The organism is Kribbella deserti, from assembly GCF_042434725.1.
In the GTDB taxonomy this organism is placed as follows: domain Bacteria; phylum Actinomycetota; class Actinomycetes; order Propionibacteriales; family Kribbellaceae; genus Kribbella; species Kribbella deserti.
This window is the reverse complement of record NZ_JBHLTC010000005.1, coordinates 57,672-115,342: the sequence shown is the minus strand read 5'-3', so window position 1 is coordinate 115,342 and position 57,671 is coordinate 57,672. Positions and strand designations below refer to the sequence as shown.

General features: G+C 67.4%; 43 protein-coding genes (2 of these 43 cut by a window edge). 24 read left to right on the top strand and 19 right to left on the bottom strand.

The window, feature by feature from the left end; genetic code table 11:
- From ACFFGN_RS04620 to ACFFGN_RS04600, 5 genes are all read left to right on the top strand, one after another.
- Positions 1-381 carry the 3' portion of an SMP-30/gluconolactonase/LRE family protein gene (locus ACFFGN_RS04620; RefSeq protein WP_380044034.1) on the top strand. 456 nt of this gene lie to the left of the window's left edge, so only the last 381 of its 837 coding nucleotides appear in the window; its start codon lies beyond the left edge, outside the window; its stop codon occupies positions 379-381.
- Between the two features lie 263 nt (positions 382-644).
- On the top strand, positions 645-1,163 hold the full coding sequence (locus ACFFGN_RS04615; RefSeq protein WP_380044033.1) for a SigE family RNA polymerase sigma factor: 519 nt from the start codon (positions 645-647) through the stop codon (positions 1,161-1,163).
- Positions 1,160-2,404 carry a hypothetical protein gene (locus ACFFGN_RS04610; RefSeq protein ID WP_380044032.1) on the top strand — a complete coding sequence of 415 codons (1,245 nt, stop codon included), beginning with the start codon at positions 1,160-1,162 and terminating at the stop codon, positions 2,402-2,404. The genes ACFFGN_RS04615 and ACFFGN_RS04610 overlap by 4 nt, the downstream gene beginning before the upstream one ends.
- A 237-nt stretch (positions 2,405-2,641) precedes the next feature.
- On the top strand, positions 2,642-3,895 hold the full coding sequence (locus ACFFGN_RS04605; protein ID WP_380044031.1) for an MFS transporter: 1,254 nt from the start codon (positions 2,642-2,644) through the stop codon (positions 3,893-3,895).
- On the top strand, positions 3,892-14,565 hold the full coding sequence (locus ACFFGN_RS04600; protein WP_380044030.1) for a non-ribosomal peptide synthetase: 10,674 nt from the start codon (positions 3,892-3,894) through the stop codon (positions 14,563-14,565). The genes ACFFGN_RS04605 and ACFFGN_RS04600 overlap by 4 nt, the downstream gene beginning before the upstream one ends.
- A gap of 99 nt (positions 14,566-14,664) precedes the next feature.
- Here the strand turns inward: ACFFGN_RS04600 and ACFFGN_RS04595 are convergent, their stop codons facing one another.
- Positions 14,665-15,960, bottom strand: coding sequence for a citrate/2-methylcitrate synthase (locus tag ACFFGN_RS04595; RefSeq protein WP_380044029.1), 1,296 nt, complete (start codon positions 15,958-15,960; stop codon positions 14,665-14,667).
- A gap of 74 nt (positions 15,961-16,034) precedes the next feature.
- On the opposite strand from ACFFGN_RS04595, the gene ACFFGN_RS04590 reads away from it, so the two are divergent.
- The gene (locus ACFFGN_RS04590; protein WP_380044028.1) at positions 16,035-17,192 is read left to right on the top strand and encodes a citrate/2-methylcitrate synthase; all 1,158 of its coding nucleotides are present in this window, start codon (positions 16,035-16,037) and stop codon (positions 17,190-17,192) included.
- Between the two features lie 132 nt (positions 17,193-17,324).
- Here the strand turns inward: ACFFGN_RS04590 and ACFFGN_RS04585 are convergent, their stop codons facing one another.
- From ACFFGN_RS04585 to ACFFGN_RS04560, 6 genes are all read right to left on the bottom strand, one after another.
- Positions 17,325-17,699, bottom strand: a complete 375-nt coding sequence (locus ACFFGN_RS04585) for a GntR family transcriptional regulator (RefSeq protein ID WP_380044027.1) — start codon at positions 17,697-17,699, stop codon at positions 17,325-17,327.
- On the bottom strand, positions 17,696-18,589 hold the full coding sequence (locus tag ACFFGN_RS04580; RefSeq protein WP_380044026.1) for a hypothetical protein: 894 nt from the start codon (positions 18,587-18,589) through the stop codon (positions 17,696-17,698). Before ACFFGN_RS04580 ends, ACFFGN_RS04585 begins: the two co-directional genes overlap by 4 nt.
- A gap of 127 nt (positions 18,590-18,716) precedes the next feature.
- Positions 18,717-19,268, bottom strand: a complete 552-nt coding sequence (locus tag ACFFGN_RS04575) for a hypothetical protein (RefSeq protein WP_380044025.1) — start codon at positions 19,266-19,268, stop codon at positions 18,717-18,719.
- Positions 19,269-19,496: 228 nt separating this feature from the next.
- A complete protein-coding gene (locus ACFFGN_RS04570) occupies positions 19,497-22,250 on the bottom strand; it encodes an AfsR/SARP family transcriptional regulator (protein ID WP_380044024.1) in 2,754 nt (917 codons plus the stop codon).
- Between the two features lie 136 nt (positions 22,251-22,386).
- Positions 22,387-22,956: a dihydrofolate reductase family protein gene (locus ACFFGN_RS04565; protein WP_380044023.1), complete on the bottom strand. Its 570-nt coding sequence runs from the start codon at positions 22,954-22,956 to the stop codon at positions 22,387-22,389.
- The gene (locus tag ACFFGN_RS04560) at positions 22,953-23,573 is read right to left on the bottom strand and encodes a dihydrofolate reductase family protein (RefSeq protein ID WP_380044022.1); all 621 of its coding nucleotides are present in this window, start codon (positions 23,571-23,573) and stop codon (positions 22,953-22,955) included. The genes ACFFGN_RS04565 and ACFFGN_RS04560 overlap by 4 nt, the downstream gene beginning before the upstream one ends.
- Here ACFFGN_RS04560 and ACFFGN_RS04555 point away from each other — a divergent pair.
- The 6 genes from ACFFGN_RS04555 (at position 23,551) to ACFFGN_RS04530 (ending at position 36,077) form a co-directional block, all read left to right on the top strand.
- Positions 23,551-24,552, top strand: coding sequence for a DUF6597 domain-containing transcriptional factor (locus ACFFGN_RS04555; RefSeq protein WP_380044021.1), 1,002 nt, complete (start codon positions 23,551-23,553; stop codon positions 24,550-24,552). The genes ACFFGN_RS04560 and ACFFGN_RS04555 overlap by 23 nt on opposite strands.
- A gap of 51 nt (positions 24,553-24,603) precedes the next feature.
- On the top strand, positions 24,604-25,926 hold the full coding sequence (locus tag ACFFGN_RS04550; protein ID WP_380044020.1) for an FAD-binding oxidoreductase: 1,323 nt from the start codon (positions 24,604-24,606) through the stop codon (positions 25,924-25,926).
- 32 nt (positions 25,927-25,958) lie between these two features.
- Positions 25,959-26,204, top strand: a complete 246-nt coding sequence (locus ACFFGN_RS04545) for a hypothetical protein (protein WP_380044019.1) — start codon at positions 25,959-25,961, stop codon at positions 26,202-26,204.
- A complete protein-coding gene (locus ACFFGN_RS04540; RefSeq protein ID WP_380044018.1) occupies positions 26,201-26,521 on the top strand; it encodes a nucleoside/nucleotide kinase family protein in 321 nt (106 codons plus the stop codon). Before ACFFGN_RS04545 ends, ACFFGN_RS04540 begins: the two co-directional genes overlap by 4 nt.
- 414 nt (positions 26,522-26,935) lie before the next feature.
- Entirely contained in the window at positions 26,936-35,707 is an 8,772-nt protein-coding gene (locus ACFFGN_RS04535; RefSeq protein WP_380044017.1) for a SpvB/TcaC N-terminal domain-containing protein, read from the top strand.
- Position 35,708: 1 nt separating this feature from the next.
- Complete coding sequence (locus ACFFGN_RS04530; RefSeq protein WP_380044016.1) at positions 35,709-36,077, top strand: hypothetical protein; 369 nt, start codon at positions 35,709-35,711, stop codon at positions 36,075-36,077.
- Positions 36,078-36,238: 161 nt separating this feature from the next.
- Here the strand turns inward: ACFFGN_RS04530 and ACFFGN_RS04525 are convergent, their stop codons facing one another.
- Positions 36,239-36,754 carry an RICIN domain-containing protein gene (locus ACFFGN_RS04525; RefSeq protein ID WP_380044015.1) on the bottom strand — a complete coding sequence of 172 codons (516 nt, stop codon included), beginning with the start codon at positions 36,752-36,754 and terminating at the stop codon, positions 36,239-36,241.
- Between the two features lie 430 nt (positions 36,755-37,184).
- Here ACFFGN_RS04525 and ACFFGN_RS04520 point away from each other — a divergent pair, with 430 nt between their 5' ends.
- The 5 genes from ACFFGN_RS04520 to ACFFGN_RS04500 all read left to right on the top strand — a co-directional run bounded on the left by ACFFGN_RS04520 (position 37,185) and on the right by ACFFGN_RS04500 (position 41,369).
- A complete protein-coding gene (locus ACFFGN_RS04520; protein ID WP_380044014.1) occupies positions 37,185-38,837 on the top strand; it encodes an amidohydrolase family protein in 1,653 nt (550 codons plus the stop codon).
- Positions 38,838-39,561: 724 nt separating this feature from the next.
- The gene (locus ACFFGN_RS04515; protein WP_380044013.1) at positions 39,562-40,032 is read left to right on the top strand and encodes a nitroreductase family deazaflavin-dependent oxidoreductase; all 471 of its coding nucleotides are present in this window, start codon (positions 39,562-39,564) and stop codon (positions 40,030-40,032) included.
- A 174-nt stretch (positions 40,033-40,206) separates the two neighbouring features.
- On the top strand, positions 40,207-40,521 hold the full coding sequence (locus ACFFGN_RS04510) for an STAS domain-containing protein (protein WP_380044012.1): 315 nt from the start codon (positions 40,207-40,209) through the stop codon (positions 40,519-40,521).
- 31 nt (positions 40,522-40,552) lie between these two features.
- The gene (locus tag ACFFGN_RS04505) at positions 40,553-40,990 is read left to right on the top strand and encodes a DUF4383 domain-containing protein (protein ID WP_380044011.1); all 438 of its coding nucleotides are present in this window, start codon (positions 40,553-40,555) and stop codon (positions 40,988-40,990) included.
- A 49-nt stretch (positions 40,991-41,039) separates the two neighbouring features.
- On the top strand, positions 41,040-41,369 hold the full coding sequence (locus ACFFGN_RS04500) for a hypothetical protein (RefSeq protein WP_380044010.1): 330 nt from the start codon (positions 41,040-41,042) through the stop codon (positions 41,367-41,369).
- Between the two features lie 2 nt (positions 41,370-41,371).
- Here the strand turns inward: ACFFGN_RS04500 and ACFFGN_RS04495 are convergent, their stop codons facing one another.
- From ACFFGN_RS04495 to ACFFGN_RS04475, 5 genes are all read right to left on the bottom strand, one after another.
- Positions 41,372-42,370 carry an ABC transporter ATP-binding protein gene (locus tag ACFFGN_RS04495; protein ID WP_380044009.1) on the bottom strand — a complete coding sequence of 333 codons (999 nt, stop codon included), beginning with the start codon at positions 42,368-42,370 and terminating at the stop codon, positions 41,372-41,374.
- The gene (locus ACFFGN_RS04490) at positions 42,363-43,421 is read right to left on the bottom strand and encodes an ABC transporter ATP-binding protein (protein ID WP_380044008.1); all 1,059 of its coding nucleotides are present in this window, start codon (positions 43,419-43,421) and stop codon (positions 42,363-42,365) included. The genes ACFFGN_RS04495 and ACFFGN_RS04490 overlap by 8 nt, the downstream gene beginning before the upstream one ends.
- A 10-nt stretch (positions 43,422-43,431) precedes the next feature.
- On the bottom strand, positions 43,432-44,325 hold the full coding sequence (locus ACFFGN_RS04485) for an ABC transporter permease (RefSeq protein ID WP_380044007.1): 894 nt from the start codon (positions 44,323-44,325) through the stop codon (positions 43,432-43,434).
- Complete coding sequence (locus ACFFGN_RS04480; protein WP_380044006.1) at positions 44,318-45,241, bottom strand: ABC transporter permease; 924 nt, start codon at positions 45,239-45,241, stop codon at positions 44,318-44,320. Before ACFFGN_RS04480 ends, ACFFGN_RS04485 begins: the two co-directional genes overlap by 8 nt.
- Positions 45,242-45,370: 129 nt before the next feature.
- Positions 45,371-47,002, bottom strand: a complete 1,632-nt coding sequence (locus tag ACFFGN_RS04475; protein ID WP_380044005.1) for a peptide ABC transporter substrate-binding protein — start codon at positions 47,000-47,002, stop codon at positions 45,371-45,373.
- Between the two features lie 369 nt (positions 47,003-47,371).
- Here ACFFGN_RS04475 and ACFFGN_RS04470 point away from each other — a divergent pair, with 369 nt between their 5' ends.
- Positions 47,372-48,541, top strand: coding sequence for a PRC-barrel domain-containing protein (locus tag ACFFGN_RS04470; protein WP_380044004.1), 1,170 nt, complete (start codon positions 47,372-47,374; stop codon positions 48,539-48,541).
- Positions 48,542-48,573: 32 nt separating this feature from the next.
- On the opposite strand, the gene ACFFGN_RS04465 is transcribed toward ACFFGN_RS04470, so the two are convergent.
- From ACFFGN_RS04465 to ACFFGN_RS04450, 4 genes are all read right to left on the bottom strand, one after another.
- Positions 48,574-49,146: a GerMN domain-containing protein gene (locus ACFFGN_RS04465; RefSeq protein WP_380044003.1), complete on the bottom strand. Its 573-nt coding sequence runs from the start codon at positions 49,144-49,146 to the stop codon at positions 48,574-48,576.
- A complete protein-coding gene (locus ACFFGN_RS04460; protein ID WP_380044001.1) occupies positions 49,143-50,516 on the bottom strand; it encodes a HAMP domain-containing sensor histidine kinase in 1,374 nt (457 codons plus the stop codon). The genes ACFFGN_RS04465 and ACFFGN_RS04460 overlap by 4 nt, the downstream gene beginning before the upstream one ends.
- A gap of 4 nt (positions 50,517-50,520) precedes the next feature.
- The gene (locus ACFFGN_RS04455; RefSeq protein WP_380044000.1) at positions 50,521-51,204 is read right to left on the bottom strand and encodes a response regulator; all 684 of its coding nucleotides are present in this window, start codon (positions 51,202-51,204) and stop codon (positions 50,521-50,523) included.
- Between the two features lie 206 nt (positions 51,205-51,410).
- Positions 51,411-51,830, bottom strand: coding sequence for a PRC-barrel domain-containing protein (locus ACFFGN_RS04450; protein WP_380043999.1), 420 nt, complete (start codon positions 51,828-51,830; stop codon positions 51,411-51,413).
- A 262-nt stretch (positions 51,831-52,092) separates the two neighbouring features.
- Between ACFFGN_RS04450 and ACFFGN_RS04445 the strand changes: the two genes are divergently transcribed.
- Entirely contained in the window at positions 52,093-52,497 is a 405-nt protein-coding gene (locus ACFFGN_RS04445; protein WP_380043997.1) for a four-helix bundle copper-binding protein, read from the top strand.
- Positions 52,498-52,511: 14 nt separating this feature from the next.
- Positions 52,512-53,420, top strand: coding sequence for a YetF domain-containing protein (locus tag ACFFGN_RS04440; protein WP_380043996.1), 909 nt, complete (start codon positions 52,512-52,514; stop codon positions 53,418-53,420).
- 59 nt (positions 53,421-53,479) lie between these two features.
- On the opposite strand, the gene ACFFGN_RS04435 is transcribed toward ACFFGN_RS04440, so the two are convergent.
- Both ACFFGN_RS04435 and ACFFGN_RS04430 read right to left on the bottom strand, forming a co-directional pair.
- Entirely contained in the window at positions 53,480-53,863 is a 384-nt protein-coding gene (locus ACFFGN_RS04435) for an SPW repeat domain-containing protein (protein ID WP_380043995.1), read from the bottom strand.
- 188 nt (positions 53,864-54,051) lie between these two features.
- The gene (locus ACFFGN_RS04430; RefSeq protein WP_380043994.1) at positions 54,052-55,107 is read right to left on the bottom strand and encodes a glucose 1-dehydrogenase; all 1,056 of its coding nucleotides are present in this window, start codon (positions 55,105-55,107) and stop codon (positions 54,052-54,054) included.
- A gap of 146 nt (positions 55,108-55,253) precedes the next feature.
- Between ACFFGN_RS04430 and ACFFGN_RS04425 the strand changes: the two genes are divergently transcribed.
- The 4 genes from ACFFGN_RS04425 to ACFFGN_RS04410 all read left to right on the top strand — a co-directional run.
- A complete protein-coding gene (locus ACFFGN_RS04425; RefSeq protein WP_380043993.1) occupies positions 55,254-55,697 on the top strand; it encodes a hypothetical protein in 444 nt (147 codons plus the stop codon).
- Positions 55,698-55,703: 6 nt separating this feature from the next.
- Complete coding sequence (locus ACFFGN_RS04420) at positions 55,704-56,366, top strand: hypothetical protein (RefSeq protein WP_380043992.1); 663 nt, start codon at positions 55,704-55,706, stop codon at positions 56,364-56,366.
- 69 nt (positions 56,367-56,435) lie between these two features.
- A complete protein-coding gene (locus ACFFGN_RS04415) occupies positions 56,436-57,452 on the top strand; it encodes a S1C family serine protease (protein ID WP_380043991.1) in 1,017 nt (338 codons plus the stop codon).
- A 37-nt stretch (positions 57,453-57,489) separates the two neighbouring features.
- Positions 57,490-57,671: the beginning of a GAF and ANTAR domain-containing protein gene (locus ACFFGN_RS04410; RefSeq protein ID WP_380043990.1), read on the top strand. Its footprint extends 478 nt past the window's final position; only the first 182 of its 660 coding nucleotides appear in the window; its start codon is at positions 57,490-57,492; the stop codon falls past the right edge of the window.

Here is a 57,671-nt window from a genome sequence, read left to right as displayed (position 1 = left end):
GCCGACGGCGATGCGCTGCTCGTTGCCGCGCAGGGCACCGAGGTCCTCTGGCGCGTGGAGTTGGCGGACGGATCGGTCAGCGCGATCGCCCGCGATTTCGCCGCGGATGGGCTGCTGTTGGTTGGCGAAACGTTGATCGGGGTATGCAATCGTGGGGAGACCGTCCAGACGGCGGAGTTCTTCCTCGCGGCGCTGGAGCTCACCGACAACGCGCGTGGTGCGATGCTGCTCGGCACGTTCGCCGATCCTCGCTTCGACACCCCGACCACGTTGGTTGCTAACGGCAACCGCCTGCTGGTCGTCAACGCCCAGTTCGCCAAGGGCCCGTCGGCCGCGCCACCTTTCGAGGTGCTCGTCGTACCCACTCCAGTTTTCCGCTGACCGGCACGTGGTGGTCGGGAGCCGCTGAGTCAGTGCTCTCGACGCCACCGCACCATTGCTCACCCGAACACTCTTTCCAGCCATCGACCCGACCTCCCGACCCTAGCCGCACGGGGGTCCGACCCCCGTCGTACCGGGCTGCGACCGCAGGTCGACCGACCTGGTGCCGAAAACCTGTTAAGTCGTGACAACCGATCTGCTGGCCGGCTCGCTCTCTAGAGTTGACCCGGCGAGTGCCGGGCTGGACGAGCGACGGGACATTCATGAGTGACGAGGCGGAATTCACCGGCTTCGTGCACGCCTATTCGGCCGCCCTCCTGCGGCTTGCCTTCTACCTGACGGCGGATCGCGGCCTGGCCGAGGACTTGTTGCAGGTCACCCTGACCAAGACATTTCTCGCCTGGCACCGGATCCACGACCGGGAGGCGGTGCACGCCTACGCCCGCCGGACCATGGTCCGGACGGCGACCGCGTGGTGGCGGCGGCGATCGTGGCACGGCGAGCAGGCGCATGACGTCGTACCGGACACCGCGACGACCGACCGATACGGCGAAATCGACGAGCGAGCGCGAGTACTGGCGGCGGTGCGCCGGTTGCCGGCACGGCAGCGAGCGGTGGTCGCCTTGCGCTTCCTGGAGGACTACTCCGAGGCGGAGACCGCGCGCCTGCTCGGTTGTTCGCCCGGCACGGTCAAGAGCCATAGCGCGCGAGCACTGAAACAACTGCGTCGAACGCTGGCCGACCCGGTCTCGATGCTCGAGCTGGTAGAGGAGGGGCGATGAACGCCTTGGACAATCGCGTCAAACAGGTCCTGACCACCGAGGCCGATCGACTCGCCCCGAACGACGACCTGGTCCGTACGGCGATCCGCCGGGCCAACCGTATTCGCCGCGGCCGTCGCGCTGCCGGGGCATCCGCATTCGCCGCCATCGGCGTCGTGCTCGTCGCCTTCGTACCGGCCGCGATCCTCAACTCCAGCACTCCCGATCCAGCCGCCACCCCCTCGCCGTTACCTTCCGCGGAGGTCGTCGTCCAGGCGACCAAGCCGCCGCCGGAATGGTCTTGGCCGGGAGACGCTCCTTTCGACAGCTGGCTGGCGAAGTTGCCTCAGGGGGAGCTGCCACGGGTTCCCTACCTCCAGCACGGCTATCTCAACGACGGGAATCACCGCGTCGCCTTGCCCAAGATCAGCACCCGCAACGCGACCTCCTGGCCAATCGCGCGGGTGGCCGACGGCTGGCTGATCGGCGTTGTGTCGTGGCGCGGCGAGGAACCCGGCGGGTTCGGCCTGCTGAAACGCTCTGGCCAGTTCGATTTCCTGGCGAAGGGCGATCCGCGCGGCGCCGCACTTTCCCCGGACGGCAAGCAGCTCGCTTACGGCACTGCTCCTTGGCAGCAGAAGGCTGAAGGGGTCGGGACCGTGAGTTCGGCGGACATGAAGGACAAGATGACGCGGGTGGCGGTGATGGATCTCGCGACCAGGAAGGAGATCTCGTCGACCGAGGTTCTCGAGGGCCGGCTGCAGGGCTGGAACGAGCTGGGGATCTGGATGACGACAAGTGGTGCGGGAAGCCGGTGGCAGTCAGCGCTCTGGAAACCCGGAAGCAAGCCGTCAGCCGTGCCGGCCGTGGTCGCCGTACCGACGAGTCGCTCACCTCGAATGCTGTGGCTGTCGGAAGATTGCGAGCGCGTGGTCAGACTGGACGAGGAGCACTCAGCGCCGGCTGAGTACTGCGGGTTCGGCAGCAGTGGCGGGAGGAGCGGGCTCTTGTCCCCTGACGGTGAGACGTACGTGCGGCGCGATCGGGTCGCCATGCGAGTGGGGTCGAAACAGGAGACGCCGCTCGGCATCCTCGCCGGCGTACCGATGCATGACCACGCCTGGGAGGACGACACCCATGTGCTGATCAGTGCCGGCATCCCGGGCAAGGCGGCGTTGATCCGCTGCGACGTCGAGTCCGGGAAGTGCGAACGAACGACCAACACCCCGGCGAACACCATGGCCTACGGCCCTAGCAACTGACTCCACGCCTCGGCAGCCTCGTCTACCTCAGGAGGAGGCTGCCGAGAGCCGGCGAACCAGCAGGTCGGCTCACGCGGAGCTCGATCACGGCGCTCCGGGACTCTGCCCGGAGCGTTGAGGTGCAGGGGATCTAAAAAGACAGTGCGACAAAGGCTTTTCGAGACCGGTGCGATCGGACACACTGTGGCGATCGATATCGGGGCATCCACGGATTGAGGTGCCCGCGCCGGAGGCCAAATGACGACAGCACCAGCGGTTGAGCGGGCTCAGCTGCGCTACTTCCGCGGCGTGGTCGCCGGGTACGCGATCTCCTACGCAGGCAACTTCCTCAGTCTCGTGGTGCTGAACCTGTACGTGTACCAGCTGACTGGCAGCGCGGTTCAGCTCTCCATCGTGATGGTGACCCGCCTCGGTGCCAACTTCGTCGCGGGGTTCTTCGCCGGCAACCTGGTAGCCCGCTACGACCGGAAAGTACTGATGGTCGCTGCGCAACTGGTGCCGGCCGCGGCGCTGGTGGTTCTCGCGGCAGCGCCGCCGGACGCGGTACTGCTGATCGTCTACCTGCTGACGGTCGTGATCGGCGCCGGAAACACGATCTTCCAGGTGGCGCTGCGTACTTCGATCCCGGAGATCGTCGGACCAGACCGGCGGGTGGCAGCCAACGGCTCGCTGGTGCTGGCCCGGTCGGTGGCCACGGTCGCCGGGCTGTCCTCGGCGGGCATCATCGTTGCCTGGGGCGGGTACGACGCGGCGTTCAGCATCAACGCGGCCGCGTTCACGATCTCCGCGATCACTCTCCTCGTGCTGCCGCTCCGGACCCGGACGACCCCGCAGGCAGCCGAGGCCGGTGCGGACAAACCCGGTTGGCTTGCCTCGATGCGGGAAGCGGGCGTGCTGCTACGGCTCTCCCCAGTTCTGCTGGCCTTGCTCGTCGTACGCGAGAGCGATGCATTGGGTTCGGCCTCCCACAACGTCGCGCTGCCCGTCTATGCCACCCAGATCAGGCCGGGCAACCCCGCGGAGTTCGTTGGCTGGTTCTGGGCGGCGTGGGCGGTCGGGATGGCGGCCGCCCACCTGCTCACCACCCGGCTGCTTCGTGGCACCGAGCTCGGCGAGCGGGCGTACGCGATCAGCATCGTGCCGATGTCGGCGTTCTTCATCGCGGTGTTCCTCGGCCTTCCGCTCCCGCTCACCTTGGCCTGCGCACTCCTTGCCGGGGTGGCCGACGGGTTCAACGACATCGCCTACAACTCGCGATTGCAGACGGCGCCGGATCCGCAGCGCGGGTACCTGTTCGGGTTCAGCGCGATGGCCGAAACGTCCGGTCTCGGGCTCGGGATGCTGGCGTCCGGTGCGCTGCTTGCGGTCAGTCCGCCGGTCGTCGTGGTGGGCGCCTTCCATGGTCTTCCGGTGCTGATGGCGCTGCTCTTCGGGGTGTACCTGTTCCGGCGAGGCAATTCGAGAAGAAGAGACCGGAGCACCGTGGCATGACCGTCATTCCCTCCCTAGCCGTCGCGCATGGCCCGGCCCTACGGCTGGATGACCTACCGGCCACCTTGCCGGCCGCCTTGCACCTGGCCGCAAAGGCGCACCCCGACGCCGGCGTCGGCGTGATCACCGGTACCGAGCCGGACCGGCTGATCACCTATCCGGAACTGCTGGACCAGGCTCAGCGGGTGCTCGGCGGCTTGATCGAACGTGGCGTTCGTACCGGCGATGCAGTGCTGGTGGCCGGCGCGGACTTGGCCGACTTCTTTGCGGCGTACTGGGGATGCCTCCTCGGCGGGATCCGACCGGTCACGGTGGCCCGCCCACCCGGCTACTCCGGACCGAACGCTACGGCGGACAAGCTGATCGACGCGTGGCGGCAGCTGGACAGGCCATTGATCCTGACCAGCGACAGTCAACTCGCCGGGCTGGGCCAGCTAGGCCAGCACTACGGGGTCGGCGCGCTTCGGCTGGCCTCGATCGCCGTATGCGCGAGCGCTGCACCGCGCACCGAGACGGTTACTCCGCAGCCGTCCGAGGTCGCGCTGATGATGCTGTCGTCGGGCAGCACCGGAACGGCCAAACTGGTTCAGCTCACCCACCGCGGTCTGGTCGAGCTCGCCGCCGGCGCGCGGCAGACACTGCCGGGCATCACCGCCGGCGACGTCACGTTGAACTGGCTTCCGTTGGACCACAGCGGCGCGTTCTTGCTCTATCACGTCACCGAGGTGCTGCTCGGTGCAACCAACTGGCACGCGCCGGTCGAGCTGATCCTCGATCAGCCACTGCGGTGGCTGGACCTGTTGGTCGAGCACCAGGTGACCCACTCGTGGGCGCCCAACTTTGGCTACCGCCAGCTCACCGAGGCGCTCGCCGGCGCCCCGGAGCGGTACTGGGACCTGTCGGGGCTGCGCACGCTGGTCAGCGGTGGTGAGCAGATCACTTGGCCGGTGGTGCGGGAGTTTCTGGCCGCCACGGCCCGATTCGGCGTCACGCCGGCCGTCTTCACGCCGTGCTGGGGGATGGCGGAGACCACCACGGCGATCACCTATACGAGCTTTGACGAGGTCACCGGGCTGCACCGAATCCGGAGTGCCAGCGGCGAGTTGCGGACCTTCGTCAGCGTTGGCAAGCCGTCGCCCGGCGCCAGTCTGCGGATCGTCGACGAGTACGACGAGCCCGTCACCGAAGGCGAGATCGGTCGGCTGCAGGTCCGCTCGGCACGGATCACCCCGGGGTACGCCGGAGACGCCGACGGTGGCGCCGCCCTCTGCCGCGACGGCTGGTTGCGTACTGGTGACCTGGGACTGCTCGAACGCGGAGCGCTCACCATCACCGGCCGGGAGAAGGACCTGATCATCATCGCCGGGCACAATCACTATTGCCACGAGATCGAGCAGGTCGTCGCCGAGGTGCCCGGCGTGCTGGCCGGGCAGGTCGCCGCCTACGCGATCCCGGACCCGACAGCCGGTACCGAAAGCCTCGGCATCTGCTATTGCCTCGCCGACGGTACTGACGAGAGTGCCGTCTCTGCCGCCATCCGCCGTACTCTGGCCCTGCGATTGCAGTTGACCGCTGCCGCCGTGATGGCGATCCCGGCGGCCGACTTCCCGCGGACCACCAGTGGCAAGATCCAGCGGTCGGCGCTCGCCACGAAGTTCGCCGACAGGCTGAGCGAGCATGCTGCGCAACCGCCAGGAAGTCGACCGACGGCAGGGGGCTCGGACGTTGCCGAGCGGGTCATGGCAGCGGCCACCGATTTGCTCGGCCTCCCGGTGGACCGCGACCGCCCGCTGTACGAGCAGGGCATGAGCTCGGTCCAGCTGATTCGCCTGTACACCAGGCTCCGGCGCGAGCTCGGCACCGACTTCCCGCAGACGGCAATGTTCGAGCATCCCTCGGTCGCGGCGCTGGCTGACTACCTGGTCACAGCCACGCCGTCGACGGTGGCACCCGTCGAGCCCGCGCCGGTGGCGCAGCCCGGGCTCGACCAACGGATCGCGATCGTCGGCATGGCGGTCCGGTTTCCCGGCGCCGACTCGGTCGACCAGTTCTGGGCCAATCTGTCGGCGGGCGTCCACAGCGTGCGACGTTTCACCTCCGACGAGGTGGCGGCGGCCGGCCTGAGCGGGGACCTGGTACCCGCCGCCGGAGTACTCAGCGACATCGCCGGTTTCGACACCGACCTGTTCCAGCTGAGCGCCAAGGAGGCCGCGCTGACGGACCCGGCCCAACGGCTGTTCCTGGAATGCTGCTACGAGGCGCTCGAGCAGGGCGGCTACGCGGCACCGTCCACCGGTCGCAGAATCGGGGTGTTCGCCGGATCCGGGATGAACCTCTACCCTCGGCACAGCTACCTGCAGAACAACCTTGTGTCTGGATCGGGCCAGGACGACCCGGTCACGGCGATGCAAACCGCGATCGGTACTCAGCCGGACTTCCTGGCCACCCGGGTGGCCTACCGGCTCGGCCTGACCGGACCAGCCCTATCGGTGCAGACAGCCTGTTCCACCTCGCTGGTCGCGGTTCACCTGGCCAGTCAGGCGTTGCGCGCGGGCGAGGCCGACCTGGCTCTTGCCGGTGCAGCGGCGATCCACGTTCCACAGGTCACCGGCTACCAGCACACCGAGGGGTCGATCCTGTCCGCGCGCGGGAAATGCCATGCGTTCGACGCCGAGGCCGACGGCACCGTCGGAGGCAGCGGAGTGGCCGCGGTGCTGCTCAAGCCACTCGCCGCGGCCCTTGCCGACGGAGACACCATCTACTCGGTGATCCTCGGCTCCGCGATCAACAACGACGGCGCCGGCAAAGCTGCGTTCACCGCGCCTGGCGTGGCGGGGCAGGTCAGGGTGATTCGCGACGCGCTACAGGTCGCAGGCGTGGCCGCCGACTCGATCGGCTACCTGGAGGCTCACGGCACCGGCACCCGCCTCGGGGATCCGATCGAGGTAGAGGCGCTGCGCCGGGCGTTCCGGATGGACACCGACCGGGTCGGATTCTGCACCTTGGGCTCGGTGAAGTCGAACGTCGGTCACCTGGACAGCTGCGCCGGAATGGCCGGGCTGATCAAAGCGGCGCTGGTACTACGCCACCGCCAGTACCCACCGCAGATCAACCTGCGCCAGGTCAATCCCGAGCTGGCCTTGGCCGCCAGCCCATTCGTACTGCGCACCGAGCTCGCCGACTGGCCGGACGGCGACAGGCCACGCCGGGCCGGAGTGAGCGCACTGGGGGTCGGCGGCACCAACGCCCACGTCGTTCTGGAGGAACCGCCACCGGCGCCCGATCGACCCCAGCCGGCGCCGCGCCCAGTGCTGGTACCGGTGTCAGCGCAGTCCCCGGCGGCCTTGGACGAGCTATGCAGCCGACTGGCCGGTGAACTCCAGGCGCGACCCGGCACAGAGGTCGCCGACGTCGCGTTCACCCTCGCGACCGGTCGGGTGCATCGCCGGCACCGACGGGCTGTTGTCGGCACGAACCCAGCTGAGCTGGCCGTCGCCTTGCGCCAGCCGGTCGACGGTACGGGCGTCGCCGGGCGCCTGGCGTTGGCGTGTACCGGCCAAGGTGCGGCCTATCCGGGCATGGCGGTGGCTCTGGCGGCCCGATTCCGGGTATTTGCCGACACCATTGGCGAATGTGCACCGGAACTGGTCGACGTACTGCTCGCCGAGCCCGAGCCAGGCACCGCACTGCCGACCGACGTAGCTCAACCGGCGCTGTTCGCCTACCAGGTGGCGCTCGGCCGGTTGTGGAACGCGCTCGGAGTACGGCCGGAAGTCGTTGTAGGGCACAGCGTCGGCCACTACGCCGCTCTGTGCCTTGCCGGTGGCTTGACCTACGCTGACGGGTTGGCGTTGACCGCGGCCCGTGGTCAGCTGATGCAGCGCACCGAGCCCGGCGGCATGATCGCCGTACTGGCGGAGCCGGGTGTTGCCGAGGAGTTGATCGCCGAGGTGCCGGGCGTCGAACTGGCCGGGCGCAACGGTGAACGCGAATGCGTGCTGGCCGGGGATCCGGCGTCGATCGAGGCGGTTGCCGCTGTTGCCGAGCGGCGCCGAATACCGGCTCGGCGGCTCGAGGTCGACCGTGCGTTCCACAGCCGGCTACTGGACCCGATGCTCGACGACTTCACCCGGCAAGCGTCGAAAGTAGCTTTCCAGCCGCTCCGGCTGGCGGTGGCTGACGCGCTGGACGGGACGCTGTTGCCAGCGGGTTGGGTCCCCGAGGCGGAGCATCTGCGCAGGCACGCCCGTGAGCCGGTTCGCTACGACCTGGCGGTTCGCCAGTTGATGGCGGCCGGATGCGACACCGTCATCGAGGTCGGGCCGGACGCGGTACTGACCGGGATCGGGCGGCGGCAGTTCGGCGTACTGCGATGGCTGGCGAGTCAGCGGCGGGACAGCGGCGACGATCGAGTGCTGCTGGCAGCCGCGGCACGGCTCTACGAAGCCGGGAGCGACCTGAACTGGGCGGCGCTGGTCGCTGATCACCCGGGTCGACGGATCCCGTTGCCTGCTTATCCATTCCAACGCACCCGATGCTGGGTCGAGCCGAAAGAGCAGCGGAGTATGCCCACTACAGATGACCCGGCCGCCACACCGGTCCCGCTCGACCAGATCCTGGCCCTGGTCGGCGACCAGGTGGGGCTGGCCGCCGCGAAGGTCGATCCGGACGCGCCGTTCGTCGAGCTCGGGGCGGATTCGCTGGTCCTGGTCGCGTTGGCCCGGGACGTTGAGCAGTCCCTCGGCGTCCGAGTTGCGCTGCGGGAGCTGTTCGAATCCGCGGACACCCCGCGGAAGTTGGCCGCTGCCGTGCATTCGCAGTTGCCGGCCGGCCCGTCGGTTGACACTCCGCCGCCGGCAACTGTCACAACCCCGCCGCCATCCATATCGCAGAGTGCTCCGCTACCAGCCGTGTCGGCTCCTGTCGTGGTGCCGGCCGCGTCGGCAGTCGCCGTACCGGTATCGGGCGAACCAGGTGCCGGTGTGCAGGAGCTGATCAACGCCCAGCTCCAGGTGATGAACCAGTTTTCCCAGGTGATGAGCCAGCAGTTGGCGCTGATGGCGTCCCCGCCGGCGCAAGCGCTGCCCGCGTCTACGTCAGCGCCGCAAGCAGTGCCCGCGTCTGCAACAGCGCCGCAGGTCGCTACCGCTGCGACACCATCCACCAGTGCCACCGTCCCGGTTCGCGCCAGTACCGCTGCGATGCCGTCTGCCCGTGCGGCTGGTACGTCGAAAGCCGGTGGCTGCGACTTCTCCGTGTACTTCTTCGGCGACTACCCGCAAGATGCCGTCGGGACCGACAAGTACCGCGTCGTACTCGACACCGCGCGATTCGCCGACGAGCACGGCTTTCACGCGGTGTGGTTGCCGGAACGGCACTTCCACTCCTTCGGCGGGCTGTTCCCCAGTCCGTCGGTGCTGGCGGCCGCGCTGGCAACGCACACGCGGCAGATCCGGTTGCACGCAGGTTCGGTGGTGCTGCCGCTGCATCATCCAATACGTGTTGCCGAGGAATGGTCGGTGATCGACAACCTGTCCGGCGGCCGGGTCGGGTTGTGTGTGGCCAGCGGTTGGCATGCCAACGACTTCGCCTTGGCGCCGGAGAACTTCGGCCGGCACAAAGAGGTCATGCTCGAGCATCTGGAGGTCGTGCAGGCCTTGTGGCGCGGCGAGTCGGTACCTGCGCGCTCCGGCGACGGCAAGGACATCCAGGTGGCGCTGCATCCGCGGCCTGTGCAGGCGATGCCGCCGCTGTTCACCGCGGTGGTCGGCAACCCGGACAGTTATCGGGCCGCTGCCGAGAGGGACCTCGGTGTGGTCACCAATCTGATGACCCAGACGCCGGCGCAGCTGGCCGAGCGGATCGCGGAGTACCGGGCTCGTCGGGCCGAGTGCGGACTGGACCCGGACGCCGGCCGGGTGGTCGCTTTGCTGCACACCTACCTCGGCACGGACCTCGCCGCCACCAGGGCAGCCGGTTTCGAACCGTTCTGCCGCTACCTGCGTTCGTCGATGTCTCTGTTCGGCCAGGTCACCAACAGCCTCGGCTTCGCGATCGACTTCGACAACACCCCGGCCGATGACCTGCACTACCTGCTCGAACAAGCCTATGCGCGGTACTGCGAGTCGCGCGCGCTGATCGGCACCGTCGATTCGTGCGCCCCCATCGTGAGCGAGTTGCTTGCCGCCGGGGTGAACGAGATCGCCTGCTTCGTGGACTTCGGCGTCTCCGCCGACCAGATCGCTGCCAGCATGCCCGTGGTCGACCAGCTCCGCCGCCGGTACTTCGGCGCCGACAGTGCAAGCGACACCGACAAGACCAGCGGTACTGCGTCAGCTGGACAGCGCCGCATCTGGCTCTTCGAACAGCTGACGCCGGGCACGAACTCCTACCATGAACCCAAAGCGATCCGGCTGGACGGACCTCTGGACGTCGACGCCTTGCGCAGCGCGTTGACGGACGTCGTACGCCGCCATACCGCGCTGCGCACCACCTTCGGTGAGAGTGGCGGCGAGCTGATCCAGACCGTGCACGCCTCGGTGCCGGTCGAATGCCCGGTGCTGGACTGCACCGGCATGGCCGAGGCAGACGGAGTGTCCAAGGCGATGGAGTTGGATGGGCGGACCCCATTCGACCTGGCCGGCGGGCCCTTGTTCCGGCTGCGGCTGCTGCGGTTCGGCCCGGAGCGGCACGTGTTGATGATGGTCGTGCATCACATCGTGTTCGACTCGCTGTCCACCGCGGTCTTCGTGCGCGATCTCGGCGCGTACTACACCGCGGCGCTGAGAGGGCAGGCCGCTGAGCTGGAGCCGCTGCCGGCGGCCACCCGAGTCCAGCGGGGAACCGATCCCGAAGACCTGCGCTATTGGACTGCGACATTGGCCGGTGACCTGCCGGTGCTGGCGCTGCCGATCGACCACCCCCGGCCCGCGGTCCGCGCTCCGGAGGGTGGCACCGTCACGCATCGGTTCGACGCCAGGCTGACCCGCGCCATCCGCGGGTTCAGCGCCGAGGCCCGGGCGACCTGCTTCATGACTCTGATGGCCGGGGTCGCGGCGACCCTAGGCCTGTTCTCGAGGCAGTCCGACCTGATCATCGGGACGCCGGTATCGAACCGTCCGGCTGAGGCCGCCGACCTGGTCGGCTTCCATCTCGACACCGTGCCGCTGCGACTGGACTTGACCGGAGATCCCACCTTCGCCGCGCTGGTGGCTCAGGTCCGGGACCGCACCCTGGATGCGTACGCTCACAGCACGGTCGATTTCGACGAGCTGGTGGCCACGGTCAACCCGCCGCGCGATCCGGGCCGGACTCCACTCTTCTCGATCATGGTGGAGTTCGAGCAGGAATCACCGCTGTACTTCGCGGAGGGCATCGACGCGGCCGCGAGCGATGTGGATGCCCGCAAGGCCCCGTTCGACCTCAATCTCTACCTGATCAACGGCCCTGACGAGATCCGCTGCCATCTGGAGTACGACGCCACCCTGTTCGCTGAGTCCAGCGTCCGGCGACTGCTCGACTATCTCGAGCAGGTCCTTACCGCCGCGACCGCGACACCGGCACATCGGTTGTCACAGCTGACCGAGCTCACGGCCGCCGACGCTGCCCGGATCGCCGAATGGTCGACGGGAGGGCCGGCCGTTGTGTCGAACGGGGTCTTGCACGAACTGTTCGCCGCGCAGGCTCGGCGTACGCCGGACGCGGTCGCGCTGCGGCATAGCGGTACCGAGGTCAGCTACCGCGAGCTCGACGACCGGGCCAACGGGTTGGCCTGGGCGCTGACCGAGCGCGATGTCGGCCCGGGCAGCATCGTTGGAGTTCAGCTACCGCGCGGCATCGACCTGATCGTCAGCCTGCTCGGCGTGCTCAAGGCCGGGGCCGCGTACCTGCCGCTTGACCCGGCGACGATCGAGCACCGGCGGGCGTTCATGGTCGACGACTCCGGCGCCGGACTGGTGATCGACGCGCCGTGGTCAGCCGAGCCGCGCACCGACCCGCCGCCGGTCCAGGTCCGGGGCGAGGATCTCGCGTACTGCATCTACACCTCCGGGTCCACCGGCCGGCCGAAGGGCGTGTTGGTGCCGCACCGTGGTCCGGCCGGCCTGGTCAGCTGGCTGGTCCAGTCCCGGCCGCCGCTGCGGACGTTGGCCTGGACGTCGGTTGGCTTCGACATCAGCGTGGAGGAGATCTTCTCGACCCTGGCCGGCGGCGGCACCCTCGTGCTGATTCCGGACGAGCTGCGCTACGACCCTGCCGCTCTGACCGAGCTGATCGTCGACGAGCGGGTGGAGCGGATCTTCATGCCGTTCACACCGCTCAAGTACCTGGTGGACGCGCTGACCGAGGCCGGTGGCGCGCCGGCGCTACGGGAGCTGGTCAGTTGCGGTGAGCCGGTCACGGTCACCGCGCGACTGCAAGCTTTCCTGACCAAGTACCCGGACTGCAGACTGATCAACGAGTACGGGCCGACCGAGGCGTCCTGCATCGCCACCTCCCATCTCGTCGACCCGGCTGGTCCGACCTCCCCGCCGATCGGCCGGCCGATCCCCGGGGCAACTGTGCGGCTGCTGGACGCGGAGCTCCGACCGGTCCCGGTGGGCGTAGTCGGTGAGTTGCACCTGGGTGGGGTGCCGCTGGCCGACGGCTACCTGAATCGGCCTGACCAGAACGAGGCCGCCTTCACCGAGCATCCCGACGGCGAGCGCTGGTACCGGACCGGGGACCTGGCTCGCTGGCGCCCCGACGGACTGCTCGAGTTTTGTGGCCGCGTGGACGACCAGGTGAAGATCCGCGGCTTCCGGGTGGAACCGGGGGAGGTGGCCTCGGTGGCCGCTGAGCTGCCCGAGGTCGCCGACGCCGCGGTCGTCGTACACCATGACAATGCGGACGAGCCGTATCTCGCGGCGTACCTGGTGGCGTCCGATCCTGGTCCTGACGCCCATCCCAGTACCGATGGCGCAGTCAGCACCGACAGGGTCGCCGCAGCGCTGGCAGCCCGGTTGCCCGATTACATGGTGCCGCGGGTGTACCAGTGGTTGGCTGAACTCCCGCTGACCACGAGCGGGAAGCTCGATCGTCCGGCGCTGCTACCGCCTGGGCCAGGACGGTCGGGCGATGTCCCGTCCGAGCCGGCCGATCCCGTGCAGCGCCGAGTCCACGAGCTGTGGTCGGAGCAACTGGGACAGACCCAACTGGGCGTGGACGAGTCGTTCTTCAGCCTCGGCGGCCACTCCCTGATGGCGGTGCGGCTGATCAACCGGGTCCGGGCCGAGTTCGGCGTACCCTTCCCGGTGCAGCGATTCTTCGCCAATCCCACCGTGCGGGGAATGGCCGCCGTGATCGCCCAGGCCGCATCCGGGCAGCTCGAGGTCGAGACTCGTTCGCCGGTTAGCTTCTACCAGCGCCGGCTGTGCGAGTTGGCAAGTTCCAGGGGGCGTCCGGAGGCCAACAACCTCGGCCAGCGGTTGTTGTTGGACGGCGACCTCGACGTCACAGCGCTGCGGACGGCGCTGCGCGGGCTGGTCGAGCGGCATCAGTTGCTCCGGGCAAGGATCATCGAGAGTGCGCAGGAGCCTTTGCTGGAGGTGCTGTCCGGCGTACCGGTCGACCTTGCGCTGATCGATCTCACCGACCACCCGGCACCGCAACGGGCGGAGGCCGCGCGCCAGCACGCGGAGACGACGGTGAGTACCGTGTTCCAGCACGACCAGGCGCCGCTGTGGCGGGCGGTGCTGCTACGGCTGGACGCCCGCCAGCACGAGCTTGTGCTGGCCTTCGATCACGTGATCGTCGACGAATGGTCGCAGTGGCTGTGCCTGCGGGAGTTGGCCGAGCTGTACGGCGCCGCGGTATCGGGCCGGCCCGCAGACTTGGCGGAAGTGAACGTCGAGTACACCGACTTCGTCCGCTGGCAGCGCGAACAGGTGACGCCACAACGTTATGACGAGTTGCGCGAGTACTGGTCGGCGCGGCTGGCCGGAGTGCCCCGGCTCGCGCTGCCGTTTGACCGGCCGCGCCCCGAGGAGCTCTCTGGTGACGGCGCCTTACAACGCTTCACGATGGAGCCGGCGCTCGTATCGGCCCTCGACGAGTTGTGCCAACGGCTTGGCGTCAGCCGGTTCGTGGCGTGTCTGACCGCTCTGATGCTGACCCTGTCTCGCGCCAGTGGCCAGACCGACCTCGCAGTCGGCATCATGGGACTCAACCGGAACCGGCCCGAACACGAGCCGATCATTGGGCTCATCGCCACCTCGGTGCTGGTCCGGCTGGTCGTCTCGCCCGGCCGGACCTTCGCCGACTTGGCGCATGACGTGGCCGAGCAGGTGTACGCGGCGATGGACCATCAAGATTTCCCGCCGGCGGCCATGCTCAACGAGATCACTCCTGAGGTGCCCCATCCGGATTGGCCACCGCGGCTGCAGGTGCTGTTCACGATGCTCGCCGATCAGCCCGATCTCACCTTCCCCGGCCTCACCACCCGGGTCGAGGATCTGTCGTTGCCGGACGTGGCCCGCACCGAAGCGGCCATCTACCTGCTGCCGGCCGATGGTAGGGAGGGCGCCAACGGCACCAACGGCATCGTCGAGTACTCCACCGACATCTTCGACCCGGCCACGATCGAAGCCCTCACCGCCTCGTTCCTCACCACCCTGACCAAGGAGACCACCTGACCCACCCCACACGCCCCGAGATCTGGGTCGCTTCGTGAACAACGCGGCCCAGTCGCTATGGCGATTCGGCCGGAGTGTCTGCGCGGAGCTGCCTTGCCGTTAGGTGGTGATGGCGTCGGGGCCGGTGTAGACGCCGAGGGCTCGGAAGCGCAGCGCCGGTTGCGCGTACTCCTCGAGCGCGTGCGCGGTCCAGCCGATGGTGCGGGCGAGGGCGAAGATCGCCTCGCCCGCGTCGGGGCGGAAGTCGTAGGCGTGCATGAGCGCCGCGACGGCGAGGTCGCTGTTGGGAAAGTGGGGCAATTGGTCGGCCAGCGCGCGGACCGTACGGGTGATCGGCGCATCGCCGAGCAGGTCCAGTAGTACGTCGGCCCTCGGGTCCCGGCGTTCGTACAGCTTGTGGCCGAAGCCGGGTGCCGGCTGGCCCGACCGCAACTGGCTGGACACTGCGGCGATCGGGTCGTCGAGTGCGCGGGCCAGGAACTCGTAGGCGAGCGTGGTCGCGGCGCCGTGCAGCTGCCCGTCGAGCGCGCCAAGGCCCGCCGACACGACGGCGTACAGGTTGGCACGGGCACTGGCGGCGACCCGGGCGGCCAGCGTCGAGACCGCGAGTCCGTGGTCCGCGAGCAGGATGACGGCCGCCTCCAGCAGGTCGGGGCGAGGCGGTCCGTCCGCTCCGGGGATCACCAGCTTCGGCCACAGCCGAGCACCGAAGGAGTCATCCGTGCCGGAAGAGCCCGAAAAGCCCGAAGGCTCGGGACCCTCGGCCAGACCGAATGGGCGGGGCGGGTCCGAGGGGCGGGAGGAGGTGGAGTCGGGGAGGGCTGCGGTGAGTACGCCGAGGAGGCGGGCGGCGGCCACCCGGACTGTTTGCGGTGTGAGGTCGAAGCGGAGCGGGTCGCCGGCGCCGAGGGCGGCGACGGCGATCCGGAGTTGATCCGTCAGCCGGGCGCCGGGCGGAGCGATCGCCATCGCCGCGCGAGCAAGCTCCACTTCCTGTTGAGGCGCCGGAAAGGCCGAGGTGGCGGAGAGCCCGCCGCGCGTCCAGTCCGGGGCGTCGGCTGAGGGCAACTCACCGGTCCAGAGGAGCTGGGCGACTGACTCGACGGTGCTGGTGATTGCCAGGTCCGCGGCGCGGTGACCTCGGTAGTAGAGCTCATCACCGGCCAGCAGGGTGAGAGCGGACTCGATGCGTTCGATGGCGCCGGGGTGGTCGACGCTGCGGCTGGCCAGGCGTTCGACGTCGGTGGCGGCGAAGAGGCTGCCGCGGCGGCCGCGGGCCCGAACGCTCGTGAGCAGGCCGCGGCTGACGTACGCGTAGACGGTCTCCGGCTTCACCTTCAGCCGAGCGGCGACCTCGGACGTGGTCAGGTAATTCTCGTCACTCGGCTCCGCCATGCCACGCTCCCGCAGACACTCAGGTTGACTGGATCAACATTGACAATACTGGACGGACGCTCGACGGTGAATCCATGTCAATCAATATGGATCAACTTGTCGAGGTTCCAGCGGGACTGCGCAACGTCGTGGTGACGGAGACCCAGCTGGGTGACGTCCGAGGGGACGAAGGCTTCTACCACTACCGGCAATACTCCGCGATCGAGCTCGCGACGTCGAAGACGCTGGAGGACGTCTGGTTCCTGATGATCGAGGGACGCCTGCCGAGCGCGTCGGAGCGCGCCCAGTTCGTCGCCGAGGTCGCGCCGCTGCGGGTACTGCCCGATGAAGTGCGCGAGATTCTTCCGGCGGTCGCGACGGCTGGACCGGTGGCCAATCCGCTGGCCGGCTTGCGTACTGCGTTGTCGGTGCTCGCGGCGGCCCGGCAGCTGCCGCCGTTGTGGGACGCGGATGGCGCGCGGCGTAAGGCGGACACGATGCTGGTGTGCGCGGTGACGCCGACGATCCTGGCGGCGCTGCATCGGCTGCGGCAGGGCGAACAGCCGTTGGAGCCGCGGGAGGATCTCGGGGCGGCGGCCAACTGGTTGTACCTGGTGAGTGGGCGCGAGCCGGCGGCTGAGCACGTTCGGGCGATCGAGCACTACCTGATCTCCACGGTGGACCACGGGTTCAACGCGTCGACGTTCACCGCCCGGGTCATCGCGTCGACGGGTGCGGACGTCGTATCGGCGGTGGCGGGCGCGCTCGGAGCGTTCTCGGGTCCGCTGCACGGGGGAGCGCCAGACCGGGCACTGGCGAGCCTGGACGAGATCGGGACGCCGGACCGGATCGACGCGTGGGTCCGGCAAAAGGTGATGTCGGGGGACCGGATCATGGGGTTCGGCCACGCGGTGTACCGGACGGTGGATCCGCGCTCGGAGATGTTGCGCGGTGTGGCGTTGGAGTTGGGCGGTGACCTGGTCGACTTTGCGACGACGGTCGAGCGCCGGGTCGTGGAGGTGCTCGCGGAGCTGAAGCCGGGACGAAACCTGTACGCGAACGTGGAGTTCTACGCGGGGGTGGTAATGGAGCAGTGCGGACTGCCGCGGTCACTGTTCACCCCGACGTTCGCAGTCAGCCGGGTGATCGGCTGGACGGCGAACATCCTCGAGCAGGCGGCGGACTCGAAGATCATCCGCCCAGCGGCCCGATACGTCGGCCCACCCCCACCCGCGGCCGTGCCCGCCTCCTAGTCCGGCGCTCCGGCCGCGCCACATTTCAGAAGCGTCGTTGTTGCGCCTTTGGCAGGGATCAGTTGGTTCGCGTAGCGCTGCTTGCCGACCCGCAATGTGTTTCTCGATTCCGTGGCTGTCGGCTCGTGGCTTCTACTGTCTGAGGGCTTCGCCGACGGCGGCGAGGATGTCGTCCGGTCCGGCGCCTTCGGCTCGGGCGGCGCGGACGAACCCGACCGCCAGGGCCAGCAGATCCCCGGTGGGCTTGACCTCGACCGGTGGCTCGGCGGCGACGTGCGTACCAGTGCGGCGCCGGGTCTCGATCACTCCGGCGTTCTCCAGTTCACGGTAGGCCCGGCCGACCGTGCCTGGCGCGATGCCGAGGTCCGTGGCCAGTTGCCGCACACTCGGCAGCCGAGCACCCGGTTCGAGTTGTCCCGCCGCCACGAGCCCGACGACCTGCGTCCTCAACTGCTCGTACGCCGGTACGGCCGAGGTGGTGTCGACCGCGATTCGCGGGGCGGTCATGAGCGGACGCGCTCTGCCGCCGACCTACCCGCCGCGAGCGCCGTGTCGACCAGCAGTATTGCCATCGCAAGCGCGCTGGCGAAGGTCACCGTGAGGAAGAGGTAGCCGAGGTTCTCCTGCATTCGCGCATCGCAGACGCCGTCCAGGTGGAGCAGCCCGATTCCTCCGGTCAGCGTCACGCCGAAAATGACGACGAGCGCCGCCCCCATCGTGGTACGGACGATCGCTCCGGCGCTGCTGCGGCGCAGCAGCTCATCAGCGGGCTTCGCCTCCGCGCCGGCCGGGTCGGGGCGGTTGGCGATCCGTAGCATCGCGAACTCGCTCATGACCGCTAGTGCGACCAGCGCCACCGCGGTGAGTGAGGTGTACGTGAGGCCGGGGAACGGGCTGGTGGTGGCTCCGCCCGCCGAGCACGAGATCTCCAGGCCGCTGCCCTGTCGATCCGCGAGGAGTGCGGCCACCGCCAAGGTGGCGAAGGCCAGACCGAGGCTCGCGCGCGTCAGGAAGGTCCGCCTCCGTCCGGCGTACTCGTACAGATCGCGAGGAGCCAGCGAAGCCTCTCGGACGGAAGCCGGTGGCGGCAGGGGCGCGGTCGTCTCTGCTACCAACCAACAGACGACCGCGCTCAACGCCGCGAGGGCGGGGATCGCGAAGATGGCCAGGTCGTCGAAGGCCAGATACGCCAGAACGGACACCAGTACGGCCAGTGGCAGCGCCAACCAGCGTGCGGCTCGCAGGTGCCGGGCGACGGCCGCGGTCGCCTCGTCGGCGGTGGCGGTGGCGGCGAGCGCGCCGCTGCGCAGACGCTCGGCGCGCCAGCGATAGGCGGCGACCGTTACCGTGACGCAGGCCGCCATCAAGACGATCGCGAAGAGCAGCAGTAACGACATGCGATACTCCAATGTGTCAATGAGTTGATACATTGACACATTAAGGGTCCGTTGCTGTCAAGGCGCCTCGGCAACGCATCCGTCCGGGTGCAGCTGCGCCGGGCTGCTGGGTGGCGTCAGCTCGGGGCTAGTGGCAGCGTCCCGGGCGGAGCAGCTGGCTCGGGCCGTATTCGCTGACGAAGCGGCGCATCCCGACGCGATACTCAACCCGGATACCTTCGGCCCGGCTCTCTCCGAGCACATCTGGGCGGGTAAGACGCATGACCAGCTGGTACTTCTCTTCCTTGCCCGGCAGCAATGCGCCGGTCGCGAGTAGCGGATCAGCAGGCTTCACACCCCATGGACCCTGCCCATAGGTCCAGCCAACCTTCGAGCCGACCATCACCTTGTCGAATGGCACAAGGATCGCAACCACGTGCTCAAGGTTATGGGCGTCGACGAGGTCAACATCTGTGATCACGGCAGTCGACGAACTGGTGTTGTTCAACGGCCCAACCCCATACGTCACATCGACGGCCTCGCCCACTGGCATGCAGAGACGAGCACCCGCCGTGCCATTTTCGAAGACGGTCCCCAACGGTCCGCTGTGATGCCGCGGGATGAGATACCACCCGCCATACGACATCGCCGCGACGACGACCGCCACCAGCCCTATCTGGATCTTGCCGGTTCGTGACATGCCCATATCGATTCCCCCCAGAACAATCGAAGCGGAGACACAGACGTCGAGGGAACCGTACCGCCCGACCGGGCGAAGGGTCCCGCCTACGGTATCCGTTGCGCGCGCCGGCGACGACCTTGTGATCTGCGGGACCGGCGGCACAACTTGAGGCGGTTTGCAGACGAGTACGCACATTTGTGCAGCCACTCCTTGACCGCTTCTAGGAGTTGAGGCTGAGCGAGTCGATCAGTTTTCGGAGTTCGTCACCGCAGGGGTCGCCGGCGGGGACGCTCTCGAGAGCCGGCGCGCCAGGTTGAGCGCCTCCTCGGTCCGGTCGGCCCGGGCCGCGACACGAGCTCGGACGGACAGGCTGGCGAAGGTGACCGGCGGTGCGCGGAAGCCCTCAAGACGCTCCAGCGCCTCAGCGCCGTAGAAATTTGCCGCGGTGTCGTCGCCCTGCAGCTCATGAACCTCGGCGAGGTTGCAGAGATTGAGCGCTTCGTAGTACCAGTTGCGCTCCGCACGGGCCAGCCGGACCGCGGTCTCGAGGTGGGGCTTGGCAATCTCCACTCGGCCGGGTAGGACGTTGAGCGCGCCCGCCATCGTGTGCAAGTGGTCGCGTGCCAGTGGGAGCGGCTCTTTGGAGGGCTGCGTGTAGCGGTCCGCGGCGGCTTCGGCGGCACTCATCTCCTCGAACGCCCCCTCCATGTCTCCAGCGATCCACAACATCTGCGCGAGATTCGTCCGGAATCTCGTCTCTGCGGCGGCGTCGCCGCGGCTCTGGGCGAGGTTGATCGCCCGCCGGGCACAGTTCTGCGCGGCGGCCAGATGGCCCGCACGTTTCTCGAGCGCGCCGAGCGCGGCCCAACTCAGATACTGCGCCCGGGGGTCGCCGAGACGCTCGGCTGCCTCGATCCCGAGGCGGCAGATTTCGAGCCCCTCGTCGAGCAGGTACGCCATGTAGAGGAACTCGTGCAGCCGCCACGCGAGGCGCCAGGCATGGCCGTCGAACCCGTTCCTGATCGCCGTCCGGATCCAGGAAGTGAACTCGAGGTGCTCACCCCACAGCCAGCTCATCGCGCTCGCCTCGTCCGCGAAGGTCAGCGGTTCATGGGCGGACGTCGCGAGATACACCCGGTGCGGCTGGCTTTCCGTGCTGACCGTCGCATTCTGCACGGTGTGCAGATACCAGTCGAGCGCGCGACCGATCGCGGTCCGACGTACCTCTTCGTCATCCAGCTCGGTGGTCAGCTCTGTGGTGTATGCCCGGATCAGGTCGTGTAACTCGTATCGACCAGGCTGAGCCCGGCTCAGCAGGTGACCGATGTCGAGTTGCTGCAGCCGACCTTCGACGGCCAGAACGTTGCTATTGACGAGCGCCGCGACGGCCGGCGTACTGATCGATCCTGATGGCAACAGGCCAAGCAATCTGAGCAGCTGGGCATTCTCCGGCTCCAGCGCGTGGTACGACCACGACAAGACTCGCCGCAGGTCGCCGGTTTCGTCGTCAGGGTCGGCGAAGACATCAAGTGCACGCCGCTCGTCCCTGATGGCGTTGACCAGCTCCGCGAAGGGGCGGCCCGGAATCCGGCCCGCTGCTTCGGCTGCCACGGCAAGGGCCAGCGGGAGGCCGGCGCAGTACTCGGTCAGTTCGTTCACAGCGGCCGGTTCAGCATCAACCCGTTCGGCTCCAACGGTGGCGGTCAGCAGGTCAACCGCTTGGTCGGCCGGGAGCAGGCCGACCGGGAGGCGATGGGCGCCGATGGCCGGCCCGAGCGAGCGCAGCTGGTTCCGGCTGGTGATCAGCACCAGGCTCCCGGACGCGGGAATCAGCGGCCGGACCTGTTCGGCATTGCGGGCGTTGTCAATGAGTAGGAGTAGCCGTCGATCAGCCGTTAGGGTCCTGAACAGAGCGGCCCGATCGCTGGTCTCGTGAGGAATCTCGTTCGCCGGTACGTGGAGTGAGCGAAGGAAGGCCATCAGCGCGGCACCGGGCGGCACCGGCGCCTCGGCGGCGAAACCTCGCAGGTCGACGAACAACTGGCCGTCCGGAAACTCATCCCCGACGCCGGCGGCCCAGTGCGTGGCGAGAGTCGTCTTACCGACGCCACCCGGTCCGGTCAGGGTGACGACGGTCGGTCGTTCGGCCGGGGCATCTGCAAGCAACTCGTCGAGTCGCTGCCGCTCCGCTGCTCGTCCGGTGAAGTTTCGGCGGAATGCTGGGAGCTGCCGTGGCGGGCCGATACTCGCCGTGGCTGTCGGTACGACTGGTTCGTCCCGCGGCGCTACCAGAGTGGCGAACTCGCGCTGAAGGGCCGGCGCCGGGTCGACGCCGAGTTCGTCGGCCACCATCGTGCGGATCTGCTCGTAACGCTCCAAGGCCTCGGCGGTTCGGCCGGTCAGGCGCAGGACCAAGATCAACCGGGCCCACAGGGATTCGCGAAGCGGGTGCTGGGTGGTCAAGTCCTGCAGCTCACTCGCCAGACCGCGGTAGCTGCCGACGGCAAGATCGAGATCGATGCGTTGTTCGACAACGGACAGGTAGGTCTCGGTGAGCCGGGCCGCCTCGGCGACGGTGAGCCAGTCCGACGCGGCGGCACCGGCGAACGGAGTACCTCGCCAGAGCGTGGCCGCGGTCTCGAGGAGCTTTCGCTTCACTGACGCGTCTGTCTCGCGTTCCGCTTCCCGGACCAGGTTCGCCAGCCGCACCGCGTCGACTCGATCGGGTTCGATCCGCAATCGGTATCCGGCCGGATGGGTCTCGAGAGCGCTGTCGCCGAGGCACCGGCGCAACCGGGCGACATAGGTGTGCAAGGCCGGTTTGGCACTACGCGGCAGTTCCTCGCCCCACAGCCGGTCCGCGATCACCTCCACCGGGACCGGACGATTGGCCGACAGCGCCAGGATCGTCACCAAGGCGGACAGACGATGGCCGGGCAGCGTCACCGTCCGTCCGTGCAAGCTGATCTCCAATGGACCGAGCAGCCGGATCTCGAGCACACGCACCACCCCCAGTTGCCGATGCCTGCTCGACGGTAACGGGCATACGGTCCAATTGCAGGTCCAGCGCGAGCGCCGCCGTCGGGAGGTTGCGCGGTAGAACTAGCTCAGACGATTCACCCGGGCTGAGCTTGCGTCAGTGTTTCAGTACTCGGTAGCGCAGGTGGTGGGCGTCGCGGCCTTCCAGGCGCCTGGTGAGCTGGAGGTCGATGTGCTCGGTGTCTCTTGCCTCGAACAACCGGCGGCCTGCGCCCAGCAGGACGGGGACGAGGTGGATTTCGAGTTCGTCCAGTTGGCCGGCGCGCAAGAGTGCCTGGGCCGCGCCGGCGCCGTGGACCATGACGGCTCGGTCCTTGGACTCGGCGCGGGCCTGGGAGGCGCAGAAGACGACGTCGGAGACGAACTTCGTGTTGCCGGATGGTTTGTCGTCCGGGTCGGTATGGCTGAGCACGAAGATCGGTACGCCGTTGTGATGGTCGCCGTTCCAGCCGTGCGCGAGGTCGAAGGTTCGCCGTCCGGAGATGATCGCGCCGGTGCTCATTGCCTCGGCGAACACCTGACCGTTGACGCCCGGCGACATCCGGTCGTCCAGCCAGTTGAACAGCCGTCCGCCGTTGCGGCCGAGTTCTTGTCCGGCTTGGTCGTCCGGTCCGGCGATGAATCCGTCCAGGCTCATCGACATGTACAGCCGGATCGGCGCCGTCACGGCCGGCCTACTTCGTATCGCAGGTGCAGGACGCCAGGTGCCTCGAGCGTTCGGACCAGGTCGAGCTCGATGTGCTCGGGAGGGAGCCCGTCGAACAGCAGCCGGCCCTGGCCGAGCAGGACTGGGCGGAGCTGGATTTCGATGACGTCGAGCAGGCCGGCCTTGAGGCATTCCTGCGCGGTGTAGGCGCCGTGCAGCAGGATGTCGCGGTCGCCGGCTGCCTCCTTGGCCTGCTTGACACATGCCTCGATGCCGTCGGTGACGTAGTGGACCCGTTCGTGCGGGTTGTCGCCCGGTGGCTGATGGGTCGGCACGAAGATCGGTACGCCGTCGTGGTGATCGCCGCCCCAGTAGCCGGCGAAGTCGCCGGTTCGTTTGCCGGTGATGACGGCGCCGGTGGCCATCGCCTCGTCGTACACGATCTGGCTGTTCGGATTCCCGGGCCGGTACGCGTCGACCCGATCATCCTCGCCGGTGTTGTCGCCATGGCTGTCGACGTTGCCGAGCCAGTCCATGAGGCGCATGCCGTTGAGGCCGGCCGGGTTCTGGGCGTCATCGTGCGGTCCGGTGATGAACCCGTCCAGGGACATCGCCATGTACAACGTCACTCGAGACATCGTGGTCCTTCCTGAGGTGGTCACGTCGTCGAAGCTAGTCGGCGAACACCCCGGCGCGATTGAACAGATCGCGCATCCTGGACCGGGACTCGAGGGCGTTCGAAAGGCCAATCGGCTTGACGGCACCACCCTGCGAACGCTTCAGTCGAGCATGGCCATGGAGTCGTACGTCGAGTGTTCGCCACGGCCGGAACTGGCGGGTGTGGTCCGGGCAGTGTGGATCCAGCGCACCGGTACGGCGCCGTACGTGCAGCGCCATCTGCCCACGGGCGGGGTCGAACTGCACTTCCCGATCGGTGGCCCGGCACAACTGATCGGTCCGCTGACACGTGCCGAGGTCGAGGTCATCCCGCCGTACACCACCATCGTCGGCGTGCGGTTCCACCCTGGCACCGCTCCGCCGCTTCCCATCGTGCTCGACGATCTGGTGGACCAGCGCGTGGGTCTGACGGATTTGTGGCGAGGTTCGGCCGACCGCCTGGTGGAGGCGATGGCGTTGGCGGGGACACCTGAGCGGGCTCTGACGTACTTGCAGGCTCGCCTGGTCCGCGAGTTCCGAACCAGCGGCCAGACGGATCCACTGATGGCCGAGGCTGTCCGGGCGCTGATGCCGTGGCGGCCGGTCAACATCGATATCGTCGCCGCTCACCTTTCACTGTCCGCGAGCCAGCTACGCCGTCGCAGCCTGCAGGCCGTCGGTTTGAGCCCCAAAGCGCTCCAGCGCACGTTGCGGTTCCAGGGATTTCTCGCGCTCGCCCAGGCGGACGCGAACGCCGCCGGGCCGGGTGGTCCGGCCGGCCTGGCGCAGTTGGCGATGGACGCCGGGTACGCCGACCAGGCCCATCTCAACCGCGAGTGCCTTCGCCTCACCGGTCTCACCCCGCGCCAGCTGATCGGCAGATGTACCTGCGGGCATGACCATTCCAGTTCCTTCAGGCCGTTCCTGGCCGGCCGAACCAGGCTGCTACCACCGGTCTGACTGCGTGATCTGTTCAAGACGCGCTGGACAGGCCGCTCCTAGCCTCGACTCATGCCAACCGTCGCCGCCTTCGCCGCTTCGCTTGACGGCGAGGTGTTCAATCCCGAGTCGCCGAACTACGAAACGACTCGCCGCCCGGTCAATCCCAACTACACCGACGTACATCCGCGGCTGGTGGTCCAGTGCCGTTCGGTCCCCGACGTCGTCGCCACCATCACGTACGCGAATGCCACCGGCGACCGCCTGGTACCGCGCGGCGGCGGTCATTGCTTCGCCGGCAGATCCTCGAGCGACGGCATCGTGCTGGATCTCTCGGGCCTCGACGGCCTCTCGGTCACGGCTGACCAGACCGCCACGATCGGCGCCGGCGCGCGCCTCCAACAGGTGTACGCGGGTCTGCACGCTTACGGCCGGACTCTGCCCGCCGGGTGCGGACCCACCGTTGGTATTGCCGGGCTCACTCTGGGCGGCGGGATCGGCCTGCTCGGGCGCAAGTACGGGCTGACCTGCGACCGACTCACCGGCGCGCAGGTCGTACTTGCCGACGGCAACGTTGTGGAGTGCGATGGCCACCATGAGCCGGACCTGTTCTGGGCGCTGCGCGGCGCGGGCGGCGGCCAGTTCGGCGTGGTCACAGAGCTGCGGTTCGACACCGTTCCCGAACCGATGACCACCCGCATCGAGGCGCAATGGCGGGATATCCCGCTCGCGGACCTGGTCTCGGCCTGGCAGGCCTGGGCGCCGGACGCGCCGGACGAACTCACCGCCAACCTGTCGATCGTCTCGACTCCAGATAGACCTATGCACGCGACCTTGTACGGCGCCTCGACCCTCAAGGAGGAAGCGACCCGCGAACTGCTTCGGGAATTCTGCGATCAAGCCGGCGTGGTCCCTGCGTTCGACCTGCGCGCGGGGTTGCCGTACTCCCAACTGAAGGACACCTTCGCCGATTCGCGCGACCTCCCGGCAGCCGCTCTCCGGATCAGGTCCGAGTTCTTCCGGCACTGCCTGGCCCTTGACACGGTCAACTCGCTCCTGGCCCGGTTGGCCGAGCCACGTCGTACGGGCCGGCGCGAGATCTCCTTCACCGCCATGGGCGGCGCCTACAACCGGGTGGCCGAGGATGCGACCGCCTTCGCCCATCGTGCCGAGCGTTTCCAGCTCGAACACACTGCCGAGCCAGGCGATCCGTGGCTCGACGAGTCCTGGACAACGGCTCACGCCGACGGTTCAGGACGGGTCTACCCCAACTTCCCCGACCTCGCCCTGGCGGACCCGGACGCGTCGTACCACGCGGGCAACCACGCCCGGCTGGCGGCGATCAAGAAGGCCTACGACCCGAACCAATTCTTCGACTTCCCGCAAAGCATCTAGCTGGCCAGCCCCATTCCGATCTCTGTTCAGAAGTGAGACCCGCCACCGTGGCTGGGCTGCTGGTCGCGGCGCTGATCGCGCCGCACCTGACCGGTCCTTGGATCGCTCGACTCCTGGCGAAGCGACGTGACATCCGCGGCCTGCTGACCGGCGTGTTCATCGAGTATGGCGTGGCGGTGGCGATCGCCACCGTACTGCTGGGACGTGTGCCGGTGTCTTCCCGGTGCTGGCGACCTTGGTGGCCGGTTGCGCTGGTCCCTTCATTGGTGGCGGATTGACGAGCCGGTTGCCGGGTTCTGCCGCGATGCGGCAGGCAGGGCCTGCCTGCTCGGGGGGCAAGGCGATCGCGGATCCGCCCTGCTTGTACGTCGAGGACCCGACCGTCTGCTACACCGCACGCCCGGAACTGGAACACTTCTACGGCCTGACGGTGCACGTGGACACCCCGAGTGAGATCTGCCTGGCCCGCCTGAACGCCCGCGGCCACGACCACGGCCCGGAGGACTGGATCGGTCGCTGGGCAGCGGCGGAGGAGTTCTACCTCGATTCCACCGCGCTTCGTACCCGCGCACACGTGGTGGTCGCGGGCTGCTGACCGTTCGCCGTTGTTAGAGCCGTAAGCCGACGCGGGCTGAGCAGCCGCGCGGCGATCTCGTCGTTCGACAAGCCCTCATCGACGAGCGCGTCGATCTCTTCTCGCGCTCGGTCAGGACGGCAAAATTCCTTGCTGACATGGGGTCGCCGGTTCCCGGCATCGAGTCCCGAGCTGAGAATTCATCTTGTCAACCGTTGACGGCTGCCCATCGTGTCCGCAAGCTAGCTCCTAGTCAGCACGCTGAGGGGTGTGGCACCACCGGGGTGAGCGGCCCGGATAGCAGGTTCCGCTCTTGGGGGTTGGGGATTAATCGGTAGTCCGGCTGCTTTGGCGTGTCCGCGCGCCAGTGGGGGTGTCTCGGTGATCAAGCGATTCGTTGTATTCAGGGGTGGCAGGCGCGCAGCGTTCGCCTCGATGGTGGTGCTCGCACTGCTCGGCTCGGTCCTGAGACCGTCCATCGCACCGGCGGCGCGGATATCCACGCTGCCACCGGCGCTCGGGTGTACCGCCCCGGCGGCCGCGGGTCCACCTGCCGCACCGAAGGCAACGCCGTACACGAAGTTCGTCGACCCCAAGCAGCCCGGACGTATCGCCGTGGCGCACGAGGACTCGAAACTGCTGCTCGGGCCCGACTCGGTGGCCGCTCCAGTGACGATCTCGGTGACCGCGCTGGCCGAGAACGAGTTGCACGATCTCGCGCCGGGCATGGAGAACGTGACCAAGGGTCCGCGGCGCGGATACAAGTTCACGCCGCATCCGTTCAAGTTCGAGCGCAAGGTCGAGCTGACCCTGCCCTACGACGCGGCAGCGGTCGGCACCGCCACCGACGACCTGTACACGTTCTACTACGACGACCAGCGCGGGTGCTGGCGGCCGCTGGAGCGGGTGCGGGTCGACACGGTCAACAACGTGGTGGTGTCCCTCACCGATCACTTCACCGACATGATCAACGCGACCGTGGTGGTGCCGGACCACCCCGACGGCGCGTCGTTCGATCCCACCCAGATCAAGGACATTCAGGCCGCCGATCCGAGCTCCGGAGTGAACCTGATCGAGCCGCCGGCTCCGGCCAACTCGGGCGAGGCGCGGATGACGTATCCGCTCGAGGTGCCGCCGGGGCGGTCCGGGCTGACGCCCAAGCTTGGCGTTTCCTACTCTTCCTCGGCGGCCAACGGCTGGCTGGGCGCGGGCTGGGACCTGCCGTTGCAGGCGATCACCGTCGAGACCCGCTGGGGGGTGCCCCGCTACAGCGACAGCCTGGAGACCGAGACCTATGTGATGGCCGGCGAGCAGCTGACACCGGTCTCACACCGTACGGCGCCCGGCGCGCGGACCGCGGAGAAGGTGTTCCACACTCGAAGCGAGGCCGGCTTCGCGCGGATCGTGCGGCACGGCAGCTCACCGGAGGGCTACAGCTGGGAGGTCACCGATAAGGCCGGCGTCCGTTGGCTGTACGGCGGCACCCCGGGGTCGACCCTTGCCGACGACAGCGGGAATGGCTTCTTGTGGGCGTTGCGAGAGGTGCGCGACCGGCACGGCAATACGATGCGCTATCACCATGCCCGGGTGGACGACCCGGGCGTTGCCGCCGGCGGAACCGTGCCTGGCCGCGACCTGTACCTGCAGCGCATCACCTACACCGGTAGCGGCGATACCGAAGGCCCGTACAGCGTCACCTTCGTCCGGGACCGCGAACTGGGCGAGCCGCGCCGCAAGGACGTCGGCATCAACGCCCGCGGCGGTTTCAAGCGGGTCACCGCGGATCTGCTGCGGCGAGTCGACGTACAGCTGTCCGGCGCTTTGATCCGGCGGTACGAGCTCGACTACCAGACCGGGGCGTTCGAGAAGACGCTGCTGAAGTCGGTCTCGCAGTTCGACGAGGACGGCCGGCTGTTCAACACCCACAAGTTCGAGTACTTCGACGACATCCGCGACGCCGAGGGCCGCTACCAGGCGTTCGGAAAGATCGATTGGACCTCGCCCGACGACAACGTGCGCAACGGCACGGTCGACGCGATCCGCGACGGTGCCGGCGAGTCCGGCGCGATCAACGGCAGCAAAAGCTCCGGCGGCGGCGGTCACCTGTACGTCGGCTTCGGCACCGGGCCGACCAAGTCGAACTCGGTCGGCGTCAAGGCCGGCTTCAGCCGCGGCGAGGACGACGGACTGCTCGCACTCACCGACGTCGATGGCGACGACCTGCCGGACAAGGTCTACAAGAACGGTGGCATCAGCTACCGCAAGAACCTGTCCAAGCCCGGCGGCGAACCGCGGTTCGCCGCGCAGGCCAAGCCGTTGGGCAACCTTCCCGGCATCATGTCCGGGCAGTCGGACACCCTGACGCTCGGCGTCGAGGGCTACCTCGGCGGGGTCGCCGCGCAGCTCGACTACGTCAGCACCACCAGCACCACCGACCGGTATTTCACCGACGTCAACGGCGACGGCATCACCGACCTGGTGAACGGTGGCGGTGTGCTGTTCGGCCGGGTCGGGCCGGACGGCGTGCCCGTCTACGGCCTGGCCGCCGACACCCCGGCGCCGATCGGGTCCGCCCAGGTCGATCCGAACGGCCTGCTCGGTGACTTCGCCGCCGAGCGGGACCGCCGAAACGACTCGTTCCCGCTGGTCGACAGCGTCCGCCGCTGGGTCGCGCCGTTCGACGGAACCGTCGCCGTGACCGGTGCGACCAAGCTGCTCCCGGCGGATCCGGGCGCACGCTTCGCGCACCCGGACGGGGTTCGCGTTGCCATCCAGCACGAGAACTCCGAGCTGTGGTCACAGACGATCCCCGCGAACGACTTCGCGGCACACACCCCGACGGGCGTCGACACGATCGAGGTGACCCGCGGTCAGCGGCTCTACTTCCGGGTCGGCTCCCGCGATGACGGCAGCGCCGACCGGGTCTCCTGGGATCCGGTGGTCAGCTATGTCGGCGCGCCCGCCACGACCGATGTGAACGGCCTGACGACGCACCGCTACCAGGCCTCCCGCGACTTCACCCTCGGCGGCCGTAAGTCGGAGGTGACGGCGCCGGTCAACGGCACGCTGCACCTGGGCGGGACCTTCACCAAGTCCGGTCCGACGACCGACGACGTGACGGTACTGGTCACCCGCAACGGCACGCCCGTGTTCCAGCAGACCATCGCCGGCGCCGACACCGGCACGGTGACGATCGACCAGGACGTCGCCGTGACCAGCGGGCAGAAGCTGTCCTGGCGCATCAAGACCGACTCGCCGATCGACCAGGCGAAGGTCTCCTGGACGCCGACCGCGCACTACACGGTTGCCGAGGGCATCGACCGGCTGTTCGACGAGAACGGCCGTCCGCTGGTGAAGATCGACCCGCCGTACGACGCCGACATGTACCCGGGCAACGACCTCACCGCCGCGCAGGCGTCGTACCCGGTGAGCAGCGACGGCACCCTGTCGGTGCAGCCGCGGCTGACGTTCGACTTCGGCGGCGCGGCGTACGACAGCACGGTCGTGTTCACGGTGAAGAGCCGGACCGGCCTCAAGGCGAAGAAGGTCATCGAGATCACCGACGGGCAGCTGCCCGACCCGGCAACGCTGCGGCTCGACGTAGCGGCAACCGCCGGCGAGGAGCTGTTCTTCGACTTCAGCACCAGGGACCGCAAGCTGAGGCCGTTCCTCGGCAGCCAGTCGGTCACGGTCGACGGTACGGCGGCGCCGAGCGCGTTCCACCGGTCGGTCGAGGAGGGCGCGTTCGCGCAGCCGTACCGCGGCTGGGCGGCGATCGGCTACAACGCCAACCGGGATCGCGCCACCCAGCCGATCCGGCAGACCGACCTCGTGGTCGACGAGAGCTTCCGCGACCAGCTGCCGGACGACGTGGACCCGCAGCGCGACCAGGCGGCCTTCACTGCGAACCCGCGAATCACCCCGCCCAAGGTGATGGTGTTCGCGCCGTCGCCGGCGGACAACCGATGGGCATCCGGACAGACGTCCTGGATCGCCAAGGACTCGGTGTCGAGCTCGCGGCTCGGGGGCCAGTCGATCGATCTGCCGACGGCGGCCGACCTGACCGGCGTCGTGGCACCGCCGCGGGTGGCGAGGTCGCAGCAGATTTCGCTGACCGGCAGCGCCGGCGGCCCGATCGGCAGCGTCGGCGGCAGCATCGCGACCGGTGACAGCACGGGCGAGCTGGACTATCTCGACCTGAACGGTGACAAGTTCCCGGACGTGGTCGGTTCCGGCGGCATCCAGTACAGCGATCCGATCGGAACCCTCGGCGGTACCCGTGGCAACTTGCCGGACGGCAGTGTGCGGCGCAGCCACAACGTCACCGGTAACGCCAACGCGGGCAGCGCGGCCCGCACTCTGTCCACCGGACGGGGACACGCGGCACCGCCCGGTGACGGCACCGCGAACACCTCCGAAACCGGCAACGACATGCCGCCGCTCGGCATCGGTGGCAACCTCGGCACCGGCACCAGTGACAGCCGGTTCGATCTGCTCGACATCAACGGGGACGAGCTGCCCGATCGGGTCTACGAGAACGGCCGGGCGGCGCTCAACCTGGGTTACCGATTCGCCGCGGCCGAGCCGTGGCCGGGTGGGGCGCTGAACGACGGCAAGAGCTCCAACGCCGGGATCAACATCGGCTTCAACACCGACTTCTACGGCCTGGCCGGCGGCGCGTCGTTCAATCAGGGCAACAGCAACAGCGCCGGCACCCTGCAGGACGTGAACGGCGACGGTCTGGCCGACCGGGTCTTCGACGGCAACCCGATCCGGGTCGCGCTGAACACCGGCAACTCCTTCGCGGCGGCGCAGCCGTTCCTTGGCAGCCTGTCCGGGATCAACGCCGATGCGAACGCCAAGCTCGGCGGCGGTGTCTACTTCACCATTCCGATCTGCTTCCTGGTCGGCTGCATCATCATCAACCCGGGCGCCGACGTGTTCACCGGCGCCAGCCGCGCCGAGCGGGCACTGCGGGACCTCAACGGTGACGGGTACGCCGATCACCTTGCCTCGAGCAACGACGGTCAGCTGACGGTGGCGCAGAACCGCACCGGCCGGACCAACCTGCTCAAGTCCGTGTCCCGGCCGCTGGGTTCGCGGATCGATCTCGACTACACCCGGGACGGCAACACCTACGGCCAGCCGCACTCGCGCTGGGTGCTTTCGAAGGTCGCCGTCCACGACGGCCACGCCGGCGACGGACCCGACGTCCAGTTGTCGACGTACAGCTACTCGGGTGGAAACTACAGCCGGCTGGAGCGGGAGTTCTTTGGTTACCGCACGGTCGTCGAGCGGCACCACGACACCGCTGCCGGCAATGCGACCTTCAGCGCCGTGACCCGTGACTACCGCACCGACAGCTACTACACCCGCGGCCTGCTCGAACGCGAACGCGTATCCGACGGGCAGGGTCGTCCGTTCACCGAGACCGAGCACGGCTACCAGCTGCGCGACGTGGCGACCGGAGCGGTTGCCAATGGCAACAGCACCACCGCGACCGTGTTCGCGCAGCTGGTCCGAACCGACCAGCGCTGGTTCGAGGGACAGGCTCAGCCCGGCAAGTCGACGTACCAGGAGATGTCGTACGACGAGTTCGGCAACCTGGCCCGGCAGATCGACCACGGGGAAGCCGGAACGGCCGACGACGTCGACACCCGGACCAGCTACTCGCGCTGTCTCGACAACCACATCGTCGGCACTGCGACCTTGCTCGAGGTGCGCGGCGGAGCAGGCACGCTGATGCGCAAGCGCGAGTCGACGATCGACTGCGCGACCGGCAACCTGACCCAGCACCGGGCCGTGCTCGCGGACGGCTCGGCGGCGGTCACCGATCTGACGTACTTCGCCAACGGCAACATCGCGTCGGTGACGAGCCCGGGCAACCTGCGTGGGCAGCGCTACCGGCTCGACTACACCTACGAGACGACCGCCGGTACGCACGTCAACTCGATCACGGACAGCTTCGGCTATCGGTCGACGATGACGCACAACCTGAAGTACGGGCTGGTGGAGACCACCACCGACGTCAACAACCAGCTGCTGCGGCAGCTCTACGACAAGGTGGGCCGGGTCGACTCCGTCGCCGGTCCGCACGAGATCGGTGAAGGCCGGCTGAGCATCGACTTCGAGTACCACCCCGAGGCGCCGGTGCCGTACGCCGTCACCAGGCACGTGGACCGGCAGGCCGACGGCAGCGTGAAGCCGGACACCATCGACACGGTGACCTTCACCGACGGGCTGAAGCGAGTCCTGCAGACCAAGAAGGACGCGGCCGTGCACACCGGGCCGGACTCGCAGCCGGCCGACGTGATGACGGTGTCCGGCCGGACGATCTTCGACGCGTTCGGGCGGACCGCGCAACAGTTCTTCCAGGTCACCGAGCCGAAGGGCGCGGCGAACACCACGTTCAACCCGGCCTTCGATACCGAGCAGCCGACCAAGAAGACCTATGACGTGCTCGACCGCTCCACCCGGGAGACACTGCCGGACGGCACGGCCAGTACGACGGCGTACGGCTTCGGTGCCGACCGCGCGGGCACCCAGCAGTTCGAGGTCGTGGCGACCGATGCCGAGGGCAACGTCACGCGCACCTTCGCCGACACCCGCAAGCAAACGACAGCGGTCAAGAAGTCCAACCCGGCCGGCAACCAGCCGGCGATCTGGACCAGCTACGGCTACGACCCGCTCGGTCAGATCACCCGGGTGCAGGACGACAAGAACAACGTCACCACCTCGGCGTACGACAACTTCGGCCGCCGTACGGTGCTGGACAGCCCGGACTCCGGCCGCACCGTGACGTCGTACGACCTGGCGGGCAACACGACCCGGAGGGTCACGGCCAAGCTCGCCGCGGTCGGCAAGGCGGTCGAGTACGACTACGACTTCAACCGGCTGGCCGGCGTCCGGTACCCGCTGTTCACCGACAACAACATCACCTACACCTACGGTCCACCCGGTGCCCCGAACAATGGTGCCAGCCGGGTTACCGCGATCAGTGACGCGGCGGGAACGGTGGCCCGTGAGTACGGGCCGCTGGGGGAGGTGGTCACCGAAACCCGGACTGTTCCGGGACAAGGCAGCCACACGCAGGTGTTCACCACGAAATACACCTACGACACCTGGAACCGCGTTCTCAAGCTGACGTTCCCCGACGGCGAGGTGCTGTCGTACCGCTACAACAGCGGCGGCCTGGTCGACGCGGCCACCGGCGTCAAGGCCGGCAGCACCTACCAATACCTGAAGCGGCTGGACTACGACAAGTTCGATCAGCGGGTCCTGCTGGACGTGGGCAACGGCACCCGCACGACGTACAGCTACAACGCGGCCGATCGCCGGCTCGCCAACCTGCAGTCGAAGCTTGCCCAGGGCTACGTCTTCCAGAACTACAACTACGACTACGACAACGTCGGCAACATCACCTCGCTCGTGAACGACACGGCGCCACCCGACGGTCCCGAGGTCGGCAGGCAGGTGGGCGGGCCGAGCCAGCAGACGTTCGAGTACGACGACCTGTACCAGCTCACCCACGCGGCGGGCAGCTACACCTCCCGCGGACCCAAGACCGACAAGTACACCCTCGAGCTGACCTACGACTCGATCCACAACCTGACCGGCAAGGATCAGTTCCACGAGTTGATCACGAACGGCAACTCGGTCACCCAGCACAAGACGACGTACGACTACGGCTACACCTACGCGAGCGGACGGCCGCATGCGGCATCGGTGCTCGGGCCGCACTCGTTGCAGTACGACGCCAATGGCAACCAGATCAGCCGCGATCAGAAACCACGACCGCGGCGGCAGTTGATCTGGGACGAGGACAACCGGCTCGCCTGTACGCACGAGAACGTGCAGAACAAGGTGCTGCCGCAGGACCCGACCTCCTGCGACAACCCGGGTGGCGCCCCGGACGTCCGGTTCGCCTACGACGACCGCGGCAACCGGGTGATCAAGGACTCCAGCCAGACCCACGTCTACCCGAACCACAACTACTCGACGGTCGGGAACAAGGCGTACAAACACGTCTTCATCGGCGAGACCAAGATCGTCACCAAGTTCGTCGAACCCGATCAGCGCTACGAGGACCGGCAGTTCTACTCGCACGGCGACCATCTCGCCTCCACCGGGTTCGTCACGGACGTCTCGGGCGGGATGTCGGAGCACCTGAACTACTTCCCTGGCGGCGAGACCTGGGTCGAGGAGCACCCCAACCAGCCGGTGCCACATCAGTACACCGGCAAGGAGATCGATCCCGAGACCGGCCTCTACTACTACGGCGCCCGCTACTACGACCCGCGAACGAACGTGTGGCAGAGCCCGGACGAGGCACTCGAGAGCTACCTCGACGGATCACCGAACAGCGGGGTGTACGCCTCGGCCAACCTGGCGGCGTACACCTATGCCAACAACAACCCGATCCGGCTGACCGACCCGGACGGAAACTGGGTGCACATCGCCGTCGGTGCGGGCATCGGCGCCCTGGTCGGTGCGGGTATCGAGGGCTATCGCCAGTACAAGTCCGGTGAGGGCTTCAGCCCACTCCGGCTGGGTGGAGCCGCACTGGGAGGCGCGGTTGCCGGCGGCGTCGGCGCAGCGACTCTCGGCGCCAGTGCGGGTGGTGCGGCGATCGGCGGCAGCGTGCTGGCGAGAACCACTGCGACCGTGGCCGGCGGCTCGGCCTCCGGTGCGATCAGCGGCGCAGCCGGCGGCGCGACCGAGGCCCTCGTCACGGGTGGCGACGTCGGCGGGAAGGCACTCGAGGGTGCGGCTGTCGGCGCGGTCACCGGGCCGCTCGGCGCAGTGGCCGGCAAGGTGGCCGGTGGACTGTCGGTGCATGCGCGGACGGGTGCGTACTCGACCGTCCGCGGTCACCACCCGGTCGCCCAGGCCAGCATGCGCAATGCAGCCAACTACGACGCCGGTGCCGCGCTCGCGGTGCCCGACAGGGTGCTGCGGCAACTGGGTGTCCCGCACATGGGCCGCGGCAGCATCTCGGCCTTCCAGAACACCCACTACTCGGCCTGGCGCAAGGCCAACCCTGGTGTGGCGCCGACATGGGAGACTGTCCGGCAGATCGAGACGAAGGCGATGGCAAGCGCCGGGATGGATCCGGCCCTCGCACGCTCGATCGTCAATCGAGCGATCAGAGACCTCGAGGCCCGCGGTGTGACCACACCGACCCGCATCCCCTGGAGAGACCCCTAAAATGAACGACCCGGCTGAGCTGGACCGCTTCGGCCAGCAGCTGATGACGTCGGTGCGCGACGAGGCCATCGCTGACCTCGACGCCCTCGCGGCCCGCCGAATGGGCGGGCCCGAGGGCCAGCGCTGGCGCTCACTGCTGGCCGATGCGGACACGCGGCGGACCGTGCAGGAGCTGATCCCGGACATTGTCGACCTGGTGCTGGCTCGTCTCCTGCACGCCGCCGACACCGGCTCGCTGCCCCTTGGCTGGCAGCGAGCCGACGGTACGTGGACGGAACTCGGCGGCAGCGGTGAGCTGGCCGGCTGGCTGATCGACTCCGAAGGCTGGCGGGTGCGCTACTCGGCTTCGCGCTACAACGACCCAACCTGAAGCGACGGGTATAGGGCGTGCCGTGCCAGTCGGCGCATACGCCGCACGCTGGTCACTGCGCAGAACCACCGGAGCATCCTCACCGACGTCCAGCAGCGAACCGCCGGGGCGGATGCAGGTACCTCGCGCGCCCGCCCCGGCATGACAACTTCAGCGTTTACTCAGTCCCATCGCTGGTAGTCACCGTTGTTCGGCGGGGAGAGGTAGACCGAGCCGGCACCGTTGCTGTCCAGCCGCTGGGTCGACTCATGCTGGATGATCTGACCGCCGCTGTTCCGGGACCAGTTCTGGTACTGGCCACCGTTGCAGCCGCCCGCGTACACCGCACCGGTCGCCCGCGTCCCGTCCAGACAACGCTTGGTCTGATCGTTCTTGAGCGCGTGCCAGCCCTGGCTGGTAGCTACCCAGAACCAGTCCTGGCTCCACCGCCCGTCGCACGGGGCGGCGTGGACATGGTCGTTCCACTCGGCAGTGAGGCATCGCCCGGTCGCCCGGTTGCGCAGCCGGAAGGTGGCCAGCGGCCCTGTTGCAGATGTCGCCTCGAGAACGTAGCCGGCAGCAGCAGGTGCCTGCGCCGGAACCGGGGCAGCGGCCTGGGCGGCGGACACGCCGCCGGCTGCGGTAGCCAGCGCGGCAAGCCCGGCGGCGACCAGGCCGGCCTTTCTATGAACTCGCATCAGTACCTCCAGGTAGGGAATGCAGTGGCGGAAACCCTAGGAAGGGGACTGGAGCAGGCCAATCGCTTCGATCAGTTATGAAAGGTGGGCGGCGGGCCCAGCGGAGACGGGCCATCATTTCGATCAGTTACGAAAGGTGCGCGGCGGGGCCAGCGGATGGACGCGGTCGAAACGTCTGTGTCTGGCCTACGGAGTCGGGCGAGGGGCTCACCGTTGCCTGAGCCTGTTCACCCAATGACGGCTGTCCGGGTGCCAGCGCCGGAGCCGTCCGGTCGATGACGCCGAGGATCACGTTCAGCTCGGCGACGATCCGCTTTTCGGTGCGCCTTCAGCTCAGCCGTCATCCGGGCGTTGTCGTCCAGGGGCGCGGTGATTGCGGGCTGCGTACTGGCTGGACCTTCTCGTTACGGCAACCCCTAGCGTCGGCGGTATGACCAACGTGACCTTCGCCAGTGTCCGGATCTTTAACGGCCGCGAGGTTGTCCATGGCACCCATCTGCGGGTGGCGGACGGCCGGATCGATGCCATCGGCAACGCCGAGATCGTGCGGCCCGGCGAGCAGTTGGTGGATGGTTCCGGCGCAACCCTGCTGCCCGGGCTGATCGACGCGCACGTCCACCTGTTGCCCGGCAGCGCCCAGCTCGCGGCGACCTTCGGCGTCACTACGATCATCGACCAGTTCAGCAAGCCGGAGGTCTTCGTCCCCGAGCTCGCCGCCGGCTCGTCTGGCGGCGCGGCGTCGGTGGCCGCCGAATCCGGGACCGCCCCAGCCACCGCGTGCTCCAAGGCCGCGTCCGTCCGTACGTCCGGGATCGGCGCGACCGCGCCCGGTGGGCACCCGAGCATCGCTTACGCGCCGTTCCCGACGGTGAGCGGGCCGGGCGACGCCAGCGCGTTCGTCGCGGCCCGCGCCGACCAGGGATCGACCCACCTGAAGCTGATCTACGACGACGGATCGGGCGCGACGCTGAACATGCCGTCGCTGGACATCGCGACGATGGAGGCGCTGATCCGTGCAGCACACCGTCACGGTCTTCCCGTGGTCGCACACGTGTCGACGGCTCGCGGCGCCGTCGTCGTTGCACAATGCGGCGCCGACGTCCTGGCACACGTCCCGTTCGACCGGATGACCGACGGTGAGATCGGTTCCGTGGCCCGTTCGGGAGTTGCCGTCATCTCCACGCTCGGCCTCATCGACGGCTTCCCGGTCGACGGGGTGATGCCGTTGCTGGCACAGCCCGAACTGGCATCCCGGCTGTCTTTTCGCTGGCGGCGAGTTCTCACCGCACAGGCGAACCGCTGGATGCCACCCGAGCCTCCGGACGGCGCCGCGGCACGTTACAACGCGACGGCGCTGCACGAGTCCGGCGTACGGGTGCTGGCAGGTACCGACGCACCGAATCCCGGCCTGGTCCACGGCGCCAGCCTGCATCGCGAACTCCAGCACCTGGTCCGCGCCGGTCTCCGCCCCGCCGAGGCACTGACCGCTGCGACCGTGACGCCCGCGGACGTGTTTGGGCTGCACGACCGCGGCCGGCTGGAGGTCGGCGCACGGGCGGACCTCGTCTTGGTCGACGGTGACCCGACCGCCGCGATCGACGCCACCCAGGCACTGCGGGGCACCTGGATCGGTGGGCAGCAGGTCGACACCGCCAGCTACGCGGGGAGTGAGACTGAACTGGCCGGCATTCGCTGGCTGCGCGCTACGACCGACAAGATCATCGCGGCCATCCGCGACCAGTGGCCCGGCTTTCCTGCTCCCGAGGAAGTCACCCGAGACGACGGCGAGCTTCTCGGGTACGCCGTGCCACTGGCCGGTGGTTGGCAGGCCACGACCGTGTTCGGGGCAGCCCTCGGACCTGTCACGTCCCGGGAGGATGCGATCGAGCTCCTCCGGACCGAAGGGCTGGCAAGCCTGGCCGAGCTCTGGTGGGTACGGGCCATCGACCATCCTGACTGGCGACAGGCGCGGCTGACTGAAGTGCAGCCGGACCGGCTCCGCCTGCACTGGGCCGACCCGATGATCGAACAGCCCTCCGGCGGCACCTGGTACGACGTATCCGACCTGGAGGTGAAACGCTAAGGAGCCGCTGGCTTGTTCCACTCCCAGGCACCACGTCCGGGCCTTCAAGAGTGCGCGACACCCGTCGCGCACAGCGGGCATTCGCCGCCCAGCGCGCCGACCTGGCGAAACGTGCGCGGCCCGGCTGAACTGTCGATCGATGACTTCACGCGGGTGCAGTTAGAGCTGTGAGTTCGCGCGGGTCTCGCAGCCTCGGACACGAGCAGCGGTCGTCGGCGCAGTAGACGAGAACGTCCTATCGTCGGTCACATGGCGAGCGCGATGGAGGCGGCGAGGCGCTTCTAGGGACGAGTAGTTGCTTCAGAGACTGCTGGTGCGCTGCGGCGGTTTCGGTCCTTCTCAGCGGCCGCTTTTGTGTCAGACGGCCACGCCATGACCGTCTGGAACGGCGTTCAGCTGGGAGTGACTGAACGCGAGAGCAGTCGCCTGCTGAGGCTGCGGCTTGGGGGTGTGCTTCGAGGGCTTTGAGTTGGGTTTACGAGTTCGTGAAGTTGTGGCGGTTTGGACTTCTGGGTTTGAAGTGGTGGTGAGCGAGCGCATAGCGTTTCAAGTGGCTCGGCGACGATTCGTGGGAACATCCGCCGGATCGCTGCCGGTCCTCTCTGAGGCCGGGGTGCGGTGGTAGTTGCAGAGGGGCGACTGCCATCCATCCCGGGCAAGAGGGGGTATGCGGTGTGTTGATGAAAGTGGTTGCCTTAGGCAAGTTGCGGACAGGCGATGCTGAGTGAGCCGCCGGTTTCCGAGGTGGCTCGCTCGCGCGCCGATCGCATTGTTCAAGCTCGGTCTGGGGGACCTGCTCGGCCATCGGATCGTCATGCTCGAACATCGTGGCCGTCGTACGGGCAACCTGCGGTACGTCGTACTGGAGATCGCTGAGCGCAGGCCGGGCGCGCTGACAGTCGTCTCCGGATACGGCGGACAGGCTCAGTGGTTCAAGAACATTCAGGTCAACTCGGCGGTGCGGGTCTGGAATGGCGAGATCCGTAACACCCGGGCCAAAGCCACCGCACTTTCGGCCGAGGAGTCACGACGCTTCCTGCTCCAGTATCAGCGCGATCATCCGGCGGCAACGGCCATGCTGGCGAAGGTGCTCGCGTTGCCCTTACCGGCGACCGGGCGAACTGGATCGGTGGATCAGGACTCAACTCCGGTCGTGGTGAGGATCGACCTGGTTGACGCCGGTCTGAAGCGCTGAGCCGGATGCGCGTACGACCACGCCGGAATCACTCCGTCGAGGCCCGCAAGAGAGCCCCCTTTGGCGCGGCCCGTGCAAACTCCGTCACCTGATCGTCAAGAAGCCGTTCGGAGGACCTCAAGATTCGTCCCGCAGTCTGGAGCCCACGGATACCCGAGCCGGGAGGCGCCCTGCATGCCCGACAGCATTCATAGTTCTTCGCCGCAGAAGGCGATCATCTCGCTCTCGGACGGCCTTCTGGCCGATGGCCTGTCGGCGTTGCGTCAGTCCATCCGGGACCTGGTGATGAGCGGGGTAGCCGTAGTCGTGATCGACGTTTCCGATGCACGGCAGATCGATTCGACGCTGCTCGGTGTACTGCTCGACACGCATCGGATCTGCCGGCAGCGCGGCGGCGGCGTCGTGGTTCGTCACGCTGATCGGCGAACCGCCGATCTGTTGCACCGGACAGGTCTGGACCGGGTTTTCGACGTGGCGGACGAGTCGTGATTCGGTCACAGGCGAGGAGGGAGGCGGGCAGTTGACCGGCGCCCGGTCAAAAGGCAGATTCGTTCAGGAGCTGGCGCTGTGGATCGGCGGTGCCAACCTGACGCTGGGCGTGTTCGGGTTCGTCCCCGGACTGACCCTGAATTTCGACGAGCTGCGATTCTTCGGCGCGGAGTCGAAGGCACTGATCATCGGAGTGTTCCGGACTTCGATCCTGCTGAATTCAGTGCATTTGATTCTTGGCGTGTGGGCAATCATTGCGGCGAAGGAGGAACGGAGATCGCGCGAGTATCTGGTGGTCAGTGGGGTGATCTATCTGGGAATGTATTTCCTTGGCGACTCGTCGCTGGCGAACCTGGTCGCGTTGAATGCGGCCGCTCGCTGGCTGCATCTCGTTCTCGCCGGACTCACCATTACGGCCGTGGTCGTCTCGATCGGGCAGCACCACCGGGTGCCAGGACGACGGCGCTGATCTAGGTCGGGAAGCTGTCGCGCGTGGGCCGGTTCCCAGGGAGCAAAATATGGACGATATAGAGACCTACTACGAGGCGGGCGTTTGGAAGTGCCGCCGCGCGCAAGCCGCGGAACCCTTCGCCACTGGCGCCGACAAGGACGAGATCCTGGCGCTGGGGGCCACGGTAGCTCGCTGGTGTGGCGTCGACCATCTCGTCGTGAATGCCGACGGGGTGCTGATAGAGCAGAACTCGTATCGCAATATGGGCCAGCCTCCAGTGGACCCCTTGATCGACCCACTTCACGCCAGAGCTGCCAAGCGACGGCACACCTCGGCTAGCGCTCACCAGGGCGCCAGGCTCTCGTCAGCCGCCGGCAAGCCCACTTCCCGGCGATAGCGTCAGGTCACCACGTGCTGGACCTCGGAGAAGTGACAGGCGTCGGGATGGTTCGCGGCCCGCACCTTGAGCGCTGGCACCTCCAAGTCGCATACCTCTTGAGCCTTCCAGCAGCGGGTTCGGAAATGACACCCGCTGGGAGGGTTGGCCGGGCTCGGTACGTCGCCATCGAGGACCATCCGCCGGCTCATGTCCCGACGGGCCGGATCGGGCAGAGGAACCGCAGACAACAGCGCTTGGGTGTAAGGATGAGCGGGTTCGCGGTAGATGCCGGCCTGGTCTCCCAATTCGATGATCTTGCCGAGGTACATGACGGCGACGCGGTCACTGATGTGCCGGACCACCGACAGATCGTGAGCGATGAACAGGTAGGACAGGCTGAGCTCGCGCTGCAGTCGCGCAAGCAGGTTGACCACCTGGGCCTGAACCGATACGTCGAGCGCGGATACCGGCTCGTCGCACACCACCACCTTCGGACTCAGCGCCAGCCCACGGGCGATTCCGATCCGCTGGCGCTGTCCGCCGGAGAACTGATGCGGGTACCGGTTGAGGTGCTCGGGATCGAGCCCGACCAGCTCCAGCAGTTCCTGGACCCGCTGCCGCGCCGATCCCTTCGGCGCGGCTTCGGGGTGGATCGCGAACGGCTCTCCGACGATGTCGCCTACGGTCATGCGCGGGTTGAGCGAGGTGTAGGGGTCCTGCATGACGATCTGGATCTCGCGCCGCAGTTCTCGCAGCCGGCGCCTGCCCATCTGGTAGATGTCCTCGCCTTCGAAGAGCACCTGGCCCGAGGTGGCCTCTTCGAGCCGCAGGACCAACCGGGCCAGCGTCGACTTGCCGCAGCCGGATTCGCCGACGATGCCCAAGGTCTCGCCCCGGTGCAGGTCGAAGCTCACGCCGTCCACGGCTTTGACGCTGCCGACCTGGCGTCTGATCGCGCCGCGCTTGATCGGGAAGTGCTTCACCACGTCGCGGACCTCGATGATCGGTGTGTCACTCATGATCCGACAGCACCTCCGCCCAATAGTGGCAGGCCGATCCCCGGTCCGCGGCGACGTCGTACAGCGGTGGCTCGTCCACTGCGCAGCGGTCACGCGCGCGCGGGCAGCGCGGATGGAAGGGGCAACCCGGGGGAATGCGCGCCAGGTTGGGTGGTGCGCCCTCGATCGGCTGCAGTTCCTGGCGGTCGAGGTCCATGCGCGGAATGGAGGCGATCAGTCCCTCGGTGTACGGATGGGCCGGGCGGGCGTAGAGGTCGTCGACTCCGGCCGTCTCGACCACCCGGCCGGCGTACATCACCGCGACCCGGTCGGCCACATCGGCGACGACGCCCAGGTCGTGCGTGATCAGGATCAGGCCCATTCCGTTGTCGCGCTGCAGTTCCGCGAGCAGCTCCATGATCTGGGCCTGCACGGTGACGTCCAGCGCGGTGGTGGGTTCGTCGGCGATCAATACATCGGGATCCAGGGCTAGCGCCATCGCGATCATGATGCGTTGCCGCATGCCTCCGGAGAACTGGTGCGGATAGTCCCCGAACCGCTGCGCGGCCGAGGGAATGTGCACGCGGTCCATCATTTCGATCGCGCGGTCGCGTGCGTCCGCGCGGCCGGCGTCGGCGTGCACCCGGTACATCTCGGCGATCTGATCGCCGACGCTGAACACCGGGTTCAGCGCGCTCAACGCGTCCTGGAACACCATGGCGATCCGGCGTCCCCGGACCTGCTGATACTGCCGTTCGGACAGGTCGGTCAGCTCCAGCCCGCGGAAGGTGATACTGCCACGCGTGATGAAACCCGGTGGGCTGTCGATCAGTCCCATCACGGCCTGCGCTCCGACGCTCTTGCCCGAGCCGGATTCGCCGAGCACCGCCAGCGTTTCGCCGACCGCCAGGGTGTAGCTGATGCCGTCGACTGCGCGGACCACTCCACTGCGGGCGCGGAACTCGACCGCGAGATCGCTCACCTCGAGCAGGGGCCTGGCGGGATCGAGCCCGTCCTCGAGGCCCTCGGGGCCGATCTCGGCCACGTCGTTCTCGTTCAGGCCGCTGATCATGGCTGTCTCCTCATCGCAGCTTCGGATCGAGGGCGTCCCGCAAGGCATCGCCCATCAGGATGAAGCTGAGCACCGTCAGGCTCAGCAGCAGACCGGGAAAGAACAGCAGGTGCGGGGCTTCGGCGATGCGGTACTGAGCGTCGCTGATCATCAGGCCCCACGAGATCGCCGGCAGTTGCAGGCCGACGCCGAGGAACGACAACGTCGCTTCGGCGGCGATGACGATGCCGACGTAGATGGTGGCGTAGACGATGACCGGAGCGAGCGCATTCGGCAGGATGTGCCGCCACAGCAGGCGCAGGTCACCGGCACCGAGGGCGCGCGCGGCCACCACATAGTCGTTATCGCGTGCGCTGAGCACCGACGACCGGACCAGCCTGGTCATCGTCGTCCAGCCGAGCACGGCCAGCACGAACGATACCTGTGGCAGGCCGCGCGTCTCGAACACGGTCAGGATGACGATCGCGCCGAGAATGAAGGGCAGCCCGAAGATGATGTCGGTGAACCGGGCGATCAGTGCGTCGAGAATGCCACCGTAATAGCCGGCCAGGCTGCCGAGCAGGATCGCGATCACCAGCGCGGAGATCGTCACCACGATGCCGATCGTGATCGAGGCCCGCGCACCGTGGATCACCTGGGCGTAGTAGTCGCAGCCGAGCAGGTCGAAGCCGAACCAGTGGTCCGCGCTGGGGCGGCCCAACGACCTCGACAGGTCGCACTGCCGTGGATCGGCGCTGGTGAACAGTCGAGGGAAGGCGGCCATGGTCACGAAGACCAGGACCACGAGGGCGGCGATCACGAAGATCTTGTCGTGGCGTAGTTCGCGCCACGCATCGGACCAAAGGCTGGCCTGCCGGCCGGACGGTTCGTCCTCGGCCACCTCGGTTGCGAGACGTTCACTCATAGCGGATCCGTGGGTCGAGTACGCCGTAGAGCAGGTCTACGAGCAGGTTGGCAAGGATGAACACGAGGACGAGAGCGGTGACGATCCCCACGACGACAGGACCCTCCTGGGCCCGGACCGACATGAATACCTGCTGACCGACGCCCGGCAGGTTGAAGATGCCCTCCGTGACGATGGCGCCGCCCATCAGCGCGCCGAGATCGATGCCGAGGTACGTCACTACGGGGATCAGGGAGTTCCGCAACGCGTGCCGGCCGACCACGCGTGGTCGGCTGAGGCCTTTGGCGGTCGCGGTTCTGATGTAGTCGGAGCGAAGGTTCTCGACCAGGCTGGTGCGCGTCAGGCGGGCGACGTACGCCAGCGACAACGCACCGAGCACGAAACCCGGCAGTAGGTAGCTCTGCAGGCCCTGGGAAACGCCTGCGACGGGGAACCAGCCGAGCTTGACGCCGACCAGCAGTTGCAAAGTGAACCCGAGCACAAAGGTGGGGATGGAGACGATCGCCGTCGTGGTGATCAGCACCAGAGTGTCGACGTACGAGCGACGGCGCAGGGCCGCGACGACGCCGGCCAGCAAACCGATGACGATCTCGAAGCTGATCGCGACGAGTGCCAGCTTGATGGTGATCGGGAACCGCTGGGCCATGATGTCGGTGACCTCGCGCCCGTTGTAGTCCTGGCCGAAATCACCCTGGACCAGGTCGCCCATGTACTTCACGTACTGGATCACCAGTGGATCGTCCAGGTTGTACTCGGCGCGAAGCGCGGCCACGGTCGACGGTGACATCGGCCGGTCGCCGGCCAGCGCCCGGATCGGATCGCCGGGGATGGCGAACACCAGCGCGAAGATGAGAAACGTTGCTCCGATCACGACCGGGATGATTTGCAGCACCCGCCGGATCACATATCCGCCCATCGCCGTTCACCTCTTTCCACGCGAGCCGCTGGTTTGTGGGGTGCCGGCGCCCAGAGCCCCTCGTGGCCGGGCGCCGGCACCCTCTCGGTCCAGCCGCCTCGGAGGGGAGGCGGCTGGCCTGTCCTGTGGTCATCCGGTGACGGTGACGTCCTCCAGACGGACGCGGGTGAAGGCGTCGATGACGACATTGCTCACGTCGGGGGAGTGGCCGGCCTGGACCTTGCCGAACCACATCGGGATGTTCGGCATGTCCGCGAGGATCTGGTCCTCGGCCTGGTGATAGGCGGCGATACCGGCGTCAATGCTCTCGGCCGCGTTGCCCTTGGCGATCAGCTTGTCCACTTCGGCGTCGGAATAGCCGAAGTTGTTGGACGAACCGGTGGTGGAGTAGATCGGTTCGAGGTAGTTCTGCGGGCTGGGGTAGTCCATCACCCAGCCGAGCCGGAACGGGCCGGTGATCCTCTTGGCGTCCAGCAGGCCGAGATACTCGGCGAACTCGAGGGACTTGAAGCTGACGTTGGTGATGCCGAGGTTCTTGCGCAGTTGGTTGGAAACGGCCTCCATCCACTTCTCGTGGCCGGAACCGCTGTTGAACCACAGCGTCAGCGTGCCCCGGAATCCGCCGGCCTCCTGGAACAGCTGCCGGGCCTGGTCAGGGTTGTAGCTGCAAGCCTCGCCGCACGGATCTTCCCGGGATCCGGTGACGACAGGAGAGACGATCGACTTCGCGGGCTGGTAGGCCCCGCTGAAGATCGCGTCGATGATGGCCTGGCGGTCGATGGCCATCGATAGCGCCTTTCGCAGCCGAACGTCGTCGAACCTCTTGTCGTACAAGGGGAAACCGACGTAGGTGAAGCTCGAGCTCGGGCGCTCGATGAACCGGTCGCCGAACTGCGCCTTGGCCGCGCCCAGCCGCTCCGGCGGCAATGCGTCCATGATGTCGAGGTTGCCGGCGAGTACGTCGTTGTACGCCGTGTTGACGTTCGAGTAGATCTTGAAGGTCACCGCGTCGGCCTTGGCCTTGTCGCCGGCGTAGTTCTCATAGCGGACGACCTCGATCCGCTCGTCGTGTTCCCAATGCCCCTTCAGCTTGAACGGGCCGTTGCCGATCGGTGCTTGCTCGTAGGCCGTGGGGTTGGACTCGAACGAGGCCGGCAGGGGGTAGAAGGCGGTGTAACCCACGGTCAATGGGAATTGGCTGAACGGGTTCTTGAGCGTCACCCTGAGCGTGAGATCGTCGACCACGTCAAGCCCGCTCATCGTCTTGCTGCTCGGCGCCGGTGGCTTCTTAGGGCCGTCGCCGTCGGGGTCTTTCGGGTTGAGCGCGTCGTAGCCCTCGATGTTCTGGAAGAAGTAGTTGTTGCCGTACGCGTTCGGCCCGTAGGCGCCGGCGTTCCAGCCGCGGGCGTAGGACTCCGCGTCGACAGGTTCGCCGTTGTGGAACGTGTAGCCGTCCTTGAGCTTGATGGTCCAGACCTTCTGGTCTTCGGACTCGACCGACTCCGCGATCGCGTCATCGAAGGTGAGGGCGCTGTTGTCGACCGTAAAGTTGACCAGCGGCGTGAACAGGGCGCCCAGTACCTCGGCACCGCAGGTCTCGTTCGTGTCCTGCGGGATCAGGCTCTCCGGCTCGCACACGTACATCGAGAAGCTGCCGCCGCTGCTGCCTTCTCCTGCCGGGGTGTCGGCACCACCGCCGCAGGCCGTAGCCGCCATTGCCAGGGCTGTCACACCGGCGATCAAGCCGGTTTGCCGCTTCATCACGCTCGCCTCCGTCAGCATTGCTGCGATCTGGTGCGATCTCGAATCGATCGCCTGATCTGGACCGTACGCAGGTGCAGGCGAGCACGGACAAGACTAAGGAAGTCCCGGGCCGCAGACGTCACGTGTCCGCAAGAGTGAGGTCACAGAACCTGCGCAAAAGACGTCCCGCCGTCACGAAGCTCGCCGTACCAAAGGAATTTGACGGTCAGGTTGCGATCCGGAGATGCCAGGTGTGAGCCGCGGCGTGAGGGGTTACCAGCGGGGGACACGGGTCCGGACATCGCGCCGGGCGGTGGCAGCCGGGCGGCGGTGTGATGAGGATATGAGACAAGCGAGATGGCTGGTGCGGGCTGAGAGGAGCCGACCATGAGGATCTACCGGCTGGCCTGGTGGGCGACAGGGATCCTGCTGGCGTTCCTGGGCACGATCAGTGCTGTAGCTGTGTGGTCGTTCGTGACGGCACTGATCATCTTCGGCTGCGTCGCCTTGCTGACGACCTCTGCCGTGATGTCGTTGGCGCTACCTGAGGAAGCGCGGTCAAGCGATCTGCGGACATCGGCGGCAACCGTGCTGCTGGTGGCCGTCGCAGCGGTCGCGCTGTGTGGTGTCGGCGCGATCCTCGGTCCTATCGCGTTGTCGATTCCGGCGCTGCTCGCGGCCGGCTCGCCGCCCGCGGTTGCTTTCTGTCTCCGGAGGCTGCAGACGGACGGCCGGAATGGCGCCTCTCCGGTGGATGAGCCGGCTGGCGCGGCGGATGAGCGGGTTGGCGCCGTGACCGCGGCCCAGGCCGGTGCCGAGCCGTCGCCGGCGCAGGAGGCAGAACCGGAGACTATGGACGACGCGACACTGTGCAAGGCCTGGCGAACCAGTTACTGGAGTTTGCGGGACGCGTCGCCGCCGAGTGAACGAGCCCAGATCGTGGCCGTTCGCGAGCGCTATCTTGACGAGCTCGAACGGCGTCACCCCGCGGCGGTGTCCCGCTGGCTGCAAGCGGAGACAGGGCCCTGCGGCGACCCCGGCAAGTATCTGGCAGCGGAGCACGAGCTGTCTGCCCACTACAGCCACGGTCTGGACGATGCACAGTCCGGCCCGGACCTGCCGACGGATGGAAAGGAAGACATGGCTGGCGAAGCTGAGGAATTCCTGGTGCGACTGCAGGACACCGATCTCATGGTTGCGGAGGACGAGGCGGACGTCCGTGGCCGGAAGGTGATCGATCGCGACGGCCAGGAGATCGGTGAGATCGACGGATTGCTGATCGACGCCGAGCAACAGAAGGTCCGGTTCCTCCAGGTATCCGCCGGAGGGTTTCTCGGGATTGGCGAACGGAGGTTCCTCGTTCCGGTGGATGCCGTCACCAGCGTCGAGGACGACCAGGTGACGCTCGGCCAGGATCGGGAGCACGTTGCCGGAGCGCCGGTTTACGATCCTGACCTGGAGGACAAGCCCGACCGCGGATTCTACGAAGGCATCTACGGCCACTACGGTTATGCGCCGTACTGGGAGCCGGGCTATCGCTACCCACGATTTCCTTGAGGGCCGCGGCCGGCCCCGTCGCGTCAGCGGATCTATCGCGGCGCGACGGACGCGTAGTCAGCCCGTGTGACAGGGCGGGCCACTAGCTCGCCGGTCGCAGTAGGTGCACTCAGCTCTCGTTGGCCGCGCATCAGCCTGACGGCCGACAATCCCAGCCTCTCCTCAGTGAGCGTGAAAACCAGTTGAGCCACCGCCAGGGCCTGCTGCGCTCCACCCAACCGAGTGAACTCGTCCGGCAGCTGAACCCGGGCGAGTCTGCCGTCGATGGTCACAGTGATGGCGCCACCGGTCGCAGGTATCGCGGAGCGGAGGCCAGCAGCGAACTCGGTACTGGTCGGGCCTGCCAGCAAATCCCGGAGCAGGGACTGCGGATCTGCGCCTGGCCGCGATACTGCGGCGAGTCGGCCAGACCGGATCAGGTAGACGACCGCCGTGGCTGGAGTGCCGGTGGTGCTTGCTTGCGCGGTAGGCGTGCTGCTGGAGGGGACGACGGCGCTCAACGACTCGACGGGGTCGGGATGCTCCTGGGGTCTCACGCCGCACGCACACACAAGAGCCAGTACGACGGCGAGGGTGGTGGCCGATCGAATCGGTGGGCGGATCATGGCGCGGCCCTGAGGTCGACGACGAATCGCGCTCCACCGCCCGGCCGGTCGACAACGGACACCGTGCCGCCGTGTAAACTGAGGTGCCGCGCGACGATGGCGAGCCCCAGGCCGGCGCCTTCGGTCTCGGTTCCCGGTCCGCGAGCGAACCGTTCGAAGATTCGCTCGCGCCGCTCCTTCTCGATGCCAGGTCCTTGATCGTCGACGAAGATCCGGACGCCGTCCGTAGCGGGCTCGACGGCCACTCGGACCAGTCCCCGGCCATGCGATTCGGCATTGCGAACCAGGTTCGAGATCACCTGCTCGAGACGCCGCTTGTCCACGGTCAGTTGCAGTTCTTCGGCGCCGGGGGACACGAAGGTGACCGGGCGCCCGGCGGCCCGGTCGGCGGCTCGGGTGACCAGCTCGCCGATCGTCACCGGTTCGAGTACCACGTTGTCGGTGCCATCCTCGGCGCGTGACATCTCCAGCAGGTCCTTGACCATCCGTTCGAACCGGCGAAGATCGGTTTCGAGTAGTTCCAGCGGCTCGTGAGCTCTGGCGGGCAGCTGGCGCTTCTGGCGGAGCAGAAGCTCGAGGGAGTTGAGCATGGTTGTGAGCGGAGTGCGCAGTTCATGGGCGACGTCGGCCGTGAAGCGCGCATCCGCCTCCACCCGGCGCTCCAGCGCCGCAGCCGTCTGGTTGAACGAGTCCGCCAGCATCGTCAGGTCCGGGTCGCCATTGGCGTGGAGCCGGGCCGATCGATCGCCCTGCGCGATGGCTGCTGCCGCCTGGTTGACCGACTTCAGCGGAGCGAGAGCGCGATGGGTCGCTATCCGGCCGGCGGCCGCCCCGACGAGGGTGGTTGCCGCGGCACCGACGGGCAGGGCCAGACTCAGCACCCGCAGGTCGCCGTCCAGCTCGGCCAGCGAGAACAGTTCGAAGTACGCGTCACCTCCCATCGGCTGGCCTACCGCCAGATAAGGATCGCCGTCGATGATCAGCCGCTGGGTCGCGGCGGTCCCGTCGAGCACCAGGTCGACGAGCTCGGTGGGAAGCCGATCCGGGGAGGCTTCGAGCGCGGAGCTGTACCAATCGCCGAAGCGGTACAACAGGATGGTCGTCGACGGGTTGTGCGGGAGGTCCCCGAGTACGCGGGCGGTCTGCCCGGGCCGGCTCTGCAACGCACGCTCCAGCGCGAGTATGTTCACCTGGGTTTGCCGAAGGGCCGTCGATTCACGCTGGGAAATCAGATAGTTCGACACCATCAGCCAAACGAAGCAGCTCAGCAGCACGGATAACGTGAGTGCGAGCAGGGCGAACGTGACGGTGATACGGGTGCGAAGGCCAGGGCGCCATCGTCGCTGATGCTGCCCGGCGGCTGCTTTCATGGGCTCAGCCGACAAGCCGATAGCCCATGCCCCGGACGGTAACAACGTGGCGTGGCTGCGCGGGGTCGTGCTCCACCTTGGTCCGGAGGCGGCTGATGTGCACGTCGACGATCCGGCTGTCGCCGAAGTAGTCGTAGCCCCAGACCCGTTCCAGCAGTTGCTCACGGCTACAGACACCCTGGTCGGCGTACGCGAGTTCGCACAGCAGGCGGAATTCGGTGCGGGTCAGGGCGATCAGTTCACCGTCGCGGGTCACCTCGGCGGCGGGCACGTTGATGACCAGGTCACCGATGTCGAAATGGTCGCCGCGAGTACTGTGGCTGATGTGGCTCCGGCGCAGCAACGCACGGATCCGGGCGGCCAGCTCCTTGGCCACCAGTGGTTTGGTGACGTAGTCGTCGGCCCCGGCTTCGAGGCCGGCCACCACGTCGTGGCTGTCGCTGCGCGCCGTCACCATGATGACCGGAACGTCGCTGTGTTTGCGGATCGCGCGGCATACCGAGAAGCCATCACCGTCGGGCAGCATGATGTCCAGCAGGACGACGTCGAACGTCGCCTCGCCGGCCGCGGCGAGACCTTCTTCAGCGGTCGCCGCCTCGTGCACGGCGTAGCCTTCCTGTTCCAGCGACAGGCTCAGGACGCGGCGAACCCGGGCGTCGTCCTCGACCAGCAACACGCGTCGCTTCACAGCTCCCAGTATGTCCGAATGGCCGCTGGAATCGATCTGTGATGTAGCGATAGCCGGCACCTCCACCCGGGGCAACTGAATACTGATGTGGTGGCGGCTGCCGGTATGGCAGCCGCCCTCGGCACGACCTTAGACCGAATCACATCCCTGTGGATCTTGCTTTCGGCGGGATATCACACGGTTGTAACGTGCGCTCAAAGGTGTCGTCACCGGCGGTATCGCGGGTAGACGTACCCAGGCGTCCAGAACGGCGCAGCGCCGTAGTAGCCGTAGACGTCGGCGAAGTACCGCGGATCCTGACGCGCCAGATCGGGGTCGTACACCGGTCCTCTGGCCACATGCTCGCGGTTCTGGTCGACGTGCACTGTCTCCTCATCGACCCCGGTCACGGAGTCGACCGGGATGAGCTGCTTGCTGTCCCCGATGCCCAGAATGCCGCCAGAGCTGATCTGGAGTAGCCGTACGCGACGCTCATCGTGGTCAATGAAAAGGCTGTCGACCTTGCCGATCTCCTCGCCGCCGGGGTCCACCACCGTTCTGCCCCGGATGTCGTCGGCGGGATCGGCCAGCGTCAGGTCGGTGTCTTCGAGACGCTCCAGCGTGGGCTGCTGTTGTTCGTTCATCATCTGTCCTCCAATCGTCGATTCCCCGTCGGAACCCGCGTATCCCCGAGCGGCAGGCCCACACCTGACCGGCGACGATCGACGTGCGGTCGTCATGATTTCGACACGATGTGAAGACCGCCAAAGCAGCGCATCGTATGAAGATTCCATGACGCTCCGTTCTGCCGGCCGACGCGACGGTTTGGCAGGGCGGTCGTCGGGAACTCCGCGCGGAGACCGGCCTTCCACACCGGAGCGCCGGGACGATCAGATGGGAGCGACCGACATGACCGTTGTTCAAGACATGCTCAGCACCTACCCGAAGGACCTGGGCGAGGTGGACCGGGACAAACTCACGGCATGCATCGAGGCATGCCTGTCGTGCGCTCAGGCCTGTACGGCGTGCGCGGACGCCTGCCTGTCCGAAGACTCGGTCGCCGAGCTCACCAAATGCATTCGGACCAACCTCGACTGCGCGGACCTCTGCGGTACGACGGCGGCGGTCCTGTCGCGCCATACCGGCTATGACGCCAACTTGACCAGGGCGGTCCTGCAGGCCTGCGCGAAGGCCTGTCAAACCTGTGGCGACGAATGCCAGAACCATGCCGGGCACGAGCACTGCAAGGTCTGTGCGGACGCCTGCCGCCGCTGCCAGCAGGCCTGCGAGGACCTGATCACCTCGCTCGGCTGATCGGGGAACGCTCGATGTGGTTCCACGCCTGGCCGGAACTGGCCCGAGTCGCGCTCGTCGGCGTCACGGCGTACGGATCGCTGGTCCTGATCCTTCGGCTGTCGGGTAAGAGAACGCTCAGCAAGCTCAACGCCTTCGATTTCGTGGTGACGGTGGCGCTGGGCTCGACGCTGGCAACCATTCTGCTCAGCAAGGATGTTTCGTACACCGAAGGCGTCCTGGCACTCGCCGTGCTTGCGCTCATGCAGCTCGCGGTGTCGTGGACGGGCACCCGCGTTCCCGCCATCCAGCGAGCCGTGAGCGCCAAAGGCACGCTGCTGCTGGCCGACGGCGAGCTGCTGGACGACGCGCTGAAGGATCAGCGGGTGAGTTCCGACCAGGTATGCCAGGCGGTCAGGGCGGCCGGTCTGGGCAGTCTGGGCGACGTCGGCGCGGTCGTCTTGGAAACCGACGGCAGCCTGAGCGTCGTACCGGCCGGGAATATCGCCGACGCGTCGGCGCTACGTGGCCTCACCGCGTCAGGCCTGAAACTCCACGAACCCCGCAAGGACCGGCCACCAGACGGTAGCCGTCCTACCAGTGCGGTGATCGAAGCGCACCTGCACTGTCGGCGCTCCCGCGATGTCGAGTCAGATCTCAGCTGTAACTATTCCCACGATGTGGTGCTGCTGTCCGCCGAGGGAGTCAACCGAGGGCACGACGGCGTACGCAGACTGGCCGGGATCCTGCATTCCTATCTCGACCACAACGGTGAGTGGTCGTGTGTTCGGCTCCAGATCGATGGCGAGATTGCCGTGTTGCAGTGGCGCGGTACAGGGCCGGGTCTGCGCATCCATGATGGTGTGGATACCTTCGTCGTGCGCGACGGCAGGATAGTCGCCCAGACAATCCACTACTCGACTCGCGACGGCACGCCGGCGTGACCCGCCAAGCGGCCCCCTGGCCGACAGATGGCCGCTTGGGTGCCCAAAGACCTCGGGGGTCAGATTCGCTCAGCCGCCGTCGGTTTCGTGGCGTCCGCGGGGTTGGTCAGGAACGCGTATCCCGCGGTCAGCAAGCCCACCACGACATGGGGCAGCCACGCATTGGCGCCACGATCAGCGAACTGGAACAGCCAGGGAGAGAGGATCAAAAACGCCCCGGTGACAATGTCGATGACGAGATGAACTCCCATCGGCACAAGTCGCAAAGGACTGACCGGGCTGGTAGTGATCATCTCGTTGATCAACACGAAGGCGCCCACCACGACAGCGACCGATTTGGGCGCGTTCTCGTCGGCGAACGCGAACAGCCATGGTGCGACCAGCAGCAGCAGACCGACCACGAGGCCGATGAAGGTGTGTGTTCGAGAGGAGATGACTCGCATGGCCTTCCTTCCAGTCGAACCTCGGCACTACACCGAGATCTAGTGCCGACATGAGTACCCGCCGGCTTGCCGGCGAATCTGCCGACCAGTTGACGTTGCGCGATCGCAAAGAAGGATCCCGAGCCCCAACCGGCGAAGCTGTACGTGGTCGCCGGCCCAAGGCAACCGTTCTCGGCGGCGGGAGGCGGTCAGCTGGTCTCGAACTCGATGACGGCCTTTACGTCGTTTGCCGCTGGTTCGAATGCCCCGGCGAATCCGTCCAACGGAAGGCGGCGCGAGATGAGGCTGGCCAGCCAGTCGCGATCGGCCTTTGCCAGCGCCTCCGCCGCGAGCATGAAGTGACGGTGGTTCGCGTTGACAGAACCAATCACGGCGTCGTTCTCGAGCACGATATCCCGGTTCAGGGAGTCGGCATCGATCGTCAGGCGCCGGCCCACCGCCGATACACCCGTCAGACACAGGACGCCGTACGGACCGGTGGCCGCCATCGCATCGAAGACGACCTGGCCCACGCCGGTGGCCTCGATCACGATGTCCGGCTGAATGTGCGCGCAGGTCTCTTCGACGGTGCCGCGGTGATAGGTGGCACCAAGGCCGGCCACCAGGCCGGGCTTAGGGCCGTCGGTCACCCGATCGAGTACGTGAACCTCCAGACCGCGCTGTACGGCGAGGAGTGCGGCCAGCAGACCGATCGGACCTGCCCCGGTGACGAGGGCGGTCCGCGGCTCGAACCACGCGCGGTCTCCTACCTTCTCAACCTGTTCCCACGCCTTCGCAACCACCGATGCCGGCTCCATCAGCATCCCCATGTCGGCCAGGCCCGAGTCGAGTTTCACGGCGTAGGCCGGATCCACGGTCCACTGCTCGCTGGCATAACCGTCGAGGGCCTTGATGCCTCGCTCGGTGTAGCGGCCGTTGCGGCACATATCGAACTCGCCCCGCGCGCAAGCGCCGCACGGGACTGGATCTGGGCGTCGCACCACACCCACCACTAGGTCACCTGCGGAGAAGTCACTACTGGGAGGAGCTTCCCGGACCCGGCCCAGCGACTCGTGCCCGATGACCAAGCGGTCTGCTCCAGGCGGCGCCCATCCGTAGTCCCCGTTGGCGATCTCCCGGTCCGTCCCGCACACGCCGACCGCCACGGCATCAACGAGTAGCTCGCCTTCTACACGCTGTGGCTGGGGGACATCGGTGACGGCGAGGGAGTCCGGCCGGCCCGGTGCCACTGTCAGGGCTCGCATCTCGTTGTCCTCTCCAAGCATTCGTCGTGGTCTGACGCGGTGCTCATTCTGGTACCCCTTCCTGCGCCCGCGACTCATGACCTCGGCCGTATGACGTGAGTTGTGCGGAGTCTTTACGGTCGTGTGTCGACCGGTGCGGTGGTGGCGTGAAAGGCGTGCAGCAGGTAACCGGACGGCCGAACACAATCCAGCAAAAGGGGTTCATCATGACCGAACGACCGTTTATCGCTGACCAGTCGTCACCGCTCGCCGCTGTCTGGGAGGGGATGGCGGTAGTTGATGCGACGGGCGCCGTCCTGGGCAAGGTCGAGTACGTGAAACTCGGCGATCCAGGGGCAGTGACAACCGAAGGTCAGGTCTCGCCCGATGGCGACGGCCTCTTTGCCGCCTTCGCCCGAGCACTGACCGGTGTTGAGCCGCAGGTGGCTCGCCAGACAGCGGAGCGACTCATTCGCACCGGTTTCTGCAAGGTCGACGGCAAGGGTCTGCTGGACCGCGATCTCTATGTGGCAGCCGATCAGATCGCCTATGTAGAAGAGGATCACGTCCGGCTGGCCGTGACTTCCGATGATGTCCCCGCCGAGCGATAGCCAACGGTGACGATGGCGCTATATCGATGGGGCTGGACTACGGCGATCGCGACCCTCCTTCTTGGGGGTGCCGCGGCCGCCGTCGCCGCTTCGATCATTAATGCGGGCGTGCTCTTCGGCACCACGGTGGCCTGCACTGGTGTCCTGTCGGTGAACTTGCGGCCCTTGGCGCAGTCTCTTTCCGGCGCTCGCGGTGCGCTGGTGGGCAAGGTCGCGGTCGATTGCGTGAGGGCCGGCGTGGGAGTCCTCGGTCTTTTCGGTCTGGGACTCGTCTTGGGTCTGGTGGTGATTCCGCTTGTGGCGCTCGCCGTCATGACGTCACCACATGTCTTGTCGGGGCTGTACCACTGGCAACACCGGCTAACGACCGAAGCGGCGGCTGACGCCGACAGCGCACTAGATTCGGCCGGGTCTGAGCGAGAGCGCTCGACATCATTTGGGCTCTACAGCGACGCCGAGCTGTGCGCCGCTTGGCGCCAGAGCTACGAACGACTTCTCACGGCAGCCACGCCCGCCGAAGCCGAAGCGGCGGCTATGGCCCGCCAAGAGCTGCTCGATGAGTTGGAACGCCGCAATCCAGACGCGTTGACCGACTGGCTTCTCGCCGGCGCCGAGCTGGGCAGTGACTTCAAGAGCTTTCTGGACCGGCGCGCCGCGCCCGAGTGGTGACGCTCGACGTGAGCCTGCCGACGAATCGTGCCCAGTGTCCGCAGGGCCTGGCTAACGAAGGGATCCACGATGACAGACACCCGGCAAACCCGGCGGGCCGTGGTCTGCGCCGTCGCGACCACGGTCATCCTGCTGGGCGGATGTACCAGTTCCGCACCCAACGCGAACGACACAACATCCGCTGGGACAGGATTTGCAGCGATTCCGGGCATCGTGGAGCGAGTGGAGCCATCTGTGGTCACCATCTCCACGGCCAAGGGGTCCGGTAGCGGAGTGATCTTCCGTTCCGACGGGATCGTTGTGACCAACGCTCATGTGGTTGCTGAAAGCAACAAGGTTCGGGTCGAGTTCGCAGATCAGTCGACGTCGTACGGCACCGTCGAAGCCAAGGACGCCGTGACGGATCTGGCGATCGTCAAGGTGGATCGGTCCGGCCTGCCCGCGGCGGAATTCGAGACAACGCTACCCGTCCCTGGCGAACTGGTGCTGGCCATGGGGGCGCCGCTCGGGTTCGACAACAGCGTGACGGCCGGCATCATCTCCGGCCTGAGTCGGCAGATCCCCGGGTCGGCCGCGAGGTCCAAGGCGCTGGTCGATCTCATCCAGACCGACGCTGCCATCTCGCCGGGCAACTCCGGTGGTGCGTTGGTCAACAGCCGCGGTGAAGTCGTCGGCATCAACGAGGCCTACATTCCGCCGCAGGCCGGAGCGGTATCGCTGGGATTCGCTATCCCAGCGGCCACGGTGACCGATGTCGTCGGCCAGCTTCTTGAAGACGGCACGGCTGACCATCCCTTCGTGGGAATTCGGCCGGCCCGGCTGACCGAACGCACGGCCGAGGCGCTCGGCCTCGAAAACGCCGAAGGCGTTCTGGTCGGCGCGGTGGTCAAGGACGGACCCGCCGCACGAGTCGGCGTACGGCCTGGCGACGTCATCACCGCACTGGGCACGAAGGAGGTCGATTCGGTGGAGGACTTCCTGGCGGCTCTGCGGGACGTCGATCCGGGACAACGGATCGACCTCCGTGTTGAACGGGCGGGCCGTGGTCTGACGCTGGCCCTCACCGCGGGCGAGCTTCCCGCCTGAGCAGAATCGACCGGCGGTCATCTACCGAGGAGTGCTCATGACAGGCGATATGTGCACCGAGCTGGTGATGCAGTTGCACGAGCTGGACTCGGTCGAGGACGCGGTGCAGGCCATCGCCGAGGGAGTGCTGCTGACTACCGCCGCTGAGCAGTCGGCCGTACTCTTGTCGGATCGCGGTGCGGGCTTGGCTCTCGCCGCCTCCACCGGGCAGATCGCGAC

Excerpts from the sequence above, each read along its gene's own strand:
- ACFFGN_RS04510 (WP_380044012.1), top strand. The coding sequence starts at position 40,207 with ATGCCCGACAGCATTCATAGTTCTTCGCCGCAGAAGGCGATCATCTCG.
- ACFFGN_RS04560 (WP_380044022.1), bottom strand. The coding sequence starts at position 23,573 with ATGTCTCGAGTGACGTTGTACATGGCGATGTCCCTGGACGGGTTCATC.
- ACFFGN_RS04575 (WP_380044025.1), bottom strand. The coding sequence starts at position 19,268 with ATGTCACGAACCGGCAAGATCCAGATAGGGCTGGTGGCGGTCGTCGTC.
- ACFFGN_RS04430 (WP_380043994.1), bottom strand. The coding sequence starts at position 55,107 with ATGCGAGCCCTGACAGTGGCACCGGGCCGGCCGGACTCCCTCGCCGTC.
- ACFFGN_RS04475 (WP_380044005.1), bottom strand. The coding sequence starts at position 47,002 with ATGAAGCGGCAAACCGGCTTGATCGCCGGTGTGACAGCCCTGGCAATG.
- ACFFGN_RS04500 (WP_380044010.1), top strand. The coding sequence starts at position 41,040 with ATGGACGATATAGAGACCTACTACGAGGCGGGCGTTTGGAAGTGCCGC.
- ACFFGN_RS04470 (WP_380044004.1), top strand. The coding sequence starts at position 47,372 with ATGAGGATCTACCGGCTGGCCTGGTGGGCGACAGGGATCCTGCTGGCG.
- ACFFGN_RS04440 (WP_380043996.1), top strand. The coding sequence starts at position 52,512 with ATGTGGTTCCACGCCTGGCCGGAACTGGCCCGAGTCGCGCTCGTCGGC.
- ACFFGN_RS04550 (WP_380044020.1), top strand. The coding sequence starts at position 24,604 with ATGCCAACCGTCGCCGCCTTCGCCGCTTCGCTTGACGGCGAGGTGTTC.
- ACFFGN_RS04485 (WP_380044007.1), bottom strand. The coding sequence starts at position 44,325 with ATGAGTGAACGTCTCGCAACCGAGGTGGCCGAGGACGAACCGTCCGGC.
- ACFFGN_RS04465 (WP_380044003.1), bottom strand. The coding sequence starts at position 49,146 with ATGATCCGCCCACCGATTCGATCGGCCACCACCCTCGCCGTCGTACTG.
- ACFFGN_RS04590 (WP_380044028.1), top strand. The coding sequence starts at position 16,035 with ATGTCAATCAATATGGATCAACTTGTCGAGGTTCCAGCGGGACTGCGC.
- ACFFGN_RS04435 (WP_380043995.1), bottom strand. The coding sequence starts at position 53,863 with ATGCGAGTCATCTCCTCTCGAACACACACCTTCATCGGCCTCGTGGTC.
- ACFFGN_RS04555 (WP_380044021.1), top strand. The coding sequence starts at position 23,551 with ATGTACAACGTCACTCGAGACATCGTGGTCCTTCCTGAGGTGGTCACG.
- ACFFGN_RS04595 (WP_380044029.1), bottom strand. The coding sequence starts at position 15,960 with ATGGCGGAGCCGAGTGACGAGAATTACCTGACCACGTCCGAGGTCGCC.
- ACFFGN_RS04495 (WP_380044009.1), bottom strand. The coding sequence starts at position 42,370 with ATGAGTGACACACCGATCATCGAGGTCCGCGACGTGGTGAAGCACTTC.
- ACFFGN_RS04615 (WP_380044033.1), top strand. The coding sequence starts at position 645 with ATGAGTGACGAGGCGGAATTCACCGGCTTCGTGCACGCCTATTCGGCC.
- ACFFGN_RS04445 (WP_380043997.1), top strand. The coding sequence starts at position 52,093 with ATGACCGTTGTTCAAGACATGCTCAGCACCTACCCGAAGGACCTGGGC.
- ACFFGN_RS04525 (WP_380044015.1), bottom strand. The coding sequence starts at position 36,754 with ATGCGAGTTCATAGAAAGGCCGGCCTGGTCGCCGCCGGGCTTGCCGCG.
- ACFFGN_RS04480 (WP_380044006.1), bottom strand. The coding sequence starts at position 45,241 with ATGGGCGGATATGTGATCCGGCGGGTGCTGCAAATCATCCCGGTCGTG.
- ACFFGN_RS04605 (WP_380044031.1), top strand. The coding sequence starts at position 2,642 with ATGACGACAGCACCAGCGGTTGAGCGGGCTCAGCTGCGCTACTTCCGC.
- ACFFGN_RS04610 (WP_380044032.1), top strand. The coding sequence starts at position 1,160 with ATGAACGCCTTGGACAATCGCGTCAAACAGGTCCTGACCACCGAGGCC.
- ACFFGN_RS04580 (WP_380044026.1), bottom strand. The coding sequence starts at position 18,589 with ATGTCGTTACTGCTGCTCTTCGCGATCGTCTTGATGGCGGCCTGCGTC.
- ACFFGN_RS04600 (WP_380044030.1), top strand. The coding sequence starts at position 3,892 with ATGACCGTCATTCCCTCCCTAGCCGTCGCGCATGGCCCGGCCCTACGG.
- ACFFGN_RS04450 (WP_380043999.1), bottom strand. The coding sequence starts at position 51,830 with ATGATGAACGAACAACAGCAGCCCACGCTGGAGCGTCTCGAAGACACC.
- ACFFGN_RS04520 (WP_380044014.1), top strand. The coding sequence starts at position 37,185 with ATGACCAACGTGACCTTCGCCAGTGTCCGGATCTTTAACGGCCGCGAG.
- ACFFGN_RS04460 (WP_380044001.1), bottom strand. The coding sequence starts at position 50,516 with ATGAAAGCAGCCGCCGGGCAGCATCAGCGACGATGGCGCCCTGGCCTT.
- ACFFGN_RS04415 (WP_380043991.1), top strand. The coding sequence starts at position 56,436 with ATGACAGACACCCGGCAAACCCGGCGGGCCGTGGTCTGCGCCGTCGCG.
- ACFFGN_RS04585 (WP_380044027.1), bottom strand. The coding sequence starts at position 17,699 with ATGACCGCCCCGCGAATCGCGGTCGACACCACCTCGGCCGTACCGGCG.
- ACFFGN_RS04535 (WP_380044017.1), top strand. The coding sequence starts at position 26,936 with ATGGTGGTGCTCGCACTGCTCGGCTCGGTCCTGAGACCGTCCATCGCA.
- ACFFGN_RS04530 (WP_380044016.1), top strand. The coding sequence starts at position 35,709 with ATGAACGACCCGGCTGAGCTGGACCGCTTCGGCCAGCAGCTGATGACG.
- ACFFGN_RS04490 (WP_380044008.1), bottom strand. The coding sequence starts at position 43,421 with ATGATCAGCGGCCTGAACGAGAACGACGTGGCCGAGATCGGCCCCGAG.